The following is a 57,671-nucleotide window of genomic DNA, read 5'->3' on the forward strand; positions in this document are numbered from 1 at the left end:
GGACATCACCAAACTCCGCGGCCCGGACAAGGGCGTCTGGTACTCGCTTTACACGATCATCGACATCTACAGCCGCTACGTCGTCGGCTGGATGGTCGCCTCCCGCGAGTCCGCTGAACTGGCCAGGAAACTCATCCAGCAGACCGCGAGGAACCAGAACATCGACGAGGGCACCCTCACCCTGCATGCCGACCGCGGTTCCTCGATGAAGTCCAAGACCGTCGCCGAGCTGCTCATCGACCTGGGCGTGGCCAAGTCCCACTCACGGCCCAAGACCTCCAACGACAACCCGCACGTGGAGGCGAGCTACAAGACCCTCAAGTACTGCCCCGACTTCCCCGGCAGGTTCGGCTCCATTGAGGATGCCCGACGGTTCTGCCAGGAGTTCTACGCCTGGTACAACCACGAGCATTACCACTCCGGGATCGGCTATCACCACCCGGTTGACGTGCACTACGGCCGCGCTGCCGCCGTCCGTGATCGGCGGGCCGCCGTTCTGACTGCCGCTCAATCCGCCCATCCTGAACGCTTCGCCACCGGCGGCACCCCCACACCGCCCGATCTACCCGGTCCCGTGTGGATCAACAAGCCCAAGAACGAGGACCAGAAGGAGACCACAGAGAAGCCGACACAGAATTAGCCCAGCTCAACTGCCTTGATCAAATTGACAGGTTCCGAACCGCCCTGCTGATCTGTAGTAGCGAGGGGTGTCGGAAGCTGATCCCAGATCCACCTCTCCAACGAGGGGCGTGTGCCGGTCGTAGGCGTCCTCACGATGCAACAGGATCACCAAGTCGGCGACATATGCCAGCGCGTCGCCCTCGCCCAGATCTTCGTATGAGACTGGCCGCTTGCCACGGCGCTGTTCCACCCTGGCAGGGCTTCACCAGGGCAAGGCCCCTGCCCCCCCGCTACGGCGTCGGCAAAACCATCAAACGCGGCCGCACCCCTCAACAGCCTTACAACAACCAGAGGATAAAGAACAAGATCACCGCCGCAGATCTGGCCCTAAAACGCTCCTGAAGCGCTTAACGGGATGGGGACAAATGACGCATCCTCCCGATGGTCAAGAACGCGCGGTTGCTCGGTGGTTGCTCACGTGCACGTGATACAGCGCGGCACTCATGGGCACAGACTGACACGACGGCGGGGAGAATTCCGGCCACAGCGATACAAAACAGAGCTCTTCAGCACTGAGCGACACTAATCGAGCCGCCTCATAATCCGTGGGTCGTGGGTTCAAATCCCACCCGCCCTACTCGCAAACCCTCGACCGACCTGGGGTTTCTCGGTTTTCTAGGCTCGCGTTCGAGTAGTTGATCATGCTCGGTTGCTCGCGGGCTGCTCTTGGGCGCGGACCGGGCGGACCGAGAGTACCCGGACGGGCCGCGGGGCCTTGCGGCCCCACGGCCGTCGCGATTTCAGCCGATGGGAGCCGTCATGATGCTCTCGATCTGCTCCGGCGTCAGGGCGGCGTCGTAGGTGCGGACCTCGTCGATGACCATGCCGTTCAATGTGCCGTAGGGAGAGCCCTGCCCGATGACCAGCTGACCCGGATTCCCGGAGAGCCCGTTGGTGTTCCCGGCGTAACCGACCGACTGGCCGTTCACGTAGAGGCGAATTTCCCTGCCATCGTAGGTGGCGGCCAGATGGGTCCACGTGTCGACCGGCAGGACCTGCGGCCCGACGATGAAGTGTCCACTGCCCAAGGTGGCGGATGGCGTGTCATTAGGCCAGTCTGCGGCGTACATCACGAATCCGTTGCGCGACAGCGCCTCCAGGTAGCGGGCGTTCGTCTTCGGCTTCACCCAGGCCGACAGAGTCACCTTCCCCTGCGAGGTCAGGTTGGGCACGTTGGCGGTCGCGGCGTAACCGAAGGCCAGCGCCTTTCCGTACTTCCCGCTCACCCAGGACGGGTTGGTGGCCGTGCCGGTGTGGCCCCGGCCAGATGAGTCGCCCAGCGCCGTGCCGGTGCCCTCGTTCAGTCCGTAGGCGCCCACGAGCGTTGTCTGGAGGTTGGGCAGCGCCTCGATCAGGGCGGAGACGACGGCGGACGGCGTGCTGACGTTGCCGGTGGTGTCCACCGCCAGCGTCGCGTAATAGTAGGTGGCGCGAGCGGGCACATGGTCGGTGAGCTCCGTCGTCGTCCCCGCGACGCGGGCGACCAGCGTCGCTGCGGACGGAGTGAAGGCGCGAGTCGTCGACCGGTGGAGCTCGACCTCGGTGACGCCCCGCTCGTCATAGGCGCCACCCAGCCGCACTCCGGCCCAGCCATCGTGGGGGGACACCGTCACCGTTGGCGCCGTCGGCGGGCAGTCCGGATTGGTGACCCTTCCTCCGACCATCTCCGATGGCTGGCTGGGCTGGCCCAGAGTGTCCAGGGCCACGACCCGGTATTGGTAGATCGAGTTGCGGTAGACGCAGCCCGGGGTCCAGGTCAGCCCGGTCACTGTGGCGACCAGGTTGAGCGCGTCCACACGGTCCTCCGGAGAGCCGACCTCGTGGATCTCGTAGGCCGAGATGCCGTGATCGTCGGTGGCGGCCGGCCACGACAGCTGGATCGTGCCCGTGCTGAGGTCGGCCGAGGCCGCGGGAGCTACGGGCCGCTCGTCCACGACGACCGCCTTCAGCATGTCCTGCTGGAGCTCCTCATCAGTCAGCCCGCGCCGGTAGACGCGCACCTCGTCGACGATCGCGTCAGAACAGGACTGGCCGATCTTCAGTGGACCGGAGTCGTAGTCGACGGCCCCGGTCACCGGGAGCGCCTCGCTGGCCCAGTAGAGGCCGTCGAGCACGTAGCGCAGCGTGCTCCCGTCGTACACGAGCGCCAAGTGGACCCAGTTTCCGGGAAATTCGCCGATCGACTCGCCGTCGTGGTCCTGGCCGCCCGTCCTGACGCCCCAAGTCCCCCCCATCCAGTAGGAGTTGTCCTTGGCCGCGAGGATCGGGCAGTAGCCGTCGGCCTTGATCCAGGCCTCCACCGTCAGCCCGCCTGATGTGCGCAGGCTCGACGCGTCCGGCACCGTCAGGATCTGGTCCAGCTCCCCGATGCGCAACCCCTTGCCGTACTTGCCGTCCACCCACTGCGGGTTCGCGACAGTCCCGTCATTGCCGTTGCCCGACAAATCGTGAACGGTCGTCCCCGATCCTTCTTCCATCCCGTAGGCGGCCACCAGATCCCCGTCTGCCGACGCCGGTGTGGCCACCAGAAGCCCTGCTACACAGGTTGAATTCGTAGAGTCGGTCATGGGTTTGCCGGGGCAGCGAAAGTAGGGGCGGTCTGGGACAGGCCGCGGGCTGAGCCTCTGGTGCGGCTGGGGTGGAATCCTGATCACGCCAACTCGCCCCGGCACGTTCATTCAGCGGATTGATCCTGTGGCTCAAGCGGGGCTGTGACCGCAGGAAGCACACGGCGAGGAACGGCGGCCGGAGTACACGGAAGGGGCTCCTGACGATGCGTGATCTCGGCAGACATGCGTCTCTCCAGGATCTTCTTCGCTTGGTGGCAGAGCACGCCGCTCGGGATGGGCTCGGGGTGACAGGCTCAGCTCGGGGCATCGCTTGACTCTTTATCGTTGATCGATATCATCGACAAACGATAATATCGATCAACGATGTGGAGCCGTACCGTGCCCCTCGACAGATCCACCCCCCTGAAGTGGACGGCGATCGTCGTCCGCGTTCTCCTGGTGCTGTTCGCAGCAACGATGGCCTACGAGGTTGGGCGTGCGGCCTTGACCGGCGGAGAGAACGCCTTCGGCTCCCGCGGCACCCAAAGCCTGGTGTGTGTCGCATCACCGAGCATCCTTGACGTGAAGGGCAACCTCTTCGAGGACCCCCAGCGCCGGAAGGCCGTGGCCGCGAGTAGCACCGTCTACGACAATCCCTACCCCGTGGAGAAGGGAGTCGAGTTCGCCTACCCGCTGCCTCAGATCTGCAAGGACGACTCCAGCCTCGGCACGCAGCTGCTCTATCAGACGTCGCGGTTCGCCACCCCGCTCGTGCTGCTCATCGCGCTCTTCCTCCTCGACCGGCTGATCAGAGACGCGCGACGGGAGAACGGTTTCGATGAGGTGGTCGTCCGCAGGCTGTGGTTCCTCGGCGCGTTCCTCATTGTCAGCACACTCGCGGCGTCGCTCTACACGAGCATCGTGGAGACCGGGCTGGCCGTATCGATGGCGGCCGGCTCCGTCAGGCAAGTGTGGGAGATGGCCCTGTTCGGCTGGGCCTTCCCATGGGCGTTCCTGCTTGCCGGGCTCGGGCTCGTGGTGATGTCGAAGGTCGTCCGCGTCGGCGCGCACATGCGCGAGGAACTCGAAGGAACTGTCTGATGTCGCCCGCCGAAAACTCCGAGCACACCATCGAGGTGCATCTGGATCGGCTGCTCGAAGAGCGCGGCATGACGGTGGTCGAACTGGCCGAAAAGGTGGGGATCACCAACGTGAACTTGTCGATCCTCAAGAACAACCGCGCCAAAGCGATCCGGTTCTCTACGCTGAGCAAGATCTGCGAGGTCCTCGGCTGCCAGCCCGGCGACCTAATGTCCTTCACTCCCGCTCTTGCACAGGTTGATTGCGTAGAGTCTTCGGGTCGTGACGGATAGCCCTCAGTGCGGTACGACCGGGGTATGCGGTAACGGGCAAAGAGGTGGGTACACGCCCGCGGAGCAGGAGCGGCGGGAGCGTGTACGGCTGCAGGCGGCCGAGTGGTTCGAGGCCGGCGAGTCAACCAAGACGGTCGCGGTGCGGTTACGGGTGCACGAACGGTCGGTAACGCGCTGGCGCAAGGTCTGGCGTGAGGGTGGGGCGCAGGCGTTGCTGTCCAAGGGGCCGGTGTCGAAGGAGAAGCTGTCGGCCAAGCAGTGGGAGCGGCTGGAGGCGGAGCTTCGGCGCGGCCCACTGGCCTGGGGATACGACGAGGATCAGTGCTGGACGCTGGCCCGGGTCAAGACGCTGATCGGACGGCTGTTCCACATCGGCTACACCATCGAGGGCGTGGGCAAGCTACTGCACCGCCACGGCTGGTCGGTCCAGGTCCCGGCGCGGCGGGCCCTGGAACGGGACGAGGAGGCCGTCGCAATCTGGAAAGCCGAGGTGTGGCCCGAAGTAAAAGCACCGCGGCGGACCTAGGCGCCTACATCTGCTTCGAAGACGAGGCAGGGCAGGGGCTGAGGCCGCCGAAGGGACGCACCTGGGCACCGGTCGGCGCTCGTCCGGTGGTGACGGTGCGCGGCAAAGGCTCCGGCCGGGTCAACATGGCAGGCGTGGTGGCCTACAGGGACGGCGAACGGCCGCACCTGTTCTACACCCTGCACATCTACCGCGGACGCAAGGGCGAGCCCAAGTCCTTCTCCTGGATCGACTACCGGGACCTGATCGTGGCCACCCACCAGCACCTGGGCGCACCCCTGGTCTGGTGCTGGGACAACCTCAATGTGCACCTGGCCGGCCAACTCGCCGACTTCGCCGCCGAGCACGCCGACTGGCTGCGCATCGTCCAGTTACCCGCCTACGCGCCCGAGCTCAATCCCGTCGAGGGCGTCTGGTCCCTGCTCCGCCGGGCCCTGGCCGACTTCGTCGTCGCCGACCTGCCTGGACTCGTCCGGATCGTCAAACGCAAACTGAAGAAGATCCAGTACCGACCCCACCTGCTCACCGGTTGCTTGGCCCAGACCGGACTCACCCTCGACACCCCGGCAAACCCATGACCGACTCTACGAATTCAACCTGTGTACTACGAAAAACCCCATGATGACACGGCATAAACCATGCACTGTGCTTTCTCCCCGTCTATCTCAAATGGGCCCCTGGGATAGACGATACTCACCAAAGGGGGCGTATGAGGGGTGTCCTGAAGGTAGGTCAGCCAGTCGTACATCACGAACGCCGGATAGTGAGTGGTTGCGTAGATGAGTAGCGACAGCGCCTGACTCTGACCTACAGGCCCCACAACGCCTGCCGGGTGGCGCACGCAAAGGGCGCTCCGGCTGCGGCCCAGACGAGCTCTGGGCAATGCTCCACCCCTGCGAGCAGGAACTCTTGGCGGGCGTCCGAGCCATCCCGCAGACGGGATGATCTAGCACGACTTCATCTCAGTACCGCTATTGGCAGGCGCGATCAGCGCTGCTACTTCTCACCGCGCTGCTACTTCTCACCGACATTTCTGACCACTCTCAGCCTGTTGAGCGACAGGAGAGTGGGCTCTGACTCACTCTCGATGATCTCGGTGACAGAGCGTGCAGTGTGTCAGGAGTAGCGAAGGACGCGGGCCCGTAGAAGGTCGAAGTTTGCACGGCCGAACATCTGCCGCTTCAAGAATTTGATCTTGTTTACGGTCCCTTCGACGGCTCCACTGCTGTGAGCCAGCGTCAGCCCGGCCTGCACTGCGGCGTGGTCGCGTCGGAGTCCGGTGGCGAAGGTGGCTAGGTAGGGCGAGGCTCCGGCTTCGGCGGCGGCGATCCAGTCGTCGAGCAGGTGGCCGTCGCGGTTGGTCATCATCGTGGCGAAGCTGCGGACCAGCCCGGCAGCGTTGATGAGCTCGGGGCAGCGGGCAAGGATCTGTTCCAGTCCGGCCTTCTCCTCGGTGTCCAGACGGTCGGGATGGGTCATGAGCCAGCCGGTGACGCGGCGGGGTTTGGGTGGTGGGCATGGCTCCTGCTGTACTTCCTGGTATCCGCGCAAGGGTTGGAGCCAGCCTTGGACGGCACGGCGGCTGCCGGTGAATCCTTGGTCCTTGATCTCGGTATGGAGCTGGACGGCGTTGCTGCAGCCTTCGTTCCATCGGCGGGTGAGGTAGGGCTTGAACTGATCCAGCTTGCTGGAGCGATCGAGGGTGGGGGCCAGGAGTTCGTCCACGCTGGTAGCGTTGGCGTACTTGCGGACGGTGCGAAAGGCCAGGCCAAGTTCGCGGCTGATGGCGTTCAGCGACAGGCTCTCGGCCCTCAGCGCCTGGACCTGGGCATAGCGTTCGTGCGTCCGCGCCACCATCGGCCGTTCGTTGCCGCGGGAATCCAGGGTCTTGGGCCGCTGGACGGGTTCGGTCTCGCTGCCTGTTTCGTCCTTGATCGTGGTGTCTTGGTCGGGGACTTCCTGCAGGCAGGATCGGTGCGCGCGGATCGTCTTCTCCAGTGCCGTGGCGAGGTTTTGCCACAAATGGAAGCGATCGGCGACCTGCGTGGCCTCGGGAGCGCCCTCACGGGCGCCATCGGCGTAGGAGCCGGCCCTGTCTCGGCAGATCACCTGCACGCCGGGATGGTCCTTCAACCAGGCGGCCAGGTCATCGGCGGTCCGGCCGTCCAGCAGATCGATAGGACGGTGGGTGTCCATGTCCACCAGGACGGTGCCGTAGGAGTGTCCGCGCTTCTTCGCGAAGTCGTCGACGCCTAGCACCGTGACCTGCGCTATCTCGGGATCGGGCAACGCCCGCAGTGTCCGTAGCAGCGTGGATCGGCTGACCGGCACGCCGACCAGGCCGGCCATGCGGGCACCGGCTCGCCCGGCCAGTGCTATGGCGATCGAGGTGAGAAGAGTGCGTAAGGCGTTGCTGCGACGGGCATGCCGCTGGGTCAGCCCGCCGACCTGCTCGGCGAAGATCTCCCGGTCACAAGAGGGCTCGTCGCAGAAGAAGCGGCGCACCTCCAACTCGACCTTGACCGGCCGCCCGCCCGTCGCCAGATCCCACACGGTCCGGCGATACCGGCTGTGCACCCGGGTCGAGAGCAGCCCACACACCGGGCACGGAACCTCGCTGGCCACGGTGCGCGCCGCGATCAGCAGGGTGTCACCGAGGTCCGCAACATTGAGGACATCCATCTCCCGCAGCGCGGGGCAGAACAAACGAAGGCAGCAGGCGTTCTCGCCTGCCGGCGCATGCAGCACAATGAACCCCACGGCCGCTCGTTGCTGATCAGGTTCTCGACAAACCAGATCGTTGACGAGCGGCCGCCTCTGTATGGGGCCTGTTACAAGATCGCGACAACGATGAGCAGCGTGACCGGATCCTCCCGCTGAGCATCAGCTTTCTGTCCGGCGTGCCATCGAGCTATGTTCGCGCGCCGCCGTACAAGCTGGTCGGCGGCCTGCGGGGTTGGGACTTCCACTAACGCCAGACGACGCTGTCGAGAAAGGCTTCAATGGTCGTCGTCACCTGACCGAGTACCTCGGCGGATCTGTGCAGCGGTCCCGGCACCTTCATGCCATGATCGGCGCCATTGACTTCGAGGACGTGCGGCGTCAACTCCCGCGCCAGTGCACCATCCCAGAAGTCGTCCGCGGTACCGCCTACAAGCAAAAATGGCCGGGTGGCCCGACGCAACGGCTCCACGCATGCGGGCATCGTGAGCAACGGCGTCAACCAGATCCCTGACAGACCGCGATCTGCGGCCACGGCGGCACCGTACGAGCCGAGTGACTTGCCGATCAACAGCGGTGTTGCTAGCTTCTCCACGACTGGCGTCACCTGCTCGTAGACCCAGGCGTGCCGCTCCACCAGGGGCCGGCCCTCCGGCGGTGTCCACGAGATCAGTTCGAGGTCGGCGCCTCGGCGGGCGACTGCTTCGCCGACGTAGGCGAGCAGTCCGGCCTGCGGTCCGTACATTCCGCCCGGAATGATGACGGTGTTCCGGTTCGATTCCCCTTCGCTCATCGTTGGACGATATCGCCGTTGGCCAGAGAACCGTCCTAATCAGGACAAGAACTTATCGGCATCTTCGGCACCAACCGGGCGGTCAGACAGCACCACCGAGTCACCCTGAGTTACTGATCATCGAGAGTGAGCCAGAGCCGGAGAGTGTCAGCGGGCCGCGACACTAAATGTCAGTCGCTGAGTGTGATCAGGTGGGTGGACGGAGAATCTCCATGAACAGCAGCACCGAGGGCATCACCCTGGCGGACTGAGCGGCCAAAGTGGGCCGCCCGGAGAAGTACGTCCGCAACGTCTGGCGGCCCCGGAGCGGCTTTCCCGCGCCGATAGGGCGGCGGCCGACCCCGCATACCACCGGCCCGGACCCTGAGTTGTACGACGAGGCCGCCCTGGATGCTTGGCGCGCCCGGGCACTCGCGCAGCCGACGCCGTACCAGATACCGGCTACGTCCCTCCGGCGCTCCAGCACACTCTTCTCCGCCCACCACGATGGAGATCACCCTGTGGCCACATTCGACCGCCTGACCATCATCTGCGCCTACGACAACGCCGAAACCGAGACGGTCCGCCGCGACCTCGGCATCGCCGCCAACCAGGTACTCGAGGCCACCGACCCGGAGCGGCTGGCCGGCAGGACAGTCGGGCCCAGCCGCTGCTCGGGTCGACGTCGGTCGGCGACATCGAGGGCCAGGACCTCCTCCGCCCGCGCCGCACTCTCATACAGCAGCGATCACCGGGCGTCGGTTGCGTCCGTGGCAGCACTTTTGACCAATCGTGCGCCATGACTTGACTGACCGTGGTGTTGGACGCCGATACCTTAACTCGTAGGTCGCTTCTGCGTTGTTGCAGGACATGCCTGTTTAGTCCCCACTGTTGGAGACTGAGATGTCCGATACCCCTGGGCCTGCGTGTCGACGACCATCACGGGTGTCCGTCCTACACATGGACGGCGAGCTCGGCCTGGTGGCGGAGGAGGTCTTCGTGGGCGCCGCCCACCTGCTGGCACGCTCAGCTCACGCACAGCACCGCCTGGACGCACCCCAGCCGATCGACACCGCGCTGCTGGACCTCCTGTACCGCTGAGTCCGGTGCACCAAGAGTTAGATCAAGAGCACGGAATCGAGGCGCCATGAAGGCAGCGCGAAGTTCAACACATCCATACGACGAGGCATCGCTCGAGGTGCCGCAGGTGGAAATCACCCTCCACGTCAACGGCACCCTCCACAGACTGCGGTTCGACGCCCGGGTCACCCTGCTGGACGCCTTGCGCGACCATCTGGCTCTCACCGGGGCGAAGAAGGGGTGCGACCAGGGCGCCTGCGGCGCCTGCACCGTGCTGGTCGACGGCAAGCGCGTGGTGTCGTGCCTGATGCTCGCCGCCCAGTGCGAGGACCGTGAGGTCACCACCGTCGAGTCCCTGTCCGAGGCAGGGGCGCCACATCCCGTGCAGGCGGCCTTCTCCCGGCACGACGCGTTCCAGTGCGGCTACTGCACCCCTGGACAGATCATGTCGGCGGTGTCGCTGCTGGCGGAGGGCCGAGCGGAATCGGATGAGGACATCTGCGAGTTCATGAGCGGCAACATCTGCCGCTGCGGCGCTTATCCGAACATCCGCGCGGCGATCCGCGACGTGGCTTCGGGGGGCTGAAGGATGCGTCCCTTCGAATATGTCCGAGCCGCCGACGCCGGCCAGGCCGTGGCCATGGTCAGCACCGACCCGAACACCTTCTTTCTCGCCGGTGGCACCACACAACTGGACCTCATGAAGGACGGTGTGCTCGGTCCTGACCGGCTCGTCGACATCACCCGGCTGCCGCTGGGCGGCATCACGCACACCGGCGCGGCGATCCGCGTAGGCGCGCTGACCACCATGGAGGAACTGGCCGCCGACCCCGTCGTGATCGAGCGCCTGCCTTTCGTCCGCGAAGCGCTCCTGCTCGGAGCCTCCACCCAGTTGCGGAACATGGCCACCATCGGTGGCAACCTGCTACAGCGGGCCCGGTGCCGGTATTTCCGGGACCCGACCGTCGCAGCGTGCAACAAACGCGATCCCGGGTCAGGATGCGCCGCCATCACCGGCTTCGCGCGCATGCACGCCATCTTGGGCACCAGCGAGCACTGCATCGCTTTGCACGCCTCGGACGTGGCGGTCCCGCTGGCCGCTCTGGACGCCGTCGTCCACGTGCAGGGAGTGAACGGTCCGCGAAGCATCCCGCTGACCGAGTTCCACCTCCCGCCGGGCGACACCCCGCACATCGAGAACGTGCTGCAGCATGGTGAGCTGATCACCGCGATCGAGGTGCCTCTGCTCCCTGAAGGGGCGCGGTCGCACTACCTGAAGGTTCGCGACCGCGTCTCGTACGAGTTCGCGCTGACCTCGGCCGGCGCGGCTCTGGTGGTGGAGGACGGGATCATCCGGGAGGCCCGGGTGGCGCTGGGCGGCGTCGGCACGATCCCGTGGCGGGCGTGGGACGCCGAGGACGTCCTGCGCGGCGCGTCGGCAGGCCGTGACGCCTTCCGCGCCGCGGCGGATGCCGCCCTGGCGGGGGCCAGGACGTTGCCCGGTACGGCGTTCAAGGTGGAGTTGGCCAAAAGGACCCTGGTGCGCACGCTGGAGATCATCGCAGGAGCCGGATCATGACCATATCTGAAGCACGTCCAGTCGTGGGTGCGGGGCTGGACCGGGTGGACGCCCCGCTGAAGGTGACGGGCAGCGCGCACTACCCCAATGACTTCGGATTTCCCGGCATGGTGCACGCCGCCCTGGTGCGCAGCACCATCGCCGCCGGGCGGATCCGGGCCATCGACACCGCAGAGGCGGAGGCCGCCCCTGGGGTGCTGACCGTCATCACCCACGTGACCGCGCCGAGGCTGGAGCGCGGGCCGATGACGCTGCTGGGGCCGTCCCCGCCTGCTCCGCTCCAGGACGACCGCATCCTGCACTACGGGCAGCATGTGGCCATCGTGGTGGCGACCACCGCGGAGCAGGCCAGGCACGCCGCCTCGCTCGTGCGGGTCGAGTACGAAGCCGCCGAGGCTCTGCTCGACATCGACGACCCGAGGGCGGAGGTCCTCACCAACCCCTGGGGCCTGGACACCGAGCGCGGTGATGTGCCGGCCGGGTTCGCCGCCGCCGATGTCGTCGTGGAGGGCACCTACACCACGCCTGACAACACCAACAATCCGCTCGGCCTGATGGCCACGATCGCCCTGTGGAACGGCGACTCGCTCACCGTCCACGACTCCACCCAGTGGCCCCACAACGTCCGCACCTCCCTCGCGGCGATCTTCAAGGTCCCCGAGAGCGGCATCCGGGTCCTCGCCCCCTACGTCGGAGGCGGCTTCGGCGCCGGGCTGCGCATGTGGCCCCACGTCATTCTGACCGTGCTGGCCGCACGCGAGGTCGGCCGGCCGGTGAAACTCGTGCTCACTCGGCCCGAGATGTTCACCTCCGTGGGCCATCGCCCGAACAGTGTCCAGCACATCAAGATCGGGGCCAACAGTGCCGGAGACCTGATCGCCATCGACCACGACGGCACCTCAACGGTGGCGATGGAGGACGACGACTATGAACCGGTCTCTGCGTGCTCGGCCGTCTCCTACGCCTGTCCCAACGTGCGAACCCGGGACCGGCAGGTACGGCTCAACATTCCCTGCCCCGGCTCCATGCGGGCCCCCGCCGAAGGACAGGGCAACTTCGCCCTGGAGTCGGCCATCGACGAGCTCGCGCACGCTCTGGGCATGGACCCGCTGGAGTTCCGGCTGCGCAACTACGCCGAGGTCGACCCGCTGTCCCGCCTGCCCTGGTCGAGCAAAGCGCTGCGGGAGTGCTACCTACAGGGCGCCGAGCGGTTCGGGTGGTCGTACCGCACCCCGGAAGTGGGTTCGATGCGCGACGGGCGCTGGCTGGTCGGCTACGGCTTGGCCGGTGTCTCCTATCCCGCCTATCAGGTGCCGTGCCAGGCCCGTGCCTCGTTGCGCCGCGACGGATCGGCGTTCGTGCGCAGCGCGGCCACCGACATCGGGACCGGCACCTACACGGTCATGACGCAGCTGGCGGCCGAACTCCTCGCCCTGGACACCTCGCGGGTGCGGTTCGACCTCGGTGACTCCGACATGCCGTACTCGCCACAGGCCGGCGGGTCCGGTCTCACCGGGGCTCTCGGCAACGCCGTGCACGCCGCCTGCCGGCGTCTGGTGCGGGAGTTCCTCGACCTGGTCGGAGACGAACCGGATTCACCGCTGCGCGGGGCCGCGCTCGGCGACGTCATGGTGAGCCAGGGCCGTATCCACCGCACCGGCATGCCCGAGCAGGGCGAGTCGTACACCGACATCCTGGCCCGCCACGGCCTGGAAGAACTGAGCGCCGACGGCAGGAGCACCCCGCCCCAACCCGAGGAACTCGGGATGGCCGTTGCCGGCGCGTTCGGAGCCAAGTTCGTCGAGGTCCGCATCGACCCGGACCTGGGACTCCTGCGGGTGGCACGGGTGGTCTCGGCGATCGACGGCGGGCGCATCCTCAACGAGAAAACGGCCACCAGCCAGATCGTCGGCGGAACGGTCGGCGGCATCGGCCAGGCCATGTTTGAGGACACGGCCACCGATCAGGAAACCGGCCGCATCGCGAACGCGACCTTCGGCGACTACCTGGTGCCCGTCAACGCCGACATCCCGGACATGGACGTCATCTTCGTGGGCGAACCCGACCGGGCGACCCCGATCGGCACCAAAGGGGTCGGGGAGGTCGGCCTGGTCGGCGTGGCGGCGGCCATCGCCAACGCCGTCTATCACGCCACGGGGCGACGCATCCGCTCCCTGCCGATTACGATCGACCAGCTGCTGCTCTGACAGACCATCGAGCCAAGAGCGAGAAGGAGATCCGGGCCTGAGTCCAATGCAACGGCTCAGGTGGGACCGGCGGATCTGCCGCGTTCGCATGCTCCAGCCAGTGAGGCTGCGGCGGCGCGGCGGTGTTCGTCACGTGGCCGTGACCGGTACGGGTGCGTGAGCCAGAGGCGTCGGCGCCGACCGGACGAAGGAGAGGCACGGATGACGTGCTCGTGCCCCTCCGCGTGCGCCGGCAGCGTCTCCACCTCAAGCGTCCTGAACGGTTTAATGGTGACGTCGGGTATTGGAACTGCCCGAATGCCTCCCGTTGATCAAATGGTGGATCACAAGTCGCCTGGAGTTTTGGTAGCGACGAAATGGGCCACGGCGCCGCGGAGCTGTTCGAGGAAGTCGCGCAGGTTGGTCGCCATGGGCGCGAAGCCGCTGTCTGGGGAGGCGGCATGTGAGCGGTGGACCTTGTTGTCGGGGCCGATGGCGTAGAGGATTCCTCCGCCGTTCCTGGCAAAGATCGTGCCCTCGTTGCCATCGCTGAGGACGATCATGCCGTCGGAGAATTGGCTGATGACGTCGTCGAGTGCGTGGATGAAGAACGCATTGCCGATGTCGGGCATGGCCACCTCGTTGATCACGCTGTAGAAGGTGATCAGATCCGGTGACGTTGCTGGGTGGGCGCGCATGGTGTCGAGGGAGCCCTGCTGGTTGACGTCCGTCAGGACGACCTCGTTCTCTCCCGGCGGGAAGGGGTAGTAGGCGTCGAATGCGGACAGGACGGACTGCAGGTGAGCGGTGATGTCCGCGGCCCAGGCTCGGGTCCAGTGTGGGTCGAGGGAGACGGAGTTCATGGAGATGGCCTGCTGTTCGAGAGCGTGGGACTGGCGGTGACCAAGGAGCGCGCGCTGACTTCGGCGGCGTAGTTTACCCAGTCACCCGCGGCGAGACGTTGCCAGGCGACAGCGACATCAGTGTGGATGCCCAGGGTGCGGGCGAGGATCGGGGCGGGGACCTCGGTGGCGAGTTGGAAGAGCGCGGTGCTGCGGGCCTGGTTGGGCCGAATCCCGAGCTGGTTCAGTCGCTGTGTCAGCTGCGCGGTGCTGATTGGCCGTCCCGGCTGGCCGCCGGGGAAGAGCCATGGAGACGGGGCCAGAGCCCCGATGGTCGCATGCCCCTTGCGGTTGGCGGCGACGCTCCGGGCCAGTGCGGCGATGGGCTCGGGCAGATGGACGGGCGCATCGCCGAGGTGGAGGCGCACTCCCTGGTCGTCGACCTCGACGTCCTTGATGGTCAGGCGGCTGATCGCCGCTGCCCCTTGGGCATAGAGGAGGAGAAGCAGGCCAGCGAGGCGGTCTTCAGCCTTGAGGGTGTCGTCGTGCACGAGCCGACGTGCGACGTTCCAGCGGTGCTCGTCATAGAGCGGCTGCGTGGGTCCGTTCCAGCGGATGGCGGGGGCGTGGATGGTGGTGAGCTTGTTGGCGTGGGCCCAGCGGATGAAGTGTCCGGCCGTCTGACGGTAGGTGGCGGAGTCGTCGGTGAGCCACTGGTCGAGGTCGGCCTGTCGGCAGGTGCGCAGGGTGAGGTCGTGGGCCCTGAGCCAGTTCAGGAAGGCGACGGCCGCGTGGGTGCGTCGGCGGACGGCGATGAACTGCTGTGGGGTAACAGGGCGGCCGATGTTGCGTCGGCGAAGGCGCCTGATGAGATGCCAGATCGTGTATTGGTGCATAAGTTTGCGCTGGTCGGGGTCCTGGTGGGTCGTGAGGAGGTCGGTGACGAAGCGTTCGACGCGGGCCATGTACTCGTCGCGCTCGGGAAGGGCACCAACGCCGACGAGCACTTGGCGGAGGTGGGCGAGAGGTGGGCTGTCGGGCAGTTCGTCGAGAGCCTCGTGCGTCAGTGTCCGTCGTCCGGCCGCGAGGTCGGACAGCACAGGTGCGATGGACGGTTTGTTCAGCCAGCGCCAGGCGGTGATGGGATGCTCGGCGGTGGCGATATTGCGCCGAAGGGCTTCGAGCCCGGGATGGAAGGAGTCGGATGGAGGGCCCAGCAGCTCGTTGAGGCGCTGGTTGATCAGGCACCGGACGCACTGGCCAGGGTGCGGATAATCAGGGTCGCTGCAGGTCTGGCACGTGTGCCAGACCTCCGGGGCGGTGCAGTCAGCGCAGAGGGGCCGGGCGAGGGTGCCAGAGACGATCGTCGCGACGCGTCCGCAGGTGGAGCAGGGTGCCGAGCGGTGCTGGCAGGAGGGGCACGACGGTCGACCCGTGACGCGGGAAGTCCCGCACGGCTTCTCCTGGCTGCAGATGCTGCATGTCATCGTGGGGAGGACAGGACAGCTTGGGCAGAGCGGGCCATCTGGTGTGCGGGTGCCCACGGCCCGTCGTCGCCCGCAGTTGATGCAGGGTTCCAGGTTCGCCGGGTCGGTGATCAGGCAGTTCGGACATAGCGGCCGGCCCGCATCGTCGCGCGTGGCGGGCTCGCGTCGGGCTCCGCAGCGTGCGCACTCCTCGATGCGGGAGTGGGCGATGCAGGTGCGGCAGACCCGCTGTCCGTCGAGCGGCTTGTCGATGCGTACGACTCTGTGGCAGCGAGGGCAGGACGGCCGGACGATCCCGGCAACGCCAGCCGCGTGCAGCAGGTCGATCAGCCGAAGGATCGGCCTGGTGATCGCGGCGGTCGACGAGACCGGGCAGCAGAAGCAGGGCGAGGCCACGGCTGGGGTGAAACGCCAGTACATGGGGTGCGCGGGCCGAGTCGCCAACGGCATCAACACGGTGCACGTGTCCTATGTCCGGGACGGGATCGGGCACGCGCTGGCCGGTGCGCGGCAGTGGATCCCGCGCGAGCACATCGCCGATCCGGTGACGTGCCTGGTCATGGGTCTGCCGCTGGATCTGGAGTTCCGCACCAAGGGCCAGCTGGCCATCGACTTGTGTGCGCAGGCGTACGTGCTGCGGGCATCTTCCAACTTCACGCTGGCCACCGGGGTGGAGCCGACCTGCGCGGAGGCGGTCAGGCAGCTGACCAAGGGCAAGAAGGGCGAACGGCATTGGGAGGTCCGCTCCGCCGGCAAGGGCTCCAAAGGCGAGCGACGGTATGCCTGGGCGTGGATCGCCACCGTTTCGCCACGTCATCATCTGCTGGTCCGCCGCCACCTCAAGACCGGCAAGCTGGCCTTTCACCACTGCTACGTGCCCGAAGGCCGACCGGTGACCAAGACCAGCGAGCCGACGGCGCTGGCCGACCGACAGCTCCCCCACTCGCAGATCCACGTCACGCGGGCTGATCAGGCCGAGCGAGAGCAGCGGCACGGACTCGGCGCGCTCCGGGCCGAGCGCCCGCTCGTACGTCTCCCGCACCGTGCGGTCCGGCCGCTTGAACACGGTGTCCTGAGCCAGCAGTCCGACGGTCAGCCCGCACCGTCGCCGCACCTCTCCCTCCGCGCCCAGCCGTCCGGCCAGCACCGCCAGGAGCGTGGATTTACCCGCTCCGTTCGGCCCGGTGACCAGCAGCCGCTCCCCCGGCGCCACGTCGAGCCGGTCGATCGAAAGCCGTCCCGGAACCCGCACGTCCCGCAGCGACAGCAAGGTCTCGTCGTGGGGATCGCGGGAGCCGGCGGCGACGCCCTCCGCGGCATCGGAGGTGGCGGTGGCGTGGAGAGCCTCTGCGAGATCGGTGACGGTGACCAGGGTGGGGGGACGGAAGCGGAGCGGGGGTGGCGGGGCGGGGAGCTGCTCGCGTTCCAGCTCGGCGAGCCGGCGGGCGGCGTTGCGCACCCGCCGCGAGATCTGGTGCTGCACGCGTCCTCCGCGGTGCCCGTACCCCATCTTCTCGTTGTCGCGTCGCAACCCGTCGAATGCCACCAGCCGCGCCGTCACCGCGACGGCGCGGCGCAGCTCGCCGAGCTCCTCCTGCTCTTCGGCGTGGCGCCGCTCCCAGCGCTCCCGCTCGGCGCGCTTCTCGGCCAGGTACGCGCCGTACCCGCCCCCGTACCGGACGGGCCCGTCCACCGCCGGGTCGAGATCGACCAGGTTCGTGCAGACCGCGTCCAGGAACGCCCGGTCGTGGCTCGCCACGACCACCACCCCCGTCATGCCGCGGAGTTGCTCCTCCACGAACACCGCGGCGGTATCGTCCAGGTGGTTGGTGGGCTCGTCCAGCAGCAGCGCGGCGGGCCGTCTGATCAGCAGCGCCGCCAGGGCGAGCCGCCCGCGCTGCCCGCCTGACAACGACGCGAGCACGCGCCCGCGCGGCACGCCGCCCAGGCCGAGCCGGTCGAAGATGATCTTGTCCGCTCCGGCCAGCAGCCGCAGCAGGGTGGACTTGCCCGCACCGTTCTCGCCGATCAGCCCGATCCGGTGGCCGGGTGCGGCGGTGAGCGAGACGCCGTCGAGCACGCGCCGCGCGCCCAGCGTCCGTACGAGATCGCGGGCGAGCAGCACGTCACTCACCGGCGGGCCCTCCGGTCTCCAGCAGCCGCCCTTCGGACAGCTCCAGCCAGCGCTCCACCTTGATCTCCGCAAGGAACCGCTCGTCGTGGCTGACCACCACGAACGCCCCCTCGTACGCCCCGAGCGCGCTCTCCAGCTGCCCCACGCTGACCAGGTCGAGGTTGTTGGTCGGCTCGTCGAGCAGCAGGAGCTGCGGCGCCGGCTCCGCGCACAACACGCAGGCCAGCGTGGCGCGCAGGCGTTCGCCGCCGGACAGCACGCCCACCGGCAGGTGCGCCCGCGGCCCGCGGAACAGGAAGCGGGCCAGCAGGTTCATCCGGTCCGCGGCCGGCATGCCAGGAGCGAACGCGGCCAGGTTCTCGGCCACGGTGCGCTCGACGTCGAGCAGGTCGAGCCGCTGCGACAGGTAGGCGACCCGGCCGTCGGCCCGGCCGGTCGTACCACCGTCCGGCTCCAGGTCGCCGCTGATCAGGCGCAGCAAGGTCGACTTGCCCGCGCCGTTGGGGCCGGTCAGCGCGATGCGCTCGGGCCCGCGGACGGTCAGGTCGATACCCGGCGCGGCGAACAGGCCGCGCGCTTGCAGGCGTTCGCCGTGGAAGACGGTACGCCCGGCGGGCACGTTGGTCCCCGGCAGCTCCAGCGCGATCCTCTGGTCGTCGCGCAGCGCCCGCCCGGCCTCGTCCAGCCTGGCCTTGGCGTCGCTGACGCGGGCTGCGTGCACCTGACCCGCCCGCCCGGCCGACTCCTGCGCGCCGCGCTTCATGTTCCCGGCGAAGATCCGTGGCAGCCCGGCGTTCTTGAGATTGCGGGCGGCGTTGCCGGCCCGGCGTTCGGCGCGCTCGCGCGCCTGCTGCATCTCCCGCTTCTCGCGCTTGAGCTCCTGCTCGGCGCTGCGCACGTCACGTTCGGCGGCCTCCTGCTCGGTACGCACGGCTTCCTCGTACGTGGTGAAGCCGCCGCCGTAGAAGCGGAGCTCGCCGCGGTCGAGCTCGGCGATGCGGTCCATGCGGTCGAGCAGGGCCCGGTCGTGGCTGACCAGGAGCAGGCAGCCGCTCCAGTCGCCGAGCACGTCGTGGAGCCGGCGGCGGGCGCCGAGGTCGAGGTTGTTCGTCGGCTCGTCGAGCAGCAGCACGTCGGGTCGCTTGAGGAGCTGCGCGGCCAGGCCGAGCGAGACGACCTGGCCGCCGCTCAGCGTGCCCAGCGTGCGGCCGAACGCGAGGTCGCCGAGCCCGAGCCGGTCGAGCTGGGCACGGGTGCGCTCCTCGACGTCCCAGTCGTTGCCGATGGTGGTGAAGTGCTCCTCGCTCGCGTCGCCCGACTCGATGGCGTCCAGCGCGGCGATCACGGGGGCGATGCCGAGGACCTCGGCCACGGTCAGGTCGCCGGTGAGGGGCAAGCTCTGCGGCAGGTAGCCGAGCACGCCCTCGACGGTGACACTCCCGCCGGCGGGGCGATGCTCACCGGCGATCAGCTTGAGCAGCGTGCTCTTGCCCGCCCCGTTCGGGGCGACGAGCCCGGTACGGCCGCCGCCCACGCTGAAGGACAGGTCGTGGAAGACCGGGGTGTCGTCGGGCCAGGAAAAGGACAGATGGGAGCAGACGATGAACGCATCAGACATGCGAGAAGACCTCGTAGGAGAACACGGGCGCGCCGAAGCCGCCCGGCGAAAGGACAGGGATTCGGGGAACGACGACCGAGGCCACGTCGGCGGCGGTCATGTGCGCCTGCCCGGGCCGGTCAACCTCCGGTATCACCCGGAGATGTCGTCGTCACCTGCCATGTCTGGTCTCCTACCTCTCAAGCGTCTTTTACCTTAGCAGCGCATGGATCAGCGCGTGCCTGCCGCCTGCCCCGCGGCGTCAGTCGTCCGCGCCGGACACGTCCTGGCGGACGAACAGGTTCAGGTCCCGTTCCGCCCACAGTTCCTCCTCCAGATGGTGGTCTCGCCATTGCTCTGGGGGGTCGGCCAGCCAGTCGTGGCCGAAGATGGCGTACGGACGGTCCGCGCGCACGCGCTCCAACTCGTCCTGGCCCAGATAATCCATCAACGGCCGCCACAACTGTCCGTCCGCCACGACCAGGTACGAGGCCGCCAACCCCGGTTCGTGCAGCCAGCCGCGCATCGTCCATGCCTGGAACACGTCCGTGATGGGAGACGGCTCGGCTTCGAAGCCTGGGCAGATCAGATGCCGCGTGATCGCGATGTGCGCCCTGGGGGGCACAGCCATGCGCCGACTTACGTCGTGCCAGATCTCCCCCACGACAGGGTCGCCCTCCAGTTCTTCCTTCTCCGGCGTCCGCAGGGTCAACCGGCTCATGAAAGCACGCAGGCGGTTGCTCTTGCGGCACCGGAGCAGGGAGAACGCCCCCGGCTGACGGTTCAGCCAGAACCGGACGGACGCGGCCGTGAACTCGCCGTGGCTCTCGCGCGCCATGGTGACGAGTTCATCGTGGTCGGCGGGGGTCGCCCCAGACGCCCGCGCATCTTCCTCGCCCACCTTCGAGACGTACCGGCACACGACCCCGCCGCGCCGGCGCAGATGACCGATGGTCCGCATGACCGCCACGCACGCGTGCGGGTCGCGGGCGTCGCGCAGCAACTCGCCCATGACGTAATGGCGAATCCGCCGGTGCATCCGCTCATAGCCGACGGGGTCCCGCCACCGCAGGTGATAGTCGAGGACTTCGCGCAGCACACCGTTGACATCGAGGCCGTGGGCGGCGGTTTCGACACACGGTTGCGCTCGGAGCCAGTCGAACAGTTCCGCTGCCTGACCGCCCGGCACCACCGCCCTGAGGAGATCCTCGGTGGTGTGGCGGGCATGCGCGCACACGTACAGCGCCCATCGGTGCGCATCCGTCGGCACGCTACCGGCCAGGAGCGCGAGCACGTTGTCGGCCACGTACCGTACGGCATCACGGCGCGACGGCTGTCCCGTGGCCGACATGCTCCTGCCGACCTCCGCGGCGAGCGACAGGGCAAAGGGGTGGCCTGCGGCAAAGTCCACGATGGACCTCCGGAGGCCGGGGTCTACGCCGCGGGCTTCGACCAGCGCGGTGGACTCCCGGACGGTGAGGGCTTCGAGGTGCCGGATCACGATCGTCCCGGACCAGACCGGATCAGTGAGCCAGGCGGCGCTCGGCCCGGTCCGGCCCGCCACCACGATGATCGCGTTGCCGGGCAGCTTGCGGAGGTACTCATCGCGCAGCCACGGTTCGAGGTGTCCCAGCTCCTCGAAGGAGTCGATGAGGAGAACCGGGCCGGAGACGCCGGAGAGCTCGTCCGCGAATCGCTCGAGGCGTTCGCGCGCTTCCGCGGTCGCCGAGCCGTGGAGGTGCCATACCTGCCGGCCCGCGGCGGTCGCGTCGCCGGCGAGTTCACACAGCAGCGTGGACTTGCCGATGCCGGCGGGTCCGCGGACGAAGAGAAGACCCAGACGTTCACCACGGCTCCTTCTCAGCAGGCCCTGGAAGGCGGCGCGTTCCGTGCCCCTGCCGACGAACTGCCCATCGGAAGCCCGCTCCGGCTTCGTGCCCACTGGCAACTCGGACTCCTGTGGGGAGCGTGCGGCGGGCCGCTCGGCCCATGGGGCGGGAGCGAACTCGTCGTCGTGGTCTGCGTCGGCCCGGAGGATCTTGTCGTGCATCGCCCGTAGCCGCGGTCCCGGGCTGACGCCCAGTTCCTTGCCCAGCAGGTCATAGACCGTCCGGTAGATCTCGAGCGCCTCTGCCCGCCTGCCGCTGCGGTACAGGGCGAGGAGATAGATCTCGTACAACGGCTCTTCGAGTCGGTTCTGCTCGATGAGGAGCGGGACCTCGGCCACCACCTCGGTGTGCTCGCCCAGTTCCAGGCGGAGCTGTAGCAACTCCTGGGTGGCGATCAGCTTCAGTCGTTCCAGCCGGAACCGCTCACGTTCGGCGGCCTCGCCCGGGACCCCTGCCAGCGCCGTGCCTGTCCAGAGGCCGAGCGCCTGCACCAAACGATTCGCGGCCACCGAGATCTGCCCGCTCGCATGCTCCTGCCCGGCGGTTTCGAGCAGATCGGCGAACTCGGTGGCGTCCAGCGCGAACAGCGACGGGTCCAGCATGTAGCCCCCGGACTGAGAGATGATCGCCGAGCCCAGTCCGTGCTCGGACAGCAGCCGCCGGATACGGGAGATGTAGGTCCGTATGACGGCTTCCCCGGTGGACGGTGCCCGCTCGCCCCACAGGCCGTCGACCAGCTCACCGATCCGCACGAAGCTGCCGCTGTTGGCCAGTAGCAACATCAGGACGGCCTGTTGTTGCGGTGCGCCGAGATCCAGCCGCGTCTCACCGCAATGGAGACCGGGCGGTCCTAGAACGGTGAACCTGCAGGGAGCCGAGACGACGTACGGCTGTCCGATCACGATCAGGGGTGCTTTCCTTGCGAGAGTGCACGGCGGCCGACCCGTCGTACGGGCCTGCGGTAGGACATCCCAAGAAGGTAGTTTCGCCCGGACCGCCTTCGCGAGCGTCACGTGACGCTGTGCGTGTACGTCATTCCGGGGCCGGCATGGCCGCGTCCCGGAACGGACGTGCTGGAAAACGTACAAACCACCGCTGAGCCGGACAACGTCTCAACAGTCCCGACGCAGCGTCAGTAGGGTCGGTCAGAGACGCCCGGGCACTGCTTCGGGGCATCGGTGACAGGTCGCGGCACTACGCGAGAGTGTGGGGGAACCTCGATGGCCGGGGTGAGCTTTGGGTTGTTGGGTCCGATCAGGGTCTGGAGCGGTGGGGAAGATCTGGAGGTCGGGTCTCCGCAACAGCGGGGAGTGCTGGCCTTGCTGCTCCTGAGCGAGGGGCGTCAAATCACGCTCGACGAGATCGTGAGCGCGTTGTGGGGCCGCGAGGCGCCGCGCAGCGCCGTCGTGAGCACCCGTACCTACGTCTCCCGTCTGCGCCGGGTGCTGATCGCCGTCGGTGCCGGCGGGCTGGGCACCGAGGCGGAGATCAGGTCGGCGGGCGGCGGCTACCAGCTGGTTGTGGACCCCGGGGCGGTCGACGTGACGGTGTTCCGGCAGACTACGGCCGCCGCGCGGGAGGCCCGCGAGCGGGGGGAGGTCGCAAAGGCCTCCCGGCTGCTGCGCGGCGCCCTGGCACTATGGCGCGGACCGGCCTTCGAGGGGCTGAGCGGAGCCTTCTTCGAGGGCCGCCGCGCCTGGCTGGAGCAGCTGCGCGCGTCAGCCATGGAGGAGTGCTGGGCACTCGACATCGCGCAGGGCGACTGTGGCGAGGCGATCGCCGAGCTGATACTCGCGACGGCGGCGGAGCCTTATCGCGAGCGGTTGTGGGAGTTGCTGATGTGGGCCCTCGACCGCGACGGCCGCCGCGCGGAGGCTCTGTCGGCCTATCACCGGATCGCCCGGTTGCTGGACGATGACCTGGGACTGGAGCCCGGTCCTGGCCTGCGGAGGCTGTACATCCGGATCAGGACGGCGGCCGACGCCTCACTCGTCTGAGCCACTCCATGGGCCGCACCTGTCCGCCAAGGACGCCGTAGGCAGCGGCAGAAAGCCCCTATCGGGAAGAAGACCTTTCCCCAAGGGTCTTGAGCATCCGCGCGAGATCGGCCCGGGAGCTCACCCCGAGCTTGGGGAAGATCCGGTGCAGATGGGTGCTGACGGTCCGGTGAGAAAGGTACAGCCGTTGTCCGATCTCCCGGTTCGTCAGCCCCTCGGCGACCAGCTGCGCGATGTTCAGCTCGTGCGGGGTGAGCTTTTCCCGCGCGTCCGGGTCCCGGTTCGGGCTCGACTCCCCCGCGCCGCGCAGCTCCCGTCGTGCGCGCTCGCCCCATGCGGCCATACCGAGCGCGTCGAAGGTCTCCCTGGCCGTGCGCAGGTGCGACCGAGATTCCGCGGCCCGGCGCTGCCGCCGCAACCATTCGCCGAACGCCAGATGGAGGCGTCCGCGTTCAGCGGGCCATCCGGTCAGGTCTGCCCGCAGCGCGGCCGTGAACAGCTTTTCCGCCTCCTCGTTTGGGGCCAGCCCGGCGCGCGCGTAGCGCAGCCCGATGTGCAGTGCCGGTGACGGCGTCAATGCGGCCAGCGGCTCCAGGCCGTGCAGGATGTCCCGCATGGTGTCGGTCCGCCCGGCACGCACGGCGGCCTCGGTGAGCTCCGCGAGGCAGTATGCGCGGAGGGCCAGCTGATAGGCGGGGTCCGCGGGATCGAGAATCCTGCTCAGGGCGGCGAACGCGTCGTCGAAACGTTCCTCGCTCAAGGCCGCGAGCCCGCGCGTGAGCTGGACCGTTGCCAGGACGGGCCGGGCTCCGGCGGGGAGCGCGACCCGTTCGGCCTCGTCAGCGAGTGTTCTGGCCTGCCCGTGGTCGCCCCTCAGCGCGGCGATCTCGGCCTGGACGGCTGTGGCCAGCCCGTACATGAATGGCTGCACGGTTTCCTGGGCGAGCTTGGCGGCCTCTGCCGCGATCGGGACGGCCGTGGCCAGGTCACCGAGCCGGGCCCGGCTCCACGCCTGAACGGCCAGCACCCGGGGAAGCAACCCGAGCCGACCCTGAGCACGCAGGCCGGGCGCGGCCGCCGCGGAGAAGCGGGCAGCCAGGTCGAACGCCCCGACCTGCAGTGCCGCGCTGCCCAGGTAGCGATCGATCTCGGGGGCGGCACCTGCCGCGCCGGCCAGTTCGCGCAGCAGGTCGAGCGCGATGCCGCCCCGCTCGAACGGCGCGACGTACGCGGCGACCGCGACCATGCGCGGGTCGTCAGCAGGAACGGGCAGCCGGTCGGCCACGCTCAGCAGCGAGCGGCGCGCGGCCGGACCCGGTTCGGACCAGAAGCAGCGCATAGCGGCGCCCCACAGGATCCGTACGGCCGGCTCCACCTCCCCGTCGGCGGCCACCGACAAGGCCAGCTCGGCCAGCTCTGACACGCGGGAGACGTCCTCGCGTACCCCGTCCTCGAAGCCGCTGAGCAGCCAGGCGGCAGTGGCGCGCCGGCGCGGCGAGAGTTCGAGGACGTGTGCGTCGTGCACCAGACGCTCGGCCGTGGCGCGGCTGCCGGATTCGACCGCGAGCTCGGCCGCTCTCAACAACCTGCGCGCCTTCCGGTCCTGCCCCTCACTCAGCCGGGCCGCCTGTTCCAGCGCCGCGATCGCGGCGGCGACCCCGCCCCGGTGCCGGGCCCGGTCCGCCGCGCAGTCCAGCTCCGCCGCCACGCCCTCGTCGGCTCCCGCCGTCGCCGCGGCCCGGTGCCAGGCCCGCCGGTCCGGCTGTTCGTGCAGCGTCTCGGCGAGAGCCAGGTGGGCCTGCCGGCGTTCGGCGAGCGTCGAAGCCGCCGCGATGGCCGACCGCATCAGGGGATGTCGGAACGTCACCGTGCCGATGGCGAGCTCGATCAACCGGACGTCGGAGGCCGGTGCGAGGATCTCCGGCTCGGCCGTCGACCCCAGGATCAGGCCCGTGGCCGCGAGCGTATCGGAAACCGAATCGCTCTGGTTGAGCGCCGCGACCAGCAGGGCGGTGCGGGCCGGAGCCGGCAGGGCGGCTACCCGGGCTGTGAACGCGCGTTCAAGACGCTCGCTCAGCGGCAACACCGGCCCCAGCCCGCCCAGGCGATCGTTCAGCGACAGCAGCGGGCCTGGGCCGCTGTGGTCTCCGATGACCGCCGGCAGCTCGGTCAGCGCCAGCGGGTTCCCGGCGGCCACCTCCAGCAGCCGCGCCCGCACCGCTGGGGTGAGGTCGGGGGCGATCGAGTCCAGGAGCTCGGCGGCGACCTCGTCGGAGAGCCGGGCAACGGACATCGGGGACAGCCCGGCGTCCTGCATGTGCCAGCGCTCGCCTTCCCTGAGCGTCGCGACCATGACGATGGGCTCGGACTCGATCCGGCGCGCCATGAAGGCGAGGACGTCGGCGCTGGCGCGATCGAGCCAGTGCACGTCCTCGGCGACGACCAGCAGCGGCCGGACGGCGGCCGCCTCGGCCAGCAGGGTCAGCGTGGCCAGGCCGACAAGGTAGGCGCTGGGCTCGGCCGCTTCGGCGAGGCCCAACGCGCTACGCAGGGCGTCACACTGCGGGGCCGGCAGCGCACCCACGCCTGCTTGGATCGGGTACAGCAGTTGGTGCAACCCGGCGTAAGCGAGGTTCTGCTCGGCCTCCACACCGGTCGTCGTCAGCACGCGCAGGCCTGCGACCGACGCCGCGGAGACGGCCTCCGCCACGAGCGCGGACTTCCCGATGCCGGCCTCCCCCCGAATGAGAACGCCGCTGCCGTCTCCGGGGTCGTCAATGAGCTTGGCCAGGGCCTTCAGCTCGGCTTCCCGTCCGAAAAGCGGCATGGTGCGGCACTCCTACCCTCGGGGCCCCCGGCTGTCTCTCCCCCCAGCCGTGGCCGAGTTCTGGGCTGGCGGACCTACTGGCGTGACCTTTCAGTCAGGGTGCGGCTGCTTCTGATCGCCGCTCGCCGATGATCGCCCCGCTGGATGTGCACTGCAGCTAGTATGGACTAGCAAGTCCAGTCAGGAGGGCGGTCATGCGCACTCTGACCCGCAAGGGGGCCGCGACGCGGCAGCGCATTCTCGAGGGCGCGGCGGCGCACATCCGCGAGCACGGCGTGGCCGACATGACACTCGACGACGTGCTGGCCAGGACGGCGACGAGCAAAAGCCAGCTCTTCCACTACTTCCCGGACGGCCGGGAGGAGCTGCTGCTGGCCGTGGCCCGCTTCGAGGCCGACCGGGTGCTGGAGGACCAGAGGCCCCAGCTCGGCGACCTCACCTCCTGGCCCGCCTGGCAGTCGTGGCGGGACAAGGTCGTCGACCGCTACCGCAGGCAGGGCCGCCTGTGCCCGCTCAACTCCGTCACGTCACAGCTGGGCAGCCGCACGCCCGGCGCACAGGCCGTGGTCACCGAGCTGATGCACCGCTGGCAGGCCGAGATCGCCACCGGCGTGCGGCACATGCAGGACGCCGGCGAGATCGACCCGGGCCTCGACCCCGACCGCGCGGCGGCCGCCCTGCTCGCCGGCATCCAGGGCGGCGTACTGATCCAGATGTCCACCGGCGAGACCGATCATCTGGAAGCCGCCCTGGACATGGGCATCGCCCACCTGCGCGCCAGCAAGCTCGCGTCGCCTTGACGGAGGGCTCATTCCCCCGTCAACCAGGCTTTTTGGACTTGACAGTCCATTTTTAGTTGCGCAAGCTGACGAGTGTCCATCGCGACATCCTCGAATCTGCTTGCGAACGGAGTGGCACCCTCATGTCCTTGGACCACTACTACCTGCTCGGACGTTCCGGGCTGCGCGTCAGCCGGCTGGCACTGGGCACGATGAATTTCGGCACCGGCGGTTTCCATGCCGCGTACGGCAAGACCGAGGAGGAGGCCCGCCCGATCTTCCGCAGCTATCTCGAAGCGGGCGGGAACTTCATCGACACCGCGGATTTCTACACCGCCGGCGAGAGCGAGACCATCCTCGGCAACCTCATCGCGGAAGCCAAGGTGCGCGACAGGGTGGTGCTCACCACCAAGTTCACCAACAGCGTCGCGCCCGGTGATCCGAACGCGGGGGGCAACGGCCGCAAGCACATGATCAGAGCGGTCGAGACGTCACTGCGCCGCCTGCGCACCGACTACATCGACCTGTTCCTGCTGCACACCTGGGACCGGATCACCCCCGTCGAGGAGGTCATGCGGACCTTCGACGACCTCACCAGGGCCGGAAAGATCCGCTACGCGGGCCTGTCCGACGTGCCCAGCTGGTACGCGGCGCGGGCCCAGACCCTTGCCGAGGCCCACTCCCTCGTACCGGCGGTCAGCCTGCAACTGCCCTACTCCCTCATCGACCGGACGATCGAGCTGGAGCACGTCGCCATGGCACAGAGCCTGGGACTCGGGATCACCGCATGGAGCCCGCTCGGCAGTGGCTTCCTCACCGGCAAGTACCGGAGTGCCGACCAGGGCTTGGCCGGAGACGGCCGGCTCAGCGGCGCGGGCTCCCCCGGGCGCTCGTGGACGGAGCGGGACTGGCGGCTGCTGGCGGCGGTCGAGAGCGTCGCCGACAAGCTCGGCGTGACGATGGCCCAGGTCGCGCTCAACTGGGTCGCCACCCGGCCCGGTGTCGCCTCGGCGATCGTCGGAGCGAGCAACGCGGACCAGCTCGACGCCAACATGGCGGCCCTCGACTTCGAACTGCCGGCCGAGCTGCGCGCCGAGCTCGACGAGGCCAGCTCCGTGCCGCCCCTGTCGGTCTACCAGATGTTCACGCCGGACTATCAGAGCTGGCTGGTCAGTCCGGGCGTCAAAGTCGGGGACAAGCCGGCCGGGTACGCCCCCGCCGTACGGAACTGGGCATCCGAACGCAGCGCCTGACGGACGTCGCACGCCGTGCATGCAGCGGCCCCGGCTGCCCACACCGCCGCGTATACGCGTCGTCAACGTTTCGCATGCAGGCGGCTCCTATGGTCATGCGCCATGTCGAGTCACCCGATATCTCTCGAACCGCCGGGGACACCGGCAATTCCGGATGTCCCCACCCCCGTGACACGGGAGGACGGTGGCGGTGTCCTGGAACTGCTCGAACGCATCGGATCCATCGTCGTGCCGATCGCGGTGGCGCTCTACGCGCTCCTCTACATCGGCATCGAGCAGATGTATGCCGTCTTCGGTGTCAACCCGCAGCAGGTGGGCGTCGATCAGGCGGTGCTGCTCGGCCGTATGACGAGCACCCTGGTTCCGCTCCTGTTGGTCGCCCTCCCGCTGCTCGGCGTCGTCGTCGGCCTGGGCTGGCTGGTCGACAGGACGTGCCGGGGTGCGGTGAGCCGGCTCGTACGGAGTATCAGGGAGCGGCCTTGGCTCGCCGCGGCGCTGGCGGCGCTGTGGTGTGGGGCGACGTACTGGGGCATTCTTCGCCTTTTCGGAGAGCCGGATCTGTTCTTCATGGTGATTGTCGCCGTGGGGCTCGGCGTGCTGGCCTTCCTGATTCCGTTTCGGCTGTTGCGTCGCAAGCCGGTTGGGTTCGCCGGGACGAAGGTGATCGTCGGCGGCATGACCGGGGTCGGCCTGGGCTTCCTGCTCATCCTGGGGCTCGTCGAGGGCGCGATAAGCGCTGAGGACGACAAGCCACTTGGAGACCACCAACCTCGGTCAGATCGAGCTCGATCCCGAGCGTGAGGCGGGCTTCACCTGCGGCGGACTGGCGCAGCAGAACAACCCATAACACCGTACGCAAGGGAGACACATGAACACCGCCGTCACGACCCAGACCCCGCTGTCGCCGGGCACACACACTGTCAACCTCGGGCGCGTCGCCCAGCGCTACCACGTCGCCGGGACCGGGCCCGTCTGCCTGGCCCACCCGGGCGGCCCGGGGCTGTCGTGGGAGTACCTGCGGATGCCGGCGGCTGAGGAGCACCTGACCATGGTGTACGTCGAGCCGATCGGGACGGGCGCCTCCGGTCGGCTGCCGGCGCATCCGCACGGCTACACGCGCGAACGCTACGCGCAGGCCCTGGACGGGCTGATCCGGCACCTCGGCGTCGCCCGCGTCCACCTGCTCGGCCACTCACACGGCGGCTTCGTCGCGCAGCACTACGCCTTGACGCGCCCCGACCGGCTCGCCGGCGTCGTCCTGTACGACAGCGCGCCGGTGACCGGCCCCGAGCACTTCGCCGAGTCGGCACGCAACATGGAGGCGTTCGCGCGGCGCAACGCGGGCAGGCCAGGGCTGCGGGACGTCCTCGACGCGTGGGAGTCGCTGGGCGGGCTCGCGGACGACGAGGCGGTCACCCGGGCCGCCCGCGGGCTGCTGCCCGCCTACCTCGCCGACTACTGGGACCATCAGGAAGAGTACGCGCCGCTGTTTTCGGTGACAGGCACCTACATCTCCGGCCTGGACGACCAACTCGTCCCGGATGCCATCGACGACCGGGCGATGCTCGGCTCGTTCGACGTACCGGCGCTGGTCATCGCCGGCCGCCACGACGTCATCTGCGGTCCGCACTGGGCAGGGGAGCTGGCCGACGGGATTCCCCGCGCCGAGCTGGTCCTGCTGGAGAACAGCGGCCATCTCGGTCACGTGGAGGAACCGGACGCCTTCGCCCGTGCCGTGACGGCCTTCGTGGCGGGAAGTGCCCGTGGCCACTCCTGAGCGGCCCTGCCATGGCGTGTATACGCGTCGTCAACCGTTCGTCTACAGCGCTTCGCGGCCAAGGGCTCGGGCCTGTCGGCCATACCTGAAGGAGTGAGGGAAGCGTGGAGTCGCTCGTCTCGACAATGGTGGGCCGGGATGACGTCCAAGGGGAACTGTCCGCGTTCATGACGGACACCGGGGGGCACGCTCTCATCCTCAGAGGCGAGACCGGGGTCGGCAAGAGCACTCTCCTCGACCATGTGGCCGGCCTCGCGGCCTCGGAGAGCCACCGGGTGATCCGCGCCGCCGGCGTCGAGGCGGAGGCGGAGCTGCCCTTCGCCGGCCTGCACCAGCTGCTGTACTCGCTGCTGCCCCGCTCGGCCGGGCTCGACGAAGGACACCGTGCCCTCTTCGACGTCGTCTTCGGGCTGCGCGAGGGCAAGGCGCCGTCGGTCATGACCCTCGGCATCGCCGTCCTCGACCTGCTGTCTCTGTCGGCGTCGGAGAAACCACTGCTGCTGTTGCTCGACGACGGTCAGTGGATGGACGCCTCCAGCGCCGAGGTGTGCGGGTTCGTGGGGCGCCGGCTCACCGGCAGCTCCGTGAAAATGCTCATCGCCGTACGGTCCGACGTCGGCTCGCGGTTCGACACGGCCGCGCTTCCAGAGCTCCCCGTGGCGGCCCTGCCGGAGAAGGCCGCCGAGCAACTGCTGGACCTGCGCCATCCGCAGCTCGACACGCAGACCCGGCGCATCGTCATGGAGCACGCCATGGGCAACCCCTTGGCGCTTCTGGAGCTGCCCGCCTACGTGAACGGCGGCCACACTGGCCACACGGGCGAGGAACTCCTGGGCTTCGGCAACATCCCGCTGTCGCGCCGTCTGCAGCATGTCTACGGCATCCGCATCGAACGCCTGCCCGGTCCCGTACGCGAAGAACTGCTCCGCGGCGCCCTCGACGGCGTCGGGGCGGGACCGGGCGGCAACAACGCTCCCGGCGCCCGCTACCGCATGCGCGAGGCCGACGAAGCGGTCGCGGCGGGCCTCCTGGACACCGACCCCGCCACCGGCGACCTCGTCTTCCGGCACCCGCTGATCCGCACCACCGTCGTGCAGCTGGCGACCCCCAACCAGCGGCGCGCGGCACACGCCGAGCTCGCGGGGGTGCATCGCCACGACGTCGAGCGGCGGGCCCGCCACCTGGCGGCCTCGGTCGTGGATCCCGACGAGGAGGTGGCAGCCGCGCTGGAGGCCGCGGCCGACTCGGCGACCCGGCGCGGCGGCGCGATCGCCGCCGTGGCCTGGCTGACCCGCGCGGCGGAGCTGAGCGAGACCCCCGCCGACCGCTCCAGGCGGCTCGGCGACGCAGCATTCATCGCCGGACATGCCGCGCTCCTGGACCAGGCGCAGAAACTCGTCCGCTCGGACCTGCCGCCGGGGGCGAGCGAGTCCCCCGCCACGGTCGTCACCTCCGCCTACGTAGCCCTGTACGAAGACGGCGATGTACGCTCCGCGCATCGCCACGTCGCTGCGGCGATCGAGACCCTGCGAAAAGACAACACGCACGAGCCCGCCGAAGTACTTACTCGGCTGGTGAACGTGCTGCTGGCCATCAGCCAGTACGCCGGCGACGCCGCGCTTTGGGACCGCACCGAGCAGCTCATGGACTCTCTGGGGGACCGAGTCGACACACGCTCGGCGATCTACCGCGACGCGTGGAGCGACGTCGTCCGTCACGGCGCGGGCGCGCACGAGCGCGTCGAGCGAGCCTTCGCCGGTGTCTCGGAGCTGGAACCGTGGGACGTCTCGCGCCTGGCCGTCGCCGCCTACCATGTGGACACGCTGAGCCAGTACCGCCCCTACCTGCAGCGGGCCGTCGACCGTGAGGTGAAGACCGGCGCCGTGGCCACCGGCATGACCATGCTGCACCTGATCATGCTCGACCAGCTGGCCGCCGGCGAGTGGGACGACGCCGAACGTACGGGACAACGCGCGCTGGAGCTGACCACGTCCCACGGAAACGCGCTGTTCACCCACCACACCCGCGCTTACCTGGGGCTTCTTGCCGCCATGCGCGGCCAGGTCGAACGGGCCAGGGAGTCGCAGGCCGTCCTGGACGCCTGGGCCCGCCCGCGCGGCGTGGGATTCCTGACCCAGATCGCCGACGCCATCGGCACGGCGGCGGCGCTGAGCGAGGGTGACTACGAAGCCGCCTACCTGTACGCCATCGGCATCACGCCGCCCGGATCGTTCGAACGCTATGCCCACCAGGCCTCACGCACGCTGCTCGACCTGGTCGAGGCCGCCGTGCACACCGGGCGTCTGGAGCAGGCCCGCCGGCACGCCCAGGCCGCCTCCGACGCCGGCCTGCCCGGCGTCTCCCCCCGGCTGGCTCTCATCACGTACGGCGCCCTGGCGATGACGGCCGCCGACGAGAAGGAGGCCGAGGACATGTACGCCCGGGCCGAGGCCCACCCGGCCGGAGCCGGCTTCCCGTTCGAGCTGGCGCGCATCCGCCTGGCCCACGGCGTCCGGCTCAGGCACACCCAGGGGCCCAAGGCCGCACGGCCTGTCCTGGTCCGTGCCACCGAGTCCTTCGAACGGCTCGGCGCCAAGAGCTGGGCCGAACGCGCCCAGGCCGAGCTGCGCGCCTCAGGGACGCCCGCCCGCGCCTCGCTGTCATACCTGACCGCGCTGACCTGGCAGGAACGCCGCATCGCCGAGCTGGCCGCAAGCGGGCTGACGAACAAGGAGATCGGCGAACGCATGCACCTGTCCCCGCGCACCGTCAGCTCCCATCTCTACCGAGTCTTCCCGAAACTGGGCATCACCTCGCGTGCCGCGCTGCGCGACGCTCTGGGCAAGGCCGGCGACGGCAGCGACGTCTGAACTCTCTTCACCACTTCGACGGGTCGGCGCGCACCCCTCGCTCGGCGAGCCAGACCAGCACGTAGTCGGCGACCGCCCGCCAGCCGCTGTCGACGACCAGCGAATGGGCCCGGTCCGGGAACTGTTTGAAGCTGCTGGTGGCCGTCGAGTCGCCGTACAACTTATATACGGTCCGGGTGACGTGGTCGGGCACCAGCCGGTCCTCCTGCCCCGAGATCAGCAGCAGCGGGCCGCGGCCGGTGTTGCCGTGGTCCACGACCGCCCGCGGGTGCCGTACGGCGCCGCCGTGTCCCAGCTCGGCCAGCAGCCGGCGTGACCCGGGGACGACGTGGCGCTCGAACAGCTCGGCCGACTCCTGCTCGGTGACCGCGTTGGCGAACAGCCGCCGGAACCTCCCGGCGTCCATCGACACCGGCCACGACTCCCCGGGCGCCGGGGCGGTCGCGTGATCGACCGGGGCGGGGGCGATGGCGACCGCGGCACGGCCGGCGTTCGTGCCGAGGAGGTGCTGCGCGATGAGCCCGCCCACCGAGTGGCCGACGATCACGGGCGGGGTTTCGAAGGAACGGACGATGCGCGCGTAGTGATCCGTGAGCGCGTCGAGCCCCAGCTCGTGGAGCGTCTCGGGACGCCGGCGGGCCTCGCCCACCGTGGCGGGTTCTCCCGGCCAGCCCGGCGCGCAGACGGCGAACCCGAAACTGGAGAAGCGCTCGTTCCATGACTCCCACGACGACGCGTGGAGCCACGCGCCATGGATGAAGACGACGGGTGTGGGGTTCACGGATCCTCCGGAGGGGCTCAGGACCAGGTCTGATCAAGGATCGTCTGGATGCGCCTGGTCGGGAACAGTCGAATGACCTAATGTTCTTGTCCGCCTTGCGTCGCTGGTCCCGACGTGGTCTGCCGTGGCGGCCTGCTCCGGGTGAGGGTCTCGTCTGGCCGACGCGGCTGCCGTTCGCCGTGTCTCACCGTCATCTGACTGATGTGTCGGAACCCCCTGCCCGAAACAGTAAGAAATGCCGCATTCCTTGTGACACGACACGGAGGACTCCACATGATCAACAGGCGCACCTTCGGCAAGGCCGTCGGTTTGGCCACCGGCGCGACCGTCGCCTCGCTGGCGGGCTTGCAGGCCTTCCCGCCCGCCTCCGCCACCACGCGCGGGGCGGCCCCGAGGTTGCCGGCGGTCACGCCCGGCACGCACACGTCCTTCGCCTCGCTGAAGCAGGTCAGGGCCGGGCTGCTGGACATCGGTTACGCCGAGGCCGGCCCGGCCCGCGGGCCCGTGGTCATCTGCCTGCACGGCTGGCCGTACGACATCCACAGCTTCGTCGACGTCGCTCCGCTGCTGGCGGCGCAGGGTTACCGGGTGATCGTTCCCTACCTGCGCGGTCACGGCACGACGCGGTTCCTGTCCTCGAAGACGTTCCGCAACGCCCAGCAGTCGGCGATCGCGCTCGACATCATCGCCCTGATGGACGCCCTCAAGATCGACAAGGCCGTGCTCGCCGGCTTCGACTGGGGGTCGAGGACCGCCGACATCATCGCGGCCCTGTGGCCGCAACGGTGCAAGGCTCTGGTGTCGGTGAGCGGCTACCTCATCACGAACCTCGAGGCCAACCTCGAGCCGCTGCCGCCGAAGGCGGAATACTCCTGGTGGTACCAGTACTACTTCGCCACCGAGCGGGGCCGGAAGGCCATGGAGAACAAGGACAAGCGCCACGACCTGACCCGGCTCGTCTGGGACACCGTCTCCCCGACGTGGGACTTCGACGACGCCACCTTCGACCGCACGGCCGCGGCCTTCGACAACCCCGACTACGCCGCCATCGTGATCCACAACTACCGGTGGCGGCTGAGCCTGGCCGACGGGGAGCGCCGTTACGACGGTCTGGAGAAGCGGCTCGCCACACGGCCGGCCATTAAGGTGCCGACCATCACCCTGGACGCCGAGCGCGACCCCTTCACGGCGCCGCCGGGCGACGGCTCGTCGTACCGCAACATGTTCACCGGCCCCTACGAACACCGCACCCTGGAGGGCATCGGCCACAACCTGCCGCAGGAAGCGCCCACGGCCTTCGCCCAGGCCGTCGTCGACGTGGACCACCTCTGACGAACGCGACGGCCAGCCCCACCACCTGCGATTCACCGATAGCCTGCCGGATGCGATCCGACAGGCTGTCGGTGCGTTTGTGGCCGTGTTGCAGCCGCGCCTCGGCTTCACGTGGCGCGCCCTCCGCGACCCGCTGAGTCGTCCAGACGCTGGTCCGCAAAGATGCACGAAGCCCTCCCTGCCGAACACGAGGGAGCCGTACATCCAGCCGAAAAGGCCCTCACTGCGCTGCGCCGCAGTGAGGGCCTTCGGCCTGCTCGAATCGAGCCCAGAGTGCCGTCAGACGGTCTGCGTCCGCGGCCGGCGGGCACGCCATGCCAGCAGCCCGGCCTGGATGATGAAGAACACACCGCCGCCAGTGGCATAGACGGACAGCACGTCGAGCGAGGCGTCGTCCCCGAGCGCCTGGATGTTGTAGAAGATGCCCACGAGGAACGACAGACCGCCCGCGATCAGCATCGGCCACTGCTTGCCCAGCTCCGAACCGCGCCGCAAGACCCCCACCAGCACCTGCGCCGCACCGGATACGACGGCCCAGGCACCGAACACGTGCAGCACCGCCGGCACCCCGCCCGCTCCCGCCAGGCCGACGCCGAGAGCGGCCAGGGCGCTGAGCAGCCCGTTGAACAGCGTCAGGCGACCCTCTGATCCGTCCGGGGACGCACGCAGGTCGATCAGCGACGACACCGCGTCGATCAGCGGATAGACGACCAGCAAGGTGATCGTGAGGGCGTCAATGGGGTCGTGCGCGAAGGCGAACGCCGCGGCCCACGCCACGGCCAGGACTCCACGGCCCAGGTACAGCTTCAGCAGGGAGGACGCTCCCGATGACCGAGTATTCGTGTTCATGATGGGTGGCCTCTCCAGGCGAGTGGATGGTTGTCAGCGTGGGACGGGGGCGCAGTAGTAGCTGCCGGCGTCGGCCGGGTCGCCGTAGCCGGTGTAGCGGGAGACGGACGGGTACAGGCACAGGTTCCGCGTGACCGTCTTGCCGGAGGCGTCCTTGATGGCGGCGCTCAGCGTCCGCGGGGCCTTGTCCTGCTCGACCCAGGCCGTCAGGGCGCCCAGGGCATCGGTGGGCACGGGGCCGGTGCTGGTGGCGTTGCCGCAATGGTCGACACCCGGCGCGAGGAACAGCCGGTAGAAGTCATCGACGCGATGCGAGCCGCCCATGGCCAACTCCACCCGCTCGCGGTAGTTCACGGTGCCCTGGGTGGGGATGAGCTGGTCGGCCTGGCCGTGCCAGGTGAGGAGCTTGCCGCCGGACCTGCGGAACGCCGACAGGTCGGGGTCGTCGGTGCCGATGATCGTGTCGTACTCGGCCTGGGACTGCTCGAACAGCTTGGCGAACTCGGCGTAGGTGATCGTCGAGAGGTCGTAGGAGGGCTGCCGCTTCAGCCACGTCGCGACCCAGGCGGCCGGGACCGGGAACGGCGCGCCCACCCGGGTGCCGTCCGGGCCGGGCTGGGTGCCGGCGAGGTCGAAGCCGGCTCCGATCGGGACGCCGGACCACAGCTTCCTGCCGGACGGGGTGCGGGGGCCGTCCCAGATCTTGCGTACGACGGCCGCGTCGGCCGCGGTGATGGTCTCCTGCTTGCCCTCGCACTCGACCGTCTTGCCGATGAGCCGGCGCGGGTCGAAGTCACACGTGGAGGGGTCGCCGATGAGCCCGTCGCGGGCGCCGTCGAGCGGGTCGCAGGCCTTGACGGCGGCCTGGTTGAACAGGTTGAGCTCGCAGGGGGCGGGGAAGGTGTTCTCCTCATTCATCACCACCTGCGGCCACAGGGTCGCGACCTCGAACTCGTCCCAGTTGATCGCCGGAGCGGTGGCCAGGATGCCGTCGTAGTCGCCGGGGTGGCGCTGGGCCTCCATGTAGCCCTGGCGGCCTCCGGTCGAGCAGCCGTTCCAGTACGAGTAGGAGGCGGGCTTGCCGTACACCTTGGCGATGACCTGCTTGGCGACGACCGTCATCTCGTGCTGTGAGCGGTCGGCGAAGTTCTTCAGCAACGCCGTGTTCACCTCGCCCGCGCTGGTCAGGGCCCAGGTGGTGTCCAGGTAGGTGCCGACGCCGGCGTCGGTGGTCGCGGCGGCGTAGCCGCTCTTGATCGCGCCGGCCAGGCCCGCGCCGTAGTCGCCGGCGGCGAAGGCGGTGCCGCCCAATGCCTGGAAACGGCCGGTCCAGCCTGTCTCAGGCAGCCAGACCCGCACCTTGGCGTGGTCGCCGACGCCAGGGTGAGTGAGCGTGACCGTGACCGCGCAGTGGGCCGGCACGCCGGGGATATCGGCGCCGGGCAGCGGCGTCACCGGCGGGACGTTCACGGTGCCCGCCTCCTGGCGCTGCGCCGTCACGGATTCCACCGTGGTGCCTGCCGGGGCGTTCACGGAGATGGACGAGCAGGTGAAGGGGGTGGCGACGGCCGCCGCGGCGCTGGTCGGCAGGCACATCGCCGCAGCCAGCGGCACACCGGCCGCAAGGATGATCAGAAAACGTTTCATGACGTTCCTCTCGCTGAAGTTCAGGTCGTCAGCTGTTGGGGTGCGTCTCACTGTCGTTCACGGCCGACACCCGGCACATCAGTCAGTTGACGGTCAGCGCCGGCGAGCCGCTCCGGGCACACGTCACACGCGCTGCGGCGCAGTCAGCGGGCCGCATACGGGGGCATGCGCGCAGCTCTCCGGCCCACGGCCGGGCGGTGCCGCCCGTGCTCACGTCACCGACTGAAGAGTTGATTGACTTAACGCGCCGAGGCGCGCACACGACCGCCACGCAAGGCCAGGTTGCCCGCCGACCAGCGCCGTTGTGCTGCCGAACGACGGTCCGGCCGACTCCCCGTGGCTGACCGTCAAGTGACCGATGTGGCCGCGGTCCTTCCCGGATGACAGTGATGGCGCCAGATTCACCACCTTGTCGGAAGCCTTTGAAAGGGGAATTTCGTGGTCAGCAGCAAGGGTGTACGCAGCCGGGGGCTCATGTGGAGCGCCCTGTCGACGGTCGCGATCGGTCTCCTGACCACCGCCGTCGCCACGCCCGTCCTCGCGGCGGACAAGCCCGCCAAGCCGACCATCGTGCTGGAGCACGGCGCCTTCGCCGACGCCTCCAGCTGGAACGCGGTGATCGAAGAGCTGCGCGCGGACGGCTACCCCGTCATCGCCGCGGCCAACCCGCTGCGTGGACCGGCCAACGACGCGGCCGCACTCCGCAGCGTCCTCGACCACGTCGCCGGACCCAAGATCCTCGTCGGGCACTCCTACGGCGGCTCGGTCATCAGCGTCGCCGGTGCGAACGACCCCCAGGTCAAAGCCCTCGTGTACGTCGCCGCCTTCCTTCCCGCCCCCGGCGAGACCGCCCTGGAGCTGACGAACAAGTACCCCGGCTCCACCCTCCCCGCCGCCCTCGACCCGACCCCCTTCACCCTCCCCGACGGCACCGCCGGAACCGACCTGTACATCAAGTCCGGCAAGTTCCATCGCCAGTTCGCCGCCGACGTACCGGCCGGCACCGCGGCCCTCATGGCCGCCACCCAGCGGCCCATCGCCCAGACCGCCCTGGAGGAGAAGACCGAGGCCGCCGCCTGGAAGGACAAACCCACCTGGGCCGTCATCACGACCCAGGACCTCAACATCCCCGCCGCGGTCCAGCGCTACATGGCCAAGCGCGCCCACGCGCACTCCGTCGAAGTACGCGCCTCCCACTCCGTCGCCGTCTCCCAGCCCAAGACCGTGGCCGGCGTCATCGAGAAGGCCGCACGCGCCACCCGATAGCCCCACGACGCGAAAGAAAGATCACGACCATGGACATGAAGCTCGAAGTCGTCGTCCTGCCCGTATCCGACGCCGACCGCGCCAAGGACTTCTACACCCGGCAGCTGGGCTTCCGCCTCGACGCGGACTTCCCCATCAACGACGGTTACCGGATCATTCAGGTCACTCCCCCCGGTTCGGCCTGCTCGATCATCTTCGGCGACGGCCTCACCGACGCCGAACCCGGCACGGCCCAGGGACTGCACCTGATCGTGTCCGACATCGAGCAGGCCCACAAAGAACTGGCCGGCCGCGGCGTCGACGTCACCGGCCCGTTCCACGACGCCACCGGCGCCTTCCACCAGGCCGGTGAGACCGGCCGCGTCATGGGCCTGCACCCGGAGCGTGCCAGCTACGGCTCCTTCGCCTCGTTCGCCGACCCCGACGGCAACCGCTGGTTCCTGCAGGAGATCACCGAACGGCTGCCCGGCCGCTGACCAACGGCATCCCCGAGACACGGCCACACCATGGAGGACCAGTGACCACCGAAGACACCCGTACCTATGACGTGGTCGTGATCGGGGCCGGTCCGATCGGCGAGAACCTCGCCGACCGGACCACCGCCGCCAGCCTGAGCACCGTCATCGTGGAAAGCGAACTCGTCGGCGGCGAATGCTCCTGGTGGGCGTGCTAGCCGAACAAAGCCCTGCGGCGGCCCGCACTCCTGCGCGCCGACGCCGGCCGGGTGCCCGGCCTGGACCCGACCGCCGCCGGACCGCTGGACGCCGCCGATCGGCTGGCCGACGCTCGGCGAAGCGGTGTGGCGGACCGCGAGCCGGTCCCCGCGAATGATGGCAAGGACGACGATGGTCGCGATCAGGCATATCACCGTGAGGCGGGAGGTGAGCAGTGCCCAGCGAATGCCGCCGTCGCTGGGCCGGTCCATGACGAGGAAGAACGCACCGAAACCGGCGGCGCCCGCCGACCCGTACGCGATGCTCGGCCCCGGGCGAGCGGTCATGACGCCGTCTGTGCGCCTGCCGAAGACCACATCCATGCACGTCAAGCAGGCATTGCATGGGGGCCTCGGCGTGGTTGCGTGCCTTGCTGCTGGTCGGTGACTGAGCCGGTGAGATGCGATATCCGGATGGTGATGGTCTGACAGTAGGCATTGCAGTACAGATGGTTGACACGTGGGCCAAAAGTCACGATCAGACAGCATGTCCAGTTACGTGAGCGGCTGCGGCGGGCGTTTGATCCACAGCGCTTGCCACCGATCGTTGACCGTGGTCGTCTCTGAAGTCGTGACCAACGCGGTGGTGCACGAAGTCCGCGATGACCCTCTCTCTGCACCGACAGGGGCGGAGCGTCCGGGGCGAAGTGGCCGACCAGAGCGACGTGTGGACAACCCCGCTGCCGGCGGGTCCGAACGAGGAGCACGGACGCGGACTGGCGATCGTCGCAGCCTACTCCGAGCGATGGGGTATCGATCCTGCGCCGGACGGCAAAGTCCTCTGGTTCGTCTGCGAGGAACGGCAGGCTTCATGAACGAGTCGTCGACGTCCGAGACGGCTTGTCCCAGGCGCTCGGAGCAGGGAGATGGCAGACTGTGACCATGCGGCCACCCCGAGCGAGATACTTCAACACCACCGGCCCATGCGGCCCCCAGCATCACTACATGCTGCCCCCCACGCAGCGGCTCCCGCAGGCGCGGGTGCTCATCGAGATGGACCGCTATTTCGTGCTGCACGCGCCCCGGCAGACCGGCAAGACGACCGCGCTACGCACCCTGGCCTCCGAGCTGACCGCCGAAGGCGACACCGCCGCCCTGATGTTCTCCTGCGAGCGTGCCAAGTCGGCCGGTGACGACTACGCCGCCGCGGAGGAGATCCTGCTGAAGTCCCTCCGCCAGGCCGCCGAGTGGGCGGGATGGTCAGAGGAGTTGCTGCCGCCGGATCCCTGGCCGCAGGCCCCTGCGGGCACCCGGTTCGGTTCGGCACTGACCGAGTGGTGCCACCGCTGCCCGCGCCGGGTGGTGCTGTTTCTCGACGAGATCGACGCCCTGCAGGGCAACAGCATGGTCAGCATCCTCAGCCAGCTCCGCGACGGTCACAACGCGCGGCCGGGGGGCCAGCCGTTCCCCACGTCCGTGGTGCTGTGCGGATTGCGCGACGTGCGCGACTACAAGGTCGCCTCGGGCGGCGAACCCGGCCGGTCCAACCCGGCCAGCCCGTTCAACATCGTCACCGAGTCGCTGCGCCTGGGCGACTTCACCGCCGACGAAATCGCCGAGCTGTACGACCAGCACACCCAGGCGACCGGCCAGGAGTTCACCAAGGACGCCGTGGAGCGCGTCTTCGAACTCACACAGGGACAACCATGGTTGGTCAACGCCCTCGCCTATGAGATCATCCTCCAGATAGGGGTGACCGCTACCATCACCGCCGGGCAGGTGGAGGAGGCCAAGGAACGGTTGATCCGGAAGCGGGCCACCCACCTGGATGCCCTCGTGGCGCGGCTGCGCGAACCACGGGTGGAACGGGTGATCGAACCGATCCTGGCGGGAACGTGGCCAGACACGGACACTGCTTTCGACGATGACGTCTCCTACGTTCACGATCTGGGCCTCATCCGGGGAACCAGGGATCTGGAGATCGCCAACCCGATCTATCGAGAGGTCCTGCTACGGGTCCTGGGCGATCGCACGGAGCGGTTCGTAAAGGCCGATCCGCACAGCTTCGTGCTGCCGGACGGTCGTTTCGACTTGCCGCGCCTGCTGGAGGAGTTCGTCGTGTTCTGGCGCGAGCACGGCGAGGTGCTCATCCGGCAGGAGGGCTACCACGAGGCCGCCTGCCAGATCATCCTCATGGCATTCCTGCACCGGCTGGTCAACGGCGGAGGCCAGCTCGACCGGGAGTACGCCGCCGGCACCAAACGCCTGGACGTACTGGTCCGCTGGCCCTATGCCGGCCCCGAAGGCGAACGGCTCACGCAGCGCGAGGCCATGGAGCTGAAGGTCTGGCGAGCAGGCGAGAACGACCCGATACCCGACGGCCTCGCGCAACTCGACCGGTACCTGGACCGCCTCTCCCTCACCACCGGCGCGCTGGTGATCTTCGACCGGCGACCCGAAGCCCCGCCATGGAAGGAACGAGGCGCTTTCGAGCAGGCGACCACGCCGTCCGGCCGCCAGGTCACCGTTCTGTGGGTGTGACGGATGCCTTGTCTTCCGGGCTCGCACGCGATTTGAGGCCGACAGTCTGTGCGGCGCCGGCTATGGCGACCGCAGCGACGAGCGGACCAGCTCCCGCAAGCGCGATTGGGACACCCGGGCGGGGACGGTTCAGCTGGCGATTCCGAAGCTGCGGTCGGGTTCGTACTTCCCGGACTGGCTTTTGGAGGGTCGGTGGCGGGCCGAGCAGGCGCTGATAAGTGTGATCGCCGGTGCCCGGGAGACGCCGTGAGGCGTGAAGATCCAGTGTGGTTGCGCGCCGACGTCGCGACCGGCGAGGAGCTCAGCTTGCTCCGCGGCGGCAGGCCGTAGATGTAGACAGTCAAGGCCATCGTGTCACGCCCGTGTCATGCGCTGGATTATTCGCTTCTAAGCTCCCATGCATGGCAAAGTACTTCGACGTACATCCGGACAACCCGCAACCTCGGATGATCCGTCAAGCGGTCGATCTCCTTCACGCGGACGGGCTGATCGCGTACCCGACGGACTCGTGCTACGCGTTAGGGTGCCGGCTGGGCAACAAGGAGGGCATCGACCGGATCAGGGAGATCCGGCATCTCGGCGACGACCATCACTTCACCTTAGTTTGTAAGGACTTTGCCCAGTTCGGCCAGTTCGTACACGTGAACAATGCGCTGTTCCGCTCGCTCAAGGCGGCGACTCCCGGCGGCTACACGTTCATCCTGCCTGCGACGAAGGAGGTGCCGCGGCGGTTGCTGCATCCCAGGAAGAAGACGGTCGGTGTTCGGATACCCGATCACGTCGTCACGCAGGCGTTGCTGACCGAACTCGGCGAACCGCTGCTGTCCAGCACCCTGCTGCTGCCCGATGAGACCGAGCCGATGACGCAGGGCTGGGAGATTAAGGAAAGACTGGACCACGTCGTGGACGCTGTGATCGACTCCGGCGAGTGCGGTGACGAACCGACGACGGTCATCGACTTCTCGCAGAACGAGCCCGAGATCCTTCGCAGAGGCACCGGGGACCCGTCCCTCTTCGAGTAGGTGATCGGTGATCGGGACAGTCAAGAACACATGGCGCTCGAAGGTTGCCCGGCGTCCTGACCCGCCACTGGAACCACCGCGACGCCCACCGCACCCTCGTCACCGAGGACTCCACACACGTCGCCCTCGGCCTCCAAACCCTCCACGCCACTCGCGTTCGCCGACGGGTCGGACCCAGGCGCGCAGCCACTCGCGGTGACTCGCCGCCTGCCGGGACGGCACCCGCGGAGCCGGCCGGCGTGTCGACCGCGGCGGACGGCACGTTCACCGTCACGAACCGGCCGCCCGTCGGCGGGCAGGTCAGATTCACGGTGCTTTGGAACGGCAATGGGGACTTCCGGTGGAGCAGCGCCTCCGCGACCGCCGCCGTCAGGTATCCGTCGTCGCTCACCTTGACCGGGCCGACGCCCGGGATCGGCAGCTAACTGCTGTTCGACGGCACGCTGCGGACCGAGGGGATATCGACCACCGATGTCGCCACAACACTGATTCGACAGCCGAGCGGGACCTGCTGATGAGTCGGCTGCTCAGGCCGGTCGCGATCATCAATCGCACGGCCGAGACGCACGGCTGTATCAACCTGTACCACCACGGCCGCTTCGACGCTGTCTTCGAGTGGTGCTGCGGGCCAACCGTCACCGCGTGGGCCACCGCGCGATGGCCGCCGCAGTCCCCATGCCGTTGACGTCACTGGAAGTCATCCCCTGACGATGGGCGTTACTCTGGGCGAGAGCCGTCCTCGGGAAATCCCGGCCTCAGCGGAGCCGGAGATCCGGTGCGTTGAGGTGTGTGCGGCGTGGCCGCCGAGGCTCGTCGCCGTCGGGTCCTGTTGTGGTGCCCCAGCGTCGACCACCTGCTCGTCGACCTGGCCGTGGCGACCGGCAAGCAGTTCGAGCAGCGCTACTGGGATGCCGCGTACGACTACGCGCTGTGTGGCCGATGCCACCGCCGCATCGGCCACACACCACGTCCACCGATCAGGACTTGTTACATGTCTTCACGAAGAAGACCGGACGCCACTTGACAACGGGCCTGCTTCCGGGCGCGATGCGGCGATCTACCTTCTGATTCCTGTCGAGGAGGTGCACCCACAACGATCCGTGATTGTGCGTGTGGTAGCTCCCCACGAAATCGTGGAGTCTGAACGTGCCGCACCTGAACATCTTGTATGCCCGATACGTATTCCTGGGCGGATAGTATTGGATGGTGCAGAACGAATCACCGCAGTTGCCACGCCGGTGAACCCATTTCCCCGCACGTATGAGACCCGAACGGGTGTGAGGGAAATCCGCGTGCTTTACCTCCCCCCCTCTAATAGGTTGGACGTGCGGGGTGCGGACTGCCTGGTTCCGCTCGGCCGGCTGCGCCGCCGCCGGATACGCTCCGGCCGAAAGAACCGAGAAGAGGGCGGCAACCGCTGTCACCGACGCCAGTACCCCTCTCAAAGGCTGTCGTCTCGCCTTGATCGCTGTACCGCGCATTGAGCGCACCTCTTTCTTACTGGCTTACGGACGTCCAGCATCGTCGCTGGCGAATTTCCTTTTTATCGAACGTACGAAATCATTCGCCTTTTCGATTGAAAATCCTCCTCCACCTTCGACTCCCCAAGTCGCGGGATTCTTCTCCAGTCACAGGGACCCGTCCTCGGCATCGGCCGTTCCCTGCAACAGCCACCTTCGCGACTGCGGAAGGCGCCTTGCAAGAAAGCGCGTCGAGATGGGATGGTGGGATGGGTTTTCGGCTGCTACCTGCGGTCTTCGCCGACCGGCTGGGATGTGGGTGGGACGCCGGAAACGGAGCTGATACGCAGGGTCGCATGGTCGTACGGGGGTCACGTGATGCGATCAAAGGAAACCGAGCGGTTCGCCGCCCGGATAAGAGCACTCAAAGATCGCGCCGAGATCAGCTTCGAAGAGCTGGCCAGGCGCACCGGAATCAGCAGTTCAAGCCTTCACCGCTACTGCTCAGGAACCAAGATTCCATCCGGCTACGGCGTGGTTCACACATTCGCGAAGGCATGTGGCGCGAATAACGAGGAACTGCGGGAACTCCATCGATTGTGGGCACTCGCCGATGCGTCACGATCATCATTAACCGCGCCCGACGAAATACCAACGAACGTCACCGACAATGAGCACCTCGCAACATCACCAGCATCGTCCGCGGACACACCCGTACCACCACAACACCCGCACCGCCGTCGCCGACTAGCGCTCGCGACCGCGACGGTCACTGTCCTGACAGCGATAGCCGCAATCGTGATCGCCTCGCTGAATTTCATTGACGGACCGGACACGTCCGTGGTCTCGGGCTCCGGCGCCACCGCCCGCATGCGGGTCTTCAACATCGAGGAACGCTGCAGGAACCGCAGCGACAGAGTCCCAGGCTGCAGCATCGGCCTGGCGATCAACCCACGGCTGAACTATGACGCCCAGAATGTGGTGAGCCACCGAGTGTGGCATGACGACACGTTGAACGCCGACTGCGTCCTCTACGACGGTGACGAGGTCACCGACGAAATCGGCACCAAAAGCACCCGCTGGTACCGAGTCCAGCTGAACGACGTACCCCGCGGCCACGCATGGCTGTCCGGTATACGCACCCGCGACAATCCGGCACTGCCGACATGCGCCCTATAACCTCGCTGAGCTGAGCGATTCCGGACACATACCTTGATCGGCCGGCCGTTTCCTGTCCTAGAAGATCACTGAAGATCTTGGTTCTGGCCTCGTTCTTCATGGGATGGGCCACAGTGGTTGATGTGCAGGGTGAGTGGGCTGGAGAACTCGTTGCCGGACGTATGGCAGACCTGCCGGGAGCTGATTCCCGCTGGCAGTGTGTTCGCATTCTTAGCCGAGCAGCGCCAGGCGCTGTCTCCGGCGCGGATGTTCGCGGACATGTACCCCTCTGCCAACGGGCGGCCGAGCCTGCCGCCGCAGGTCCTGGCGGCTGCGGTGGTGCTGCAGACACTGCACGGGCTGTCGGATGCGGACGCCGTCCAGGCGTTGCGGTGCGACCTGCGCTGGAAGGCGGCCTGCGGGCTGCGGTGCAGCGTTGCTGCTGAGCTCACCGCTCGGTCCTGGAGTCAGTCGGTGAGCAGGAAGGCGCAAGCGTAGAGCGCGAGGAACGAAGCAACAGCCAGGATGAGCAGTTTCGGGGGGATGCGCGGCATGGTCAGCCAGGCCGCAGCCGGATACGCGATCACTCCGCTGAAGATGATGAGGGCGAAGGCCTCGGCAAGCGATACGAGCAGCAACGCTTCGGCGACCTGCCAGATGGCTGTCAGGAAGAGGGCCGCGAGGATTGCCACGGGCCAGGAGGGCCGTACTCGTAGGAGATGCAGCAGCGGCCAGGCAAGCACGATCGCAACCCAACGCCCGACCTCCCACGCCTGGACAAGATAGCCGAGACATCCGGTGTATTCGCCGCATTGCGAGGAGTTGGGAAAGAGCCTGGTCATCTAGGCCCCCCACGCCAGGAGAGCAACAGGAAGGATGATGCCGGCCACGCCGGCCAAGGCAATTCGCCGGCCGGGCTTTCCCTGCGATAAGGAAGCATCCGGCTGCACTTGGATCACTCGCGCACGGTGACACACAGGGCGGTACCTGGCTATTGGGAGCGGTCGAGCAGCGGGCACCGCCCGGGGCCATGAATCGGTTGACCTGTACCTTTGGGTATGGGTTTACCGTGAGTGCGTGCTTGTGGGAGAGCTGGCCCGCCGAACCAACGTGACCGTACGGGCCTTGCGATATTACGAGAAGGCCGGGCTGGTGGTGCCGCAACGGTTGCCCAACGGCTACCGGCACTACGATCCGGTGGCGGTCCGCCAGGTGGAGGAGATCAAGGAGCTGACGAGCCTGGGGCTGTCGGTGGAGGAGACCAGGCCGTTCGTGGAGTGCCTGGCCAGCGGACACGCCTCCGGTGATGAATGCCCGGCGTCGCTGGCAGCCTACCGTCATGCCGTCGACCAGATGTCGCAGCGGATCGAGCGGCTGATACGGCGACGCGACGCGCTGGCCGCCCACCTGGAGGCCGCCGCCGGCCGCGCGATACCGACCCCGCAGACCGCCCCAGTGAGCACGACCACCCTGATGCACCCCCAGGATGACGGCGCCGCCGCGCATCTGGTGGGACGGCCACTGCCCGCGATCGCGCTGCTGGCCACCGATGGCACGACGGCCGGCCTGGCCGCGCTGGGCCCCGGGCGGACGGTGCTGTACCTCTACCCGCTGACCGGCAGGCCGGGAGTGGACCTGCCGGACGGCTGGGACACCATCCCGGGAGCGCGCGGCTGCACGCCCGAGGCGTGCGGTTTCCGCGACCACCACGAGGAGTTGCGCGAGGCCGGAGCGGCCAGGGTGTTCGGGCTGTCGTCGCAGTCCAGCGCGTACCAGCGAGAGGTGGTCGAACGGCTGCGCCTGCCGTTCCGCATGCTGTCCGACCCCGACTTCGCGGTACGCGACGCGCTGGAACTGCCGACGTTCGAGGCCGGCGGCCTGTCCCTATACCGCCGCCTGACCATGATCGTGCACGACGGTGTGATCGAGCACGTCTTCTACCCCGTCTTCCCGCCGGACCAGCACGCCGGCCAGGTCCTGGCCTGGCTCCGAGCACACCCGGAGATCGGGCGATGACCACCGTCGCCTGGATCGGCCTGGGCGCGATGGGCGCCCGCATGGCGCACCGGCTCCTTGACACCGGTCTCGAGCTGACGGTGTGGAACCGCATGCCCGCGCGCGCCGACGCCCTGGCCGCCGCCGGTGCCCGGGTGGCCGCCACCCCGGCGGATGCCGTACGGCACGCCGAGGTCGTCTTCCTGATGACGGCCGGCCCCGATGCCCTTCAGGCGGTAACCGAGGGGCCCGACGGTGTCGCCTCAGGCGTCCGGGCGGGTGTCACCGTGGTGGACATGTCCACGGTGGGGCCGTTCGCACTTGCCCGTCTGGGGGCCGCGCTGCCACCGGCGGTGATACTGCTGGACGTGCCTGTGCTGGGAAGCCTGGCCGAGGCCGAAGCCGGTGCCCTGACGCTGCTCGCCGGCGGGCCCGCTGAGGCCGTCGCCCGGCTACGGCAGCCGCTGTCGGCCCTGGGCGAGCTCGTCCATCTCGGCCCTGCGGGCACCGGTGCCGCAGCCAAGCTGGTCGCCAACTTCGCCCTGCTGGGCACGGTCGGGCTGCTCGGCGAGACACTGGCGGTCGCCGACGGCCTGGGCCTGCCCCGCGAGATCACCTGGCGCCTCCTCGACCACACTCCGCTCGCCGCCCAGGCGGCCCGGCGGCGGTCGGCGATCGAGTCTGGCGTCTTCGCACCGCGCTTCGCCCTGGCACTTGCCCGCAAGGACTCCGACCTCGTCGTCTCGGCGGCCGACGCGGCGGGCTCGGACGTCCGGTTGGCCCGCGCCGTACAAAGTTGGCTGACCGACGCCGACAGCGACGGGCACGGCGCACTGGACTACACCGCGCTCCTGCGCCATATCACCGCACCTCCCAGTAGACCGGAATACTCCGGTGCCGCTGTCACGGCGGCAGACGTGCCGGGCTACTCGTGGGGCGACGGCTGCGCCGGCTGGCGGCTCGTCGACACGCCGGGGCTGTCGGTGATCGAGGAGCGGATGCCGTCCGGCACCGCCGAGGAGTGGCACGTGCACGACCGCGCTCGCCAGTTCTTCTACGTTCTGGACGGCGAGGCGACCATGCGTACTCCTGACGGGGACGTGAGCCTTCCGGGCGGCGCCGGTATTGAGATCGCACCGGGCACACCGCATCAGATGAACAACGCCTCAGCGGGAGAGCTGCGCTTTCTGGTCGTCAGCGCCCCCACGACGCGCGGCGACCGCCGTCCGCTCAACCGGGACGGAAACCGCCCGTGACCGGAGCATCGCCTATGCGCGCGGCCGCCGTCGTGTTCGACCTCGACGGCACCCTGATCGACACCATGAGGTCGGTCCCCACCACGTATGCCGACACGATCCGCGCCCTCGGCGGCCCCGATCTCTCGCCGGAAGACGTAGTCGCCGCCTGGCACCTCGGGGCGACCCCGATAGTGCTGGCCCACTTCCTCGGCCGACCGGCCTCTGCCGAGGACCTGGAGGTTTTCTACAGCCACCTGGCTGTCGTGGCCGCGAACATCCGCCCCTTCCCCGGCGTGGCCGACATGCTCGGCCATCTCAGCCGAGCCGGCCATCCGCTCGGCATCTTCACCGGCGCCACGCGGCGCGCCGCTACGCTCACGCTGACCGCGGCGGGCCTGGCCGGGCTGTTGCCGGTGATTGTGTGCGGTGACGAGGTCGGCGAACCCAAACCCGCACCCGAGGGGCTGGAACGCGTCTGCCGCCTCCTCGAGGTGATCATCGCCGACACCATCTATGTCGGCGACGCCGAGGTAGACCTCGAGTGTGCCCGCCGGGCCGGAGCACAAGCCATCCACGCATCCTGGGGCGTGCTGGACACCGCCTGCGCGCGTTTCCATCTGGTGGCCAGGCATCCACGAGACGTCATGGAGCTCGCCCGGCTGGCCAACGGCAGGCTCGCGCCGCCCCATCCCGGAACCTGACATGACTGACATGCCTGAAGGCCCCCTGAATACTGGTGTGGCAAGTACGCGCCAACCTTACTTGCCTGACATGGCTGACTACTTAAAGTCACCCAAGATAACCTCTGCTCTCCCTGAGAACCAACCCACGAACCTGATCATCACACCACGCATGAGGTCATTCAACGAGCGAGCGCGTGGGTGGCCGCGTGCGTCATCGGCCTTCCCGCGCTGGGCTTGGTCGCGGTGATCGTCGCGTTGCCAGGGCGGTCGTGGGTGCTGTTCTCGGTGCTGTAGCTGGTGCTGGTCGCGCTGGCCTACCTCGCAGGCCTGATCCTGCTCGTTCTGCTGCGCTTGCGGCCGGACTGGCTGCGCGCGCTGGCGGCGGCCGTGGCCGGAGGAGGAGGCTAAGGCCGCCGACTACCACCACTCCGACTTCTGACCCGGATCCCCGACCCGGCAATGTCCGGGGGAGAATTGCGATGTCGTCCCGCAACCAGTGGGGCGTCGAGCCTGAGTCTTAGGGCGATGCCGCAGGACCGCCTCCTGCCAGGTCAGTCAAGCAGTGCTGCCCATAGAATCGCGCTTTTCCGGTGGAGGCGGCACGGCGTCGGCAAACGCGGCGCCAAGAGGTTGCGCGCCAGTCCCCTGACCTCACCTGGGTGCTGGATTGACCACCCCTGGGCCCGGGTTGCCGGCCCCAGGGGGTGGGTTTTGCTAAGAGGTGGGGGGCTGTGCAGCGGTCTTTTTTCGCGGCGCGATCGCGTACCGGGTCGAGCGGGCCCACAAAATTCCTGCCGCCGCCACCAGATACGGCAGCGAGATAAGGATCGTGGCGTATTCGCCGATGGCGATGTTGGTGATAATCGCCCCGAGCATGGTCAGGACCAGGCCACCGGCCGCGATCGGAGTCAGGACCGGCAGGATCCTTGTCGCCGCTGGGACGATGAGCCCCAACCCGCCGAGGATCTCCGCCACCCCGGCGATCTTCAGCAGCACCACAGGAATGCTTTCGTACATCGCGGTCAGCTCGGCCGCGGAGGCGGTCACCTTCGGCAGCCCCGTTGACACAAAAATGAATGCGGCCAGCCCCGAAACGATCCACACTAGAATCTTCATAACTTCACGTCGGGCGGACCGCCACGTTTTCGACATGCAGCCCCAAGATTTTTCGCCGAGTTCGCCGTTGCCAGGCTCAGCGCGAATGATGCCTTTCTGGGGTGCCCATGCCTGGAACGCCTCCTGGCGGGTCAGGCGCAGGCCGCCAAGAGCTCCGAGAGGCGCTTCACGGGGGTGTCCCAGCCGAGCGTCTTGCGAGGTCGGGAGTTCAGCTCGGCGGCGACGGCGTCGAGCTGCTCGCCTGTGTGAACCGACAGGTCGGTGCCCTTGGGGAGTACTGGCGCAGCAGCTCATTGGTGTTCTCGTTGGAGCCGCGTTGCCAGGGACTGGCCGGGTCGCAGAAGTAAACCGGCATGTTGGCGGCGACGGAGAACTCATGGTGACGTCCCATCTCGCTGCCTTGGTCCCAGGCCGACCTTCCAACGGCACCACGACATGCTCATCTTGATCGGGTGGTCGTTGCCAACTCCGGCCGAAACGCCGCCAGACACACCAGAACCCGGGCAGACACACCATAGGCGCGGACCCGGGCACAGCCCCCGCGGGCCTTGGCGAACGCAGCCGCCACTGAGGCCGCTCCCATCGGCGGCGGGCGTACTCTTGCGCCATGATGCACGAGGTGTGGGCCCGCGGCGACGCCTACGACTCTTTCATGGGCCGCTGGAGCCGCCGTGTCGCTGCCTCCTTCGTGTCCTGGCTCGCCGTTCCGGCTGGACGACGCTGGCTGGACGCGGGCTGCGGCACCGGCGCGCTGTCCGCCACCGTGCTGGCCGCCGCTCACCCCGCCGAGCTGACGGGTGTCGACCCCTCTGATGGTCTCATCGGGTACGCCCGCGCTCAGATCACCGATCCGCGAACGCGATTCGAGACCGGCGACGCCATGGCGTTGCCCTTCCCGGATGGCCGGTTCGACGTAGTGACCAGCGGACTGGTGCTCAACTTCGTGCCTGAGCCGGCACGTGCCATGGCGGAGTTCACGCGCGTCGCGACGTCCGGCGCGACAGTCGCCGCCTATGTGTGGGACTACGCCGAGGGAATGGCGATGCTGCGGCACTTCTGGGATGCCGCCACCGCCCTCGACCCCGCGGCCGCGGCGCTGGACGAGGGGCGGCGGTTCCCGCAATGCCGGCCGGAGCCGCTGCGCGAGCTGTGGGCCGGCGCGGGTTTGGCCGACGTGGTCGTCGAGGCAATCGAGGTGCCGACCGTGTTCCGGGACTTCGACGACTACTGGGCGCCGTTCCTCGGCGGACAGGCTCCGGCGCCCGGCTACGTCGGATCACTCCCCGAAGACCGCAAGGCCGATCTGCGAGACATGCTGCGCCGACGGCTGCCCGCCCGGCCGGACGGATCGATCGCCCTCACGGCTCGCGCCTGGGCAGTACGCGGACACCGCTAGGCGCGCTCGTCGGAGCCCTCCGTCAGGGCCGGGCCCCCGTATGAAGGGCGGGGTAACGAAGCCGGAGCGCTTCAAACGCGCCTGGTGGCGTGCTCGATGACCGCCAGGATGTACGGGCGCTGCCGGTCTCGATGAAGTCGCAGGCCAGCATCGCGTCGGCTTGCGATCGCGGGAAATCCGCCCACGTCGTCGATGCCCGCTCAGGGGACGGATCGTCGCTCTCTGGCCTGCTGCCCACGATGTTCTGTCAAGATCTCGTTTGACTCATGTGGCGAATTCCCGGCGGGCCGAGCCGACCACGAAGGACTCCAGCCGGTGCAGCAGGGCGGCCATCTCGCTCTCGGGCAGGCGGGTGGTGTCGGCGCTCAGTTCCACGCCGAGCGTGCCCTTCCAGCGCATCAGGACCACGCAGAAGTCGCAGCTGCGCTGGTCCATTCCGGGCAGCCATTCCAGCTCGGACTCCCCCTCCGCGAGGTCGGCGCCGCCCGGGTCCTCGCCGGGGCGCAGGTCGTTGAAGCAGCACGACGGCAACATGGGGACGCCCCGGTCGGCGCTCATCCGGTCGGCCATCGCATGCAGGGCCAGCGAGTCGAAGCGGGCGCGCCGGTAGGACGCTAGGACCGCCGGGTACGCGCTCACCAGGGTCTCGGCAAGGCTTCCGCACGGGCCCAGGGTGAACAGTCCCAGCTGGTTCAGGCTGGTGACCAGGTCCCGGGTTCGGTCGTTGAAGCGGTTGTGCACGATCGGGGTGATCCCGCACACCTGGTGCCCGGTCAGCTCGCGCAGCAGCATGGTGACCGCCACCAGCAGGACCGTGGCAGTGCTGACGCCGGCACGGCGGGCGAGCACATGTGCGGCGTGATCGAGCCGGGGCGACGACAGCACGGCCCGCGCGAACCTCGGCGTCGCGCCCGGCCCGACCACACTCGGGAACATGGCGGACGGTACGGTCCGAAGAAGCGCCTCCCACTGCGCGACCGCCCGGTCCGAACGGGCCGATGCCGCCTCCTCCTCCCGTACCAGGTCGAGCAACTGCGACGACGGCGGTCGCGCGATCACTCCTCGGAGCAGCAGCATCCGCAGGTCGCGCACCACGACGTCGGCCGCGCGCCAATCCGCGACGACATGACTGAGCACGAGCGCCACGTGAATGACGGCGCCGTCGCAGACCACGAATCCGGCGCGCAGCGGCTGCTCGCCGTCGCCGAAGGATCGTCCGGCCAGGCGGGCGACAAGTTCCGCCGCGACATCGTCCACGTCGCCGCGTGCCGCCTCGACCGTCTCGATCGACAGGGTCCCGTCCGCCGCCACCTCCTGGTATGGTCCGGCCACGCCGAGCCGTACCACCGATCGCAGGGCGTCGTGCCGGCCCACCACCTCGGCCAGGGCGGCCGCCACGGCTCCGGGACGGCGCGGGCCCCCTGCGCGAGGGACAGCGAGCAGCCGGGGCACGTTGAAATAGTGCGCGCTGCCCGGCCCCACATCGTGGATGGCCCCCCAGATGTCCCGCTGTCCCCACGCGAGCTCCGCCCTACCGGAACGGTCGGAAGCGAAGTCCACCGAAAGGCGCATGACCCTCCTTCCGCTGTCGGACACTTCTAACTCCGGACGATGATCTCTCAAGATCTCGTTCGACTCATGTGGCGAATTCCCGGCGGGCCGACTCGACCACGAAGGACTCCAGCCGGTGCAGCAGGGCAGCCATCTCGCTCTGGGGCAGGCGGGTGGTGTCGGCGCTCAGTTCCACGCCGAGCGTGCCCTTCCAGCGCATCAGGGCCATGCAGAAGGGGCAGTTGCGACGGTCCGCGCCGGGCAGCCATTCCAGCTCGGACTCCCCGTCAGCATGGTCGGCGCCGCCCGGGTCCTCACCAGGGCGCAGGTCGTTGAAGCAGCATGACGGGAAGATGGAGACGCCCCGATCGGCGCTCATCCGGTCGATCATCGCGTCCATGACCAGCGGGTTGTAGCGGGCGCGCCGGTAGGACGTGAGAACCGCCGGATACGCGCTCACCAGGGTCTCGGCAAGGCTTCCGCACGGGCCCAGGGTGAACAGTCCCAGCTGATTCAGGCTGCTGACCAGGTCCCGGCTCCGGCCGTCGAAGCGGTTGTGCACGATCGGGGTGATCCCGCACACCTGGTGCCCGGTCAGCTCGCGCAGCAGCATGGTGACCGCCACCAGCAGGACCGTGGCAGTGCTGACGCCGGCACGGCGGGCGAGCACATGCGCGGCGTGGTCGAGCCGGGGCGACGACAGCACGGCCCGCGCGAACCTCGGCGTCGCGCCCGGCCCGACCACACTCGGGAACACGGCGGACGGTACGGTCCGAAGAAGCGCCTCCCACTGCGCGACCGCCCGGTCCGAACCGGCCGATGCCGCCTCCTCCTCTCGTACCAGGTCGAGCAACTGCGACGACGGCGGTCGCGCGATCACTCCTCGGAGCAGCAGCATCCGCAGGTCGCGCACCACGACGTCGGCCGCGTGCCAATCCGCGACGACATGACTGAGCACGAGCGCCACGTGAATGACGGCGCCGTCGCAGACCACGAATCCGGCGCGCAGCGACTGCTCGCCGTCGCCGAAGGATCGTCCGGCCAGGCGGGCGACAAGTTCCGCCGCGACATCGTCCACGTCGCCGCGTGCCGCCTCGACCATCTCGATCGACAGGGTCCCGGCCGCCGCCACCTCCTGGTACGGCCCGGCCACGCCGAGCCGTACCACCGATCGCAAGGCGTCGTGCCGGCCCACCACCTCGGCCAGGGCGGCCGCCACGGCTCCGGGACGGCGCGGGCCCCCTGCGCGAGGGACAGCGAGCAGCCGGGGCACGTTGAAATAGTGCGCGCTGCCCGGCCCCACATCGTGGATGGCCCCCCAGATGTCCCGCTGTCCCCACGCGAGCTCCGCCCTACCGGAACGGTCGGAAGCGAAGTCCACCGAAAGGCGCATGACCCTCCTTCCGCTGTCGGACACTTCTAACTCCGGACGATGATCTCTCAAGATCTCGTTCGACTCATGTGGCGAATTCCCGGCGGGCCGACTCGACCACGAAGGACTCCAGCCGGTGCAGCAGGGCAGCCATCTCGCTCTGGGGCAGGCGGGTGGTGTCGGCGCTCAGTTCCACGCCGAGCGTGCCCTTCCAGCGCATCAGGGCCATGCAGAAGGGGCAGTTGCGACGGTCCGCGCCGGGCAGCCATTCCAGCTCGGACTCCCCGTCAGCATGGTCGGCGCCGCCCGGGTCCTCACCAGGGCGCAGGTCGTTGAAGCAGCATGACGGGAAGATGGAGACGCCCCGATCGGCGCTCATCCGGTCGATCATCGCGTCCATGACCAGCGGGTTGTAGCGGGCGCGCCGGTAGGACGTGAGAACCGCCGGATACGCGCTCACCAGGGTCTCGGCAAGGCTTCCGCACGGGCCCAGGGTGAACAGTCCCAGCTGATTCAGGCTGCTGACCAGGTCCCGGCTCCGGCCGTCGAAGCGGTTGTGCACGATCGGGGTGATCCCGCACACCTGGTGCCCGGTCAGCTCGCGCAGCAGCATGGTGACCGCCACCAGCAGGACCGTGGCAGTGCTGACGCCGGCACGGCGGGCGAGCACATGCGCGGCGTGGTCGAGCCGGGGCGACGACAGCACGGCCCGCGCGAACCTCGGCGTCGCGCCCGGCCCGACCACACTCGGGAACACGGCGGACGGTACGGTCCGAAGAAGCGCCTCCCACTGCGCGACCGCCCGGTCCGAACCGGCCGATGCCGCCTCCTCCTCTCGTACCAGGTCGAGCAACTGCGACGACGGCGGTCGCGCGATGACCCCGCGCAGCAGCAGCATCCGCAGGTCGCGCACCACGACGTCGGCCGCGCGCCGGTCCGCGACGACATGACTGAGCACGAGCGCCACGTGGGTGGCGGCGCCGTCGCAGACCACGAATCCGGCGCGCAGCGACTGCTCGCCGTCGCCGAAGGATCGTCCGGCCAGGCGGGCGACAAGTTCCGCCGCGACATCGTCCACGTCGTCGCGTGCCGCCTCGACCATCTCGATCGACAGGGTCCCGGCCGCCGCCACCTCCTGGTACGGCCCGGCCACGCCGAGCCGTACCACCGATCGCAAGGCGTCGTGCCGGCCCACCACCTCGGCCAGGGCGGCCGCCACGGCCTCGGGACGGCGCGGGCCGCCCGCGCGAGGGACAGCGAGCAGCCGGGGCACGTTGAAATAGTGCGCGCTGCCCGGCCCCACATCGTGGATGGCACTCCAGATGCTCCGCTGTCCCCACGCGAGCTCCGCCGTGCCCGAACGGTCGGAAGCGAAGTCCACCGGAAGCCGCATGACCCTCCTTTGGCTGTCAGACACTTCTAACTCCGAAATTTCCGGTCCGCGGCTCCCAGCTCGGACAGCCGCAGATCCGGGTCGCCGCCCGCCCGCGTCACCACGCGGGCGAATGTATCGGCCAGGCGGTGCGCGGTGGCGGCGTCGAACAGGTCGGTCGCGAACTCCAACCAGCCGCCGACCCCCTCGGGCCCCCGGTACACGTCAAGGGACACCTCTACTCGGGCTCGGCCCAGGTCGAGCTGCGGATACACCTCCACGGCCAGATCCCCCAGCTCGGTACGGAGCAGGTCGCCGGTGGGCAGGTTGTGGGTGAGGTTGAACATCGCCTGGCACAGCGGCGGACGGCTCAGGTCGCGGGGCACCCGAAGCGCGCCGAGGATACGATCCAAGGAGGTTCCGGCGTGGGCGAGGGCCTTCAGGGTGCTGATCCGGGTACGCCGCAGCAGGTCACCGAAGGACGGATCCCCCGACAGGTCGGCCCGCGCGACGAGCGTGGTGGAGAAGTAGCCGATCAGCGGGGCCAGCTCGGGCCGGTCCCGGCCCGCCACGGGCACGCCCACGCAGAAGTCGTCCTGCCCGGCGGCCGCCCCCAGAGTGACCTGCCACGCGGCGAGCAGGGCCATGAACAGGGTCGCCCGGTGGGCGCGCGCCAGGAGTTCCAAGCGGGCGACAGCCGCGTCCGGCACGGCCACGCCGACCTTCGCGCCGCGGCCGGTCCAGCGGGCGGGGCGGGGGTGGTCGAGAGGCAGGTCGAGCGGCGGCGCTCCGGCGAGCCGCTCGACCCAGTAGTCCAGGTGGTCCCGGTCCTCCTCGGCCCGCCGCCGCTCCGTCACGGCGAAGTCGCGGTACTGCGTGGGCAAGTCCTCCAGCAGGGGCGGACGGCCTTCCCGGTGGGCGCGGTAGCATTCGCCGAGCTCGCGCATGAGCACGTCGAGCGACCAGTGGTCGACCACGATGTGGTGCAGCACGATGCACAGGACGGCGTCGTCGGCGGCCAGGCGCAGCAGGCCCGCCCGCCACGCGGGGGCCGCCGCGAGGTCGAACGGCCGCCCGGCGTAGGCGGCGATCGCCTGCTCGACATCGGAGGAAGCGGAATCCAGGCGGGGCTCGTCCACGACCTGCACGGGATCCAGGCGGTCCGGCCACACCTCGCAGGGCTGGTCCACGACCTGCACGGGATCCAGGCGGTCCAGCCGCACCTCGCACGGCTCGTCCACGACCTGCGCGGGCAGGTCGCCGTCCAGGACGAAGCGGGTGCGCAGCACCTCGTGCCTGGCGGCGATCGCCGTGAACGCCG

At 68.7% G+C, this 57,671-nt stretch carries 47 protein-coding genes and 4 pseudogenes (1 of these 51 running past the window's edge); 32 read left to right on the forward strand and 19 right to left on the reverse strand.

The features are described 5' to 3' along the window. Positions 1-640 (forward strand): transposase (locus tag ACTWPT_RS45005; RefSeq protein WP_443183683.1); only part of this gene is annotated, 640 nt, incomplete at its 5' end. Between the two features lie 781 nt (positions 641-1,421). Here ACTWPT_RS45005 and ACTWPT_RS45010 read toward each other — a convergent pair. Next, positions 1,422-3,206: a LamG domain-containing protein gene (locus ACTWPT_RS45010; RefSeq protein ID WP_443183684.1), complete on the reverse strand. Its 1,785-nt coding sequence runs from the start codon at positions 3,204-3,206 to the stop codon at positions 1,422-1,424. A gap of 423 nt (positions 3,207-3,629) precedes the next feature. On the opposite strand from ACTWPT_RS45010, the gene ACTWPT_RS45015 reads away from it, so the two are divergent. Genes ACTWPT_RS45015 through ACTWPT_RS45030 form a run of 4 tightly spaced genes read left to right on the forward strand, consistent with a single transcriptional unit; the run spans position 3,630 to position 5,707 of the window. Beyond that, entirely contained in the window at positions 3,630-4,331 is a 702-nt protein-coding gene (locus ACTWPT_RS45015) for a DUF2975 domain-containing protein (protein ID WP_443183685.1), read from the forward strand. After that, positions 4,331-4,603: a helix-turn-helix domain-containing protein gene (locus ACTWPT_RS45020; RefSeq protein ID WP_443183686.1), complete on the forward strand. Its 273-nt coding sequence runs from the start codon at positions 4,331-4,333 to the stop codon at positions 4,601-4,603. The genes ACTWPT_RS45015 and ACTWPT_RS45020 overlap by 1 nt, the downstream gene beginning before the upstream one ends. Continuing rightward, a complete protein-coding gene (locus ACTWPT_RS45025; protein ID WP_443183687.1) occupies positions 4,593-5,129 on the forward strand; it encodes a winged helix-turn-helix domain-containing protein in 537 nt (178 codons plus the stop codon). The genes ACTWPT_RS45020 and ACTWPT_RS45025 overlap by 11 nt, the downstream gene beginning before the upstream one ends. Further along, positions 5,096-5,707 carry an IS630 family transposase gene (locus ACTWPT_RS45030; protein WP_443183688.1) on the forward strand — a complete coding sequence of 204 codons (612 nt, stop codon included), beginning with the start codon at positions 5,096-5,098 and terminating at the stop codon, positions 5,705-5,707. The genes ACTWPT_RS45025 and ACTWPT_RS45030 overlap by 34 nt, the downstream gene beginning before the upstream one ends. A gap of 538 nt (positions 5,708-6,245) precedes the next feature. Here the strand turns inward: ACTWPT_RS45030 and ACTWPT_RS45035 are convergent. Then, on the reverse strand, positions 6,246-7,889 hold the full coding sequence (locus ACTWPT_RS45035; protein ID WP_443183689.1) for an ISL3 family transposase: 1,644 nt from the start codon (positions 7,887-7,889) through the stop codon (positions 6,246-6,248). Between the two features lie 208 nt (positions 7,890-8,097). Next, positions 8,098-8,643 carry a hypothetical protein gene (locus ACTWPT_RS45040; protein WP_305916354.1) on the reverse strand — a complete coding sequence of 182 codons (546 nt, stop codon included), beginning with the start codon at positions 8,641-8,643 and terminating at the stop codon, positions 8,098-8,100. Positions 8,644-9,143: 500 nt separating this feature from the next. Between ACTWPT_RS45040 and ACTWPT_RS45045 the strand changes: the two genes are divergently transcribed. The 5 genes from ACTWPT_RS45045 to ACTWPT_RS45065 all read left to right on the forward strand — a co-directional run bounded on the left by ACTWPT_RS45045 (position 9,144) and on the right by ACTWPT_RS45065 (position 13,488). Further along, a complete protein-coding gene (locus tag ACTWPT_RS45045; RefSeq protein ID WP_443183690.1) occupies positions 9,144-9,425 on the forward strand; it encodes a hypothetical protein in 282 nt (93 codons plus the stop codon). Positions 9,426-9,567: 142 nt separating this feature from the next. Next, positions 9,568-9,723 carry a hypothetical protein gene (locus ACTWPT_RS45050; RefSeq protein ID WP_443183691.1) on the forward strand — a complete coding sequence of 52 codons (156 nt, stop codon included), beginning with the start codon at positions 9,568-9,570 and terminating at the stop codon, positions 9,721-9,723. A gap of 46 nt (positions 9,724-9,769) precedes the next feature. After that, positions 9,770-10,288: a (2Fe-2S)-binding protein gene (locus tag ACTWPT_RS45055; protein ID WP_443183692.1), complete on the forward strand. Its 519-nt coding sequence runs from the start codon at positions 9,770-9,772 to the stop codon at positions 10,286-10,288. Positions 10,289-10,291: 3 nt separating this feature from the next. After that, positions 10,292-11,281 carry an FAD binding domain-containing protein gene (locus ACTWPT_RS45060; protein WP_443183693.1) on the forward strand — a complete coding sequence of 330 codons (990 nt, stop codon included), beginning with the start codon at positions 10,292-10,294 and terminating at the stop codon, positions 11,279-11,281. After that, positions 11,278-13,488, forward strand: a complete 2,211-nt coding sequence (locus ACTWPT_RS45065) for a xanthine dehydrogenase family protein molybdopterin-binding subunit (protein ID WP_443183694.1) — start codon at positions 11,278-11,280, stop codon at positions 13,486-13,488. The genes ACTWPT_RS45060 and ACTWPT_RS45065 overlap by 4 nt, the downstream gene beginning before the upstream one ends. Before the next feature lie 323 nt (positions 13,489-13,811). Here the strand turns inward: ACTWPT_RS45065 and ACTWPT_RS45070 are convergent, their stop codons facing one another. Further along, positions 13,812-14,330: a hypothetical protein gene (locus ACTWPT_RS45070; RefSeq protein WP_443183695.1), complete on the reverse strand. Its 519-nt coding sequence runs from the start codon at positions 14,328-14,330 to the stop codon at positions 13,812-13,814. Continuing rightward, positions 14,327-15,274 carry a hypothetical protein gene (locus ACTWPT_RS45075; protein ID WP_443183696.1) on the reverse strand — a complete coding sequence of 316 codons (948 nt, stop codon included), beginning with the start codon at positions 15,272-15,274 and terminating at the stop codon, positions 14,327-14,329. Before ACTWPT_RS45075 ends, ACTWPT_RS45070 begins: the two co-directional genes overlap by 4 nt. Positions 15,275-16,127: 853 nt before the next feature. On the opposite strand from ACTWPT_RS45075, the pseudogene ACTWPT_RS45080 reads away from it, so the two are divergent. Next, positions 16,128-16,700 (forward strand): annotated as a pseudogene (locus ACTWPT_RS45080) (transposase); the annotation flags it as partial. A gap of 12 nt (positions 16,701-16,712) precedes the next feature. On the opposite strand, the pseudogene ACTWPT_RS45085 reads toward ACTWPT_RS45080, so the two are convergent. From ACTWPT_RS45085 to ACTWPT_RS45095, 3 genes and pseudogenes are all read right to left on the reverse strand, one after another. Further along, positions 16,713-17,930: pseudogene (locus ACTWPT_RS45085) on the reverse strand (ATP-binding cassette domain-containing protein); the annotation flags it as partial. Then, complete coding sequence (locus ACTWPT_RS45090) at positions 17,923-19,548, reverse strand: ABC-F family ATP-binding cassette domain-containing protein (protein WP_443183697.1); 1,626 nt, start codon at positions 19,546-19,548, stop codon at positions 17,923-17,925. The gene ACTWPT_RS45090 and the pseudogene ACTWPT_RS45085, both read right to left, overlap by 8 nt. 241 nt (positions 19,549-19,789) lie before the next feature. Further along, positions 19,790-22,318: a BTAD domain-containing putative transcriptional regulator gene (locus tag ACTWPT_RS45095; protein WP_443183698.1), complete on the reverse strand. Its 2,529-nt coding sequence runs from the start codon at positions 22,316-22,318 to the stop codon at positions 19,790-19,792. Positions 22,319-22,735: 417 nt separating this feature from the next. Here ACTWPT_RS45095 and ACTWPT_RS45100 point away from each other — a divergent pair, with 417 nt between their 5' ends. Next, positions 22,736-23,413: an AfsR/SARP family transcriptional regulator gene (locus ACTWPT_RS45100; protein WP_443183699.1), complete on the forward strand. Its 678-nt coding sequence runs from the start codon at positions 22,736-22,738 to the stop codon at positions 23,411-23,413. A gap of 58 nt (positions 23,414-23,471) precedes the next feature. Here the strand turns inward: ACTWPT_RS45100 and ACTWPT_RS45105 are convergent, their stop codons facing one another. Further along, positions 23,472-26,240, reverse strand: a complete 2,769-nt coding sequence (locus ACTWPT_RS45105) for an ATP-binding protein (RefSeq protein WP_443183700.1) — start codon at positions 26,238-26,240, stop codon at positions 23,472-23,474. Positions 26,241-26,434: 194 nt separating this feature from the next. Between ACTWPT_RS45105 and ACTWPT_RS45110 the strand changes: the two genes are divergently transcribed. From ACTWPT_RS45110 to ACTWPT_RS45130, 5 genes are all read left to right on the forward strand, one after another. After that, positions 26,435-27,040, forward strand: a complete 606-nt coding sequence (locus tag ACTWPT_RS45110) for a TetR/AcrR family transcriptional regulator (RefSeq protein WP_443183701.1) — start codon at positions 26,435-26,437, stop codon at positions 27,038-27,040. A 122-nt stretch (positions 27,041-27,162) separates the two neighbouring features. Continuing rightward, positions 27,163-28,272: an aldo/keto reductase gene (locus ACTWPT_RS45115; RefSeq protein WP_443183702.1), complete on the forward strand. Its 1,110-nt coding sequence runs from the start codon at positions 27,163-27,165 to the stop codon at positions 28,270-28,272. A 168-nt stretch (positions 28,273-28,440) separates the two neighbouring features. After that, positions 28,441-29,073 carry a hypothetical protein gene (locus tag ACTWPT_RS45120; RefSeq protein WP_443183703.1) on the forward strand — a complete coding sequence of 211 codons (633 nt, stop codon included), beginning with the start codon at positions 28,441-28,443 and terminating at the stop codon, positions 29,071-29,073. Positions 29,074-29,140: 67 nt separating this feature from the next. Next, the gene (locus ACTWPT_RS45125) at positions 29,141-30,049 is read left to right on the forward strand and encodes an alpha/beta fold hydrolase (protein WP_443183704.1); all 909 of its coding nucleotides are present in this window, start codon (positions 29,141-29,143) and stop codon (positions 30,047-30,049) included. A 104-nt stretch (positions 30,050-30,153) separates the two neighbouring features. Continuing rightward, positions 30,154-32,919, forward strand: a complete 2,766-nt coding sequence (locus ACTWPT_RS45130; protein WP_443183705.1) for a LuxR C-terminal-related transcriptional regulator — start codon at positions 30,154-30,156, stop codon at positions 32,917-32,919. A gap of 7 nt (positions 32,920-32,926) precedes the next feature. Here ACTWPT_RS45130 and ACTWPT_RS45135 read toward each other — a convergent pair whose 3' ends face one another. Next, complete coding sequence (locus tag ACTWPT_RS45135) at positions 32,927-33,700, reverse strand: alpha/beta hydrolase (protein ID WP_443183706.1); 774 nt, start codon at positions 33,698-33,700, stop codon at positions 32,927-32,929. Between the two features lie 273 nt (positions 33,701-33,973). Between ACTWPT_RS45135 and ACTWPT_RS45140 the strand changes: the two genes are divergently transcribed. Next, a complete protein-coding gene (locus ACTWPT_RS45140) occupies positions 33,974-35,032 on the forward strand; it encodes an alpha/beta fold hydrolase (RefSeq protein WP_443183707.1) in 1,059 nt (352 codons plus the stop codon). Between the two features lie 279 nt (positions 35,033-35,311). Here ACTWPT_RS45140 and ACTWPT_RS45145 read toward each other — a convergent pair whose 3' ends face one another. Beyond that, on the reverse strand, positions 35,312-35,881 hold the full coding sequence (locus ACTWPT_RS45145) for a DUF308 domain-containing protein (RefSeq protein WP_443183708.1): 570 nt from the start codon (positions 35,879-35,881) through the stop codon (positions 35,312-35,314). A gap of 33 nt (positions 35,882-35,914) precedes the next feature. Further along, positions 35,915-37,528 carry a tannase/feruloyl esterase family alpha/beta hydrolase gene (locus tag ACTWPT_RS45150; RefSeq protein ID WP_443183709.1) on the reverse strand — a complete coding sequence of 538 codons (1,614 nt, stop codon included), beginning with the start codon at positions 37,526-37,528 and terminating at the stop codon, positions 35,915-35,917. Positions 37,529-37,966: 438 nt separating this feature from the next. Here ACTWPT_RS45150 and ACTWPT_RS45155 point away from each other — a divergent pair, with 438 nt between their 5' ends. The 10 genes and pseudogenes from ACTWPT_RS45155 to ACTWPT_RS45200 all read left to right on the forward strand — a co-directional run bounded on the left by ACTWPT_RS45155 (position 37,967) and on the right by ACTWPT_RS45200 (position 46,125). After that, positions 37,967-38,794: an alpha/beta fold hydrolase gene (locus ACTWPT_RS45155; RefSeq protein WP_443183710.1), complete on the forward strand. Its 828-nt coding sequence runs from the start codon at positions 37,967-37,969 to the stop codon at positions 38,792-38,794. Positions 38,795-38,823: 29 nt separating this feature from the next. Next, positions 38,824-39,270, forward strand: coding sequence for a VOC family protein (locus tag ACTWPT_RS45160; protein ID WP_443183711.1), 447 nt, complete (start codon positions 38,824-38,826; stop codon positions 39,268-39,270). A 41-nt stretch (positions 39,271-39,311) separates the two neighbouring features. Then, a complete protein-coding gene (locus ACTWPT_RS45165; protein ID WP_443183712.1) occupies positions 39,312-39,467 on the forward strand; it encodes a hypothetical protein in 156 nt (51 codons plus the stop codon). A gap of 984 nt (positions 39,468-40,451) precedes the next feature. Next, positions 40,452-41,987: an AAA family ATPase gene (locus ACTWPT_RS45170; RefSeq protein ID WP_443183713.1), complete on the forward strand. Its 1,536-nt coding sequence runs from the start codon at positions 40,452-40,454 to the stop codon at positions 41,985-41,987. Positions 41,988-42,021: 34 nt separating this feature from the next. Then, a pseudogene (locus tag ACTWPT_RS45175) lies at positions 42,022-42,216 on the forward strand (transposase); the annotation flags it as partial. Between the two features lie 172 nt (positions 42,217-42,388). Beyond that, entirely contained in the window at positions 42,389-43,009 is a 621-nt protein-coding gene (locus ACTWPT_RS45180; RefSeq protein WP_443183714.1) for an L-threonylcarbamoyladenylate synthase, read from the forward strand. Between the two features lie 239 nt (positions 43,010-43,248). Next, a complete protein-coding gene (locus tag ACTWPT_RS45185; RefSeq protein WP_443183715.1) occupies positions 43,249-43,434 on the forward strand; it encodes a hypothetical protein in 186 nt (61 codons plus the stop codon). Between the two features lie 371 nt (positions 43,435-43,805). Further along, complete coding sequence (locus tag ACTWPT_RS45190) at positions 43,806-44,033, forward strand: hypothetical protein (protein WP_443183716.1); 228 nt, start codon at positions 43,806-43,808, stop codon at positions 44,031-44,033. An 814-nt stretch (positions 44,034-44,847) separates the two neighbouring features. Then, entirely contained in the window at positions 44,848-45,648 is an 801-nt protein-coding gene (locus ACTWPT_RS45195; protein ID WP_443183772.1) for a helix-turn-helix domain-containing protein, read from the forward strand. Positions 45,649-45,846: 198 nt separating this feature from the next. Continuing rightward, positions 45,847-46,125, forward strand: coding sequence for a transposase (locus ACTWPT_RS45200; RefSeq protein WP_443183717.1), 279 nt, complete (start codon positions 45,847-45,849; stop codon positions 46,123-46,125). Here the strand turns inward: ACTWPT_RS45200 and ACTWPT_RS45205 are convergent. Further along, positions 46,095-46,469 (reverse strand): hypothetical protein, encoded by a 375-nt coding sequence (locus ACTWPT_RS45205; RefSeq protein WP_443183718.1) that lies wholly within the window; start codon positions 46,467-46,469, stop codon positions 46,095-46,097. The two genes, ACTWPT_RS45200 and ACTWPT_RS45205, sit on opposite strands and share 31 nt — an antisense overlap. Before the next feature lie 235 nt (positions 46,470-46,704). Here ACTWPT_RS45205 and ACTWPT_RS45210 point away from each other — a divergent pair, with 235 nt between their 5' ends. From ACTWPT_RS45210 to ACTWPT_RS45220, 3 genes are read left to right on the forward strand one after another with little or no spacing between them, the layout of a single operon-like run. Then, positions 46,705-47,643 carry a MerR family transcriptional regulator gene (locus tag ACTWPT_RS45210; protein WP_443183719.1) on the forward strand — a complete coding sequence of 313 codons (939 nt, stop codon included), beginning with the start codon at positions 46,705-46,707 and terminating at the stop codon, positions 47,641-47,643. Further along, positions 47,640-48,878 (forward strand): NAD(P)-binding domain-containing protein, encoded by a 1,239-nt coding sequence (locus ACTWPT_RS45215; RefSeq protein ID WP_443183720.1) that lies wholly within the window; start codon positions 47,640-47,642, stop codon positions 48,876-48,878. Before ACTWPT_RS45210 ends, ACTWPT_RS45215 begins: the two co-directional genes overlap by 4 nt. Then, entirely contained in the window at positions 48,875-49,561 is a 687-nt protein-coding gene (locus tag ACTWPT_RS45220) for an HAD family hydrolase (protein ID WP_443183721.1), read from the forward strand. Before ACTWPT_RS45215 ends, ACTWPT_RS45220 begins: the two co-directional genes overlap by 4 nt. Before the next feature lie 696 nt (positions 49,562-50,257). Here ACTWPT_RS45220 and ACTWPT_RS45225 read toward each other — a convergent pair. Further along, a complete protein-coding gene (locus ACTWPT_RS45225) occupies positions 50,258-50,659 on the reverse strand; it encodes a DoxX family protein (RefSeq protein ID WP_443183722.1) in 402 nt (133 codons plus the stop codon). Between the two features lie 131 nt (positions 50,660-50,790). After that, positions 50,791-51,068, reverse strand: a pseudogene (locus ACTWPT_RS45230) (IS30 family transposase); the annotation flags it as partial. A gap of 198 nt (positions 51,069-51,266) precedes the next feature. Between ACTWPT_RS45230 and ACTWPT_RS45235 the strand changes: the two are divergent. Then, a complete protein-coding gene (locus ACTWPT_RS45235) occupies positions 51,267-52,055 on the forward strand; it encodes a class I SAM-dependent methyltransferase (RefSeq protein ID WP_443183723.1) in 789 nt (262 codons plus the stop codon). Between the two features lie 264 nt (positions 52,056-52,319). Here the strand turns inward: ACTWPT_RS45235 and ACTWPT_RS45240 are convergent, their stop codons facing one another. The 4 genes from ACTWPT_RS45240 to ACTWPT_RS45255 all read right to left on the reverse strand — a co-directional run. Then, complete coding sequence (locus tag ACTWPT_RS45240; RefSeq protein WP_443183724.1) at positions 52,320-53,627, reverse strand: condensation domain-containing protein; 1,308 nt, start codon at positions 53,625-53,627, stop codon at positions 52,320-52,322. Positions 53,628-53,691: 64 nt separating this feature from the next. Then, positions 53,692-54,999, reverse strand: coding sequence for a condensation domain-containing protein (locus ACTWPT_RS45245; RefSeq protein ID WP_443183725.1), 1,308 nt, complete (start codon positions 54,997-54,999; stop codon positions 53,692-53,694). Between the two features lie 64 nt (positions 55,000-55,063). Further along, positions 55,064-56,371, reverse strand: coding sequence for a condensation domain-containing protein (locus ACTWPT_RS45250; RefSeq protein WP_443183726.1), 1,308 nt, complete (start codon positions 56,369-56,371; stop codon positions 55,064-55,066). A 26-nt stretch (positions 56,372-56,397) separates the two neighbouring features. Further along, positions 56,398-57,671, reverse strand: the 3' portion of a protein-coding gene (locus ACTWPT_RS45255) for a condensation domain-containing protein (RefSeq protein ID WP_443183727.1). Its footprint extends 271 nt past the window's final position; 1,274 of the gene's 1,545 nt are visible here — the last part of the coding sequence; its start codon lies beyond the right edge, outside the window; it ends in the stop codon at positions 56,398-56,400.

Origin of the sequence: Nonomuraea sp. 3N208 (assembly GCF_052245935.1) — a bacterium.
Lineage (GTDB): Bacteria > Actinomycetota > Actinomycetes > Streptosporangiales > Streptosporangiaceae > Nonomuraea.

What these genes read in the sequence shown, in the direction of transcription:
- ACTWPT_RS45215 (WP_443183720.1), top strand. Translation starts at nt 47,640, where the DNA reads ATGACCACCGTCGCCTGGATCGGCCTGGGCGCGATGGGCGCCCGCATG.
- ACTWPT_RS45195 (WP_443183772.1), top strand. Translation starts at nt 44,848, where the DNA reads ATGCGATCAAAGGAAACCGAGCGGTTCGCCGCCCGGATAAGAGCACTC.
- ACTWPT_RS45240 (WP_443183724.1), bottom strand. Translation starts at nt 53,627, where the DNA reads ATGCGCCTTTCGGTGGACTTCGCTTCCGACCGTTCCGGTAGGGCGGAG.
- ACTWPT_RS45075 (WP_443183696.1), bottom strand. Translation starts at nt 15,274, where the DNA reads ATGGCCCGCGTCGAACGCTTCGTCACCGACCTCCTCACGACCCACCAG.
- ACTWPT_RS45115 (WP_443183702.1), top strand. Translation starts at nt 27,163, where the DNA reads ATGTCCTTGGACCACTACTACCTGCTCGGACGTTCCGGGCTGCGCGTC.
- ACTWPT_RS45225 (WP_443183722.1), bottom strand. Translation starts at nt 50,659, where the DNA reads ATGAAGATTCTAGTGTGGATCGTTTCGGGGCTGGCCGCATTCATTTTT.
- ACTWPT_RS45170 (WP_443183713.1), top strand. Translation starts at nt 40,452, where the DNA reads ATGCTGCCCCCCACGCAGCGGCTCCCGCAGGCGCGGGTGCTCATCGAG.
- ACTWPT_RS45145 (WP_443183708.1), bottom strand. Translation starts at nt 35,881, where the DNA reads ATGAACACGAATACTCGGTCATCGGGAGCGTCCTCCCTGCTGAAGCTG.
- ACTWPT_RS45245 (WP_443183725.1), bottom strand. Translation starts at nt 54,999, where the DNA reads ATGCGCCTTTCGGTGGACTTCGCTTCCGACCGTTCCGGTAGGGCGGAG.
- ACTWPT_RS45160 (WP_443183711.1), top strand. Translation starts at nt 38,824, where the DNA reads ATGGACATGAAGCTCGAAGTCGTCGTCCTGCCCGTATCCGACGCCGAC.
- ACTWPT_RS45065 (WP_443183694.1), top strand. Translation starts at nt 11,278, where the DNA reads ATGACCATATCTGAAGCACGTCCAGTCGTGGGTGCGGGGCTGGACCGG.
- ACTWPT_RS45250 (WP_443183726.1), bottom strand. Translation starts at nt 56,371, where the DNA reads ATGCGGCTTCCGGTGGACTTCGCTTCCGACCGTTCGGGCACGGCGGAG.
- ACTWPT_RS45105 (WP_443183700.1), bottom strand. Translation starts at nt 26,240, where the DNA reads ATGCCGCTTTTCGGACGGGAAGCCGAGCTGAAGGCCCTGGCCAAGCTC.
- ACTWPT_RS45110 (WP_443183701.1), top strand. Translation starts at nt 26,435, where the DNA reads ATGCGCACTCTGACCCGCAAGGGGGCCGCGACGCGGCAGCGCATTCTC.
- ACTWPT_RS45180 (WP_443183714.1), top strand. Translation starts at nt 42,389, where the DNA reads ATGGCAAAGTACTTCGACGTACATCCGGACAACCCGCAACCTCGGATG.
- ACTWPT_RS45040 (WP_305916354.1), bottom strand. Translation starts at nt 8,643, where the DNA reads ATGAGCGAAGGGGAATCGAACCGGAACACCGTCATCATTCCGGGCGGA.
- ACTWPT_RS45055 (WP_443183692.1), top strand. Translation starts at nt 9,770, where the DNA reads ATGAAGGCAGCGCGAAGTTCAACACATCCATACGACGAGGCATCGCTC.
- ACTWPT_RS45125 (WP_443183704.1), top strand. Translation starts at nt 29,141, where the DNA reads ATGAACACCGCCGTCACGACCCAGACCCCGCTGTCGCCGGGCACACAC.
- ACTWPT_RS45090 (WP_443183697.1), bottom strand. Translation starts at nt 19,548, where the DNA reads ATGTCTGATGCGTTCATCGTCTGCTCCCATCTGTCCTTTTCCTGGCCC.
- ACTWPT_RS45140 (WP_443183707.1), top strand. Translation starts at nt 33,974, where the DNA reads ATGATCAACAGGCGCACCTTCGGCAAGGCCGTCGGTTTGGCCACCGGC.
- ACTWPT_RS45070 (WP_443183695.1), bottom strand. Translation starts at nt 14,330, where the DNA reads ATGAACTCCGTCTCCCTCGACCCACACTGGACCCGAGCCTGGGCCGCG.
- ACTWPT_RS45150 (WP_443183709.1), bottom strand. Translation starts at nt 37,528, where the DNA reads ATGAAACGTTTTCTGATCATCCTTGCGGCCGGTGTGCCGCTGGCTGCG.
- ACTWPT_RS45235 (WP_443183723.1), top strand. Translation starts at nt 51,267, where the DNA reads ATGATGCACGAGGTGTGGGCCCGCGGCGACGCCTACGACTCTTTCATG.
- ACTWPT_RS45060 (WP_443183693.1), top strand. Translation starts at nt 10,292, where the DNA reads ATGCGTCCCTTCGAATATGTCCGAGCCGCCGACGCCGGCCAGGCCGTG.
- ACTWPT_RS45020 (WP_443183686.1), top strand. Translation starts at nt 4,331, where the DNA reads ATGTCGCCCGCCGAAAACTCCGAGCACACCATCGAGGTGCATCTGGAT.
- ACTWPT_RS45205 (WP_443183718.1), bottom strand. Translation starts at nt 46,469, where the DNA reads ATGACCAGGCTCTTTCCCAACTCCTCGCAATGCGGCGAATACACCGGA.